Annotated in this window: 54 protein-coding genes and 2 pseudogenes (2 of these 56 running past the window's edge); 14 read left to right on the top strand and 42 right to left on the bottom strand. The window is 37.6% G+C overall.

The genetic code is table 11. From position 1 onward, the window contains the following. From IGL36_RS05395 to IGL36_RS05345, 11 genes and pseudogenes are all read right to left on the bottom strand, one after another. Positions 1-654 carry the 5' portion of a distal tail protein Dit gene (locus tag IGL36_RS05395; RefSeq protein ID WP_002365553.1) on the bottom strand. The gene continues 273 nt to the left of window position 1, outside the view, so the window shows 654 of its 927 coding nt (coding positions 1-654); it begins with the start codon at positions 652-654; its stop codon lies off the left edge, out of view. A 1-nt stretch (position 655) separates the two neighbouring features. After that, positions 656-3,589 (bottom strand): phage tail protein, encoded by a 2,934-nt coding sequence (locus IGL36_RS05390; RefSeq protein ID WP_002405212.1) that lies wholly within the window; start codon positions 3,587-3,589, stop codon positions 656-658. Then, positions 3,579-3,947 (bottom strand): hypothetical protein, encoded by a 369-nt coding sequence (locus tag IGL36_RS05385; RefSeq protein ID WP_002365551.1) that lies wholly within the window; start codon positions 3,945-3,947, stop codon positions 3,579-3,581. Before IGL36_RS05385 ends, IGL36_RS05390 begins: the two co-directional genes overlap by 11 nt. Positions 3,948-3,964: 17 nt before the next feature. After that, complete coding sequence (locus tag IGL36_RS05380) at positions 3,965-4,324, bottom strand: tail assembly chaperone (RefSeq protein ID WP_002357848.1); 360 nt, start codon at positions 4,322-4,324, stop codon at positions 3,965-3,967. 32 nt (positions 4,325-4,356) lie between these two features. Next, positions 4,357-4,869, bottom strand: a complete 513-nt coding sequence (locus tag IGL36_RS05375; RefSeq protein WP_002365550.1) for a phage major tail protein, TP901-1 family — start codon at positions 4,867-4,869, stop codon at positions 4,357-4,359. A gap of 12 nt (positions 4,870-4,881) precedes the next feature. Beyond that, positions 4,882-5,298 carry a hypothetical protein gene (locus IGL36_RS05370; RefSeq protein ID WP_002398212.1) on the bottom strand — a complete coding sequence of 139 codons (417 nt, stop codon included), beginning with the start codon at positions 5,296-5,298 and terminating at the stop codon, positions 4,882-4,884. A 220-nt stretch (positions 5,299-5,518) separates the two neighbouring features. Then, the gene (locus IGL36_RS05365) at positions 5,519-5,926 is read right to left on the bottom strand and encodes a RinA family phage transcriptional activator (protein ID WP_002360491.1); all 408 of its coding nucleotides are present in this window, start codon (positions 5,924-5,926) and stop codon (positions 5,519-5,521) included. 19 nt (positions 5,927-5,945) lie between these two features. After that, positions 5,946-6,338 carry a hypothetical protein gene (locus tag IGL36_RS05360; protein ID WP_002363798.1) on the bottom strand — a complete coding sequence of 131 codons (393 nt, stop codon included), beginning with the start codon at positions 6,336-6,338 and terminating at the stop codon, positions 5,946-5,948. Between the two features lie 66 nt (positions 6,339-6,404). Continuing rightward, the gene (locus IGL36_RS05355) at positions 6,405-7,247 is read right to left on the bottom strand and encodes an ATP-binding protein (RefSeq protein WP_002365547.1); all 843 of its coding nucleotides are present in this window, start codon (positions 7,245-7,247) and stop codon (positions 6,405-6,407) included. A gap of 18 nt (positions 7,248-7,265) precedes the next feature. Further along, positions 7,266-8,020, bottom strand: a pseudogene (locus IGL36_RS05350) (DnaD domain protein). Positions 8,021-8,065: 45 nt separating this feature from the next. After that, the gene (locus IGL36_RS05345; protein WP_002371822.1) at positions 8,066-8,248 is read right to left on the bottom strand and encodes a hypothetical protein; all 183 of its coding nucleotides are present in this window, start codon (positions 8,246-8,248) and stop codon (positions 8,066-8,068) included. Between the two features lie 168 nt (positions 8,249-8,416). Here IGL36_RS05345 and IGL36_RS05340 point away from each other — a divergent pair, with 168 nt between their 5' ends. Together IGL36_RS05340 and IGL36_RS05335 are read left to right on the top strand one after the other, a co-directional pair. Next, the gene (locus IGL36_RS05340) at positions 8,417-8,899 is read left to right on the top strand and encodes a helix-turn-helix domain-containing protein (protein WP_002360496.1); all 483 of its coding nucleotides are present in this window, start codon (positions 8,417-8,419) and stop codon (positions 8,897-8,899) included. A 34-nt stretch (positions 8,900-8,933) separates the two neighbouring features. Beyond that, positions 8,934-9,419 carry a toxin gene (locus tag IGL36_RS05335; protein WP_002382232.1) on the top strand — a complete coding sequence of 162 codons (486 nt, stop codon included), beginning with the start codon at positions 8,934-8,936 and terminating at the stop codon, positions 9,417-9,419. A 59-nt stretch (positions 9,420-9,478) separates the two neighbouring features. Here the strand turns inward: IGL36_RS05335 and IGL36_RS05330 are convergent, their stop codons facing one another. The 10 genes and pseudogenes from IGL36_RS05330 to IGL36_RS05285 form a co-directional block, all read right to left on the bottom strand. After that, positions 9,479-9,709: a hypothetical protein gene (locus tag IGL36_RS05330; RefSeq protein WP_010716961.1), complete on the bottom strand. Its 231-nt coding sequence runs from the start codon at positions 9,707-9,709 to the stop codon at positions 9,479-9,481. Between the two features lie 114 nt (positions 9,710-9,823). Continuing rightward, positions 9,824-11,226, bottom strand: a pseudogene (locus IGL36_RS05325) (IS3 family transposase). Between the two features lie 82 nt (positions 11,227-11,308). Beyond that, positions 11,309-11,659 carry a 30S ribosome-binding factor RbfA gene (rbfA, locus tag IGL36_RS05320; RefSeq protein ID WP_002397849.1) on the bottom strand — a complete coding sequence of 117 codons (351 nt, stop codon included), beginning with the start codon at positions 11,657-11,659 and terminating at the stop codon, positions 11,309-11,311. Positions 11,660-11,683: 24 nt separating this feature from the next. Then, positions 11,684-14,080 carry a translation initiation factor IF-2 gene (gene infB, locus IGL36_RS05315; RefSeq protein WP_002397848.1) on the bottom strand — a complete coding sequence of 799 codons (2,397 nt, stop codon included), beginning with the start codon at positions 14,078-14,080 and terminating at the stop codon, positions 11,684-11,686. A 12-nt stretch (positions 14,081-14,092) separates the two neighbouring features. Continuing rightward, positions 14,093-14,398 (bottom strand): YlxQ-related RNA-binding protein, encoded by a 306-nt coding sequence (locus IGL36_RS05310; RefSeq protein WP_002357860.1) that lies wholly within the window; start codon positions 14,396-14,398, stop codon positions 14,093-14,095. After that, positions 14,388-14,687, bottom strand: coding sequence for an RNase P modulator RnpM (rnpM, locus tag IGL36_RS05305; protein WP_002363794.1), 300 nt, complete (start codon positions 14,685-14,687; stop codon positions 14,388-14,390). The genes IGL36_RS05310 and rnpM overlap by 11 nt, the downstream gene beginning before the upstream one ends. A 20-nt stretch (positions 14,688-14,707) precedes the next feature. After that, positions 14,708-15,907 carry a transcription termination factor NusA gene (gene nusA, locus IGL36_RS05300; protein ID WP_002357862.1) on the bottom strand — a complete coding sequence of 400 codons (1,200 nt, stop codon included), beginning with the start codon at positions 15,905-15,907 and terminating at the stop codon, positions 14,708-14,710. Positions 15,908-16,050: 143 nt separating this feature from the next. After that, positions 16,051-16,524 carry a ribosome maturation factor RimP gene (rimP, locus tag IGL36_RS05295; protein WP_002357863.1) on the bottom strand — a complete coding sequence of 158 codons (474 nt, stop codon included), beginning with the start codon at positions 16,522-16,524 and terminating at the stop codon, positions 16,051-16,053. A gap of 205 nt (positions 16,525-16,729) precedes the next feature. Then, positions 16,730-18,616 carry an Ig-like domain-containing protein gene (locus IGL36_RS05290; protein WP_010817924.1) on the bottom strand — a complete coding sequence of 629 codons (1,887 nt, stop codon included), beginning with the start codon at positions 18,614-18,616 and terminating at the stop codon, positions 16,730-16,732. A gap of 141 nt (positions 18,617-18,757) precedes the next feature. After that, positions 18,758-21,178 (bottom strand): cation-translocating P-type ATPase, encoded by a 2,421-nt coding sequence (locus IGL36_RS05285; RefSeq protein WP_002397844.1) that lies wholly within the window; start codon positions 21,176-21,178, stop codon positions 18,758-18,760. A gap of 218 nt (positions 21,179-21,396) precedes the next feature. On the opposite strand from IGL36_RS05285, the gene rnhC reads away from it, so the two are divergent. Continuing rightward, positions 21,397-22,314 (top strand): ribonuclease HIII, encoded by a 918-nt coding sequence (rnhC, locus tag IGL36_RS05280; RefSeq protein WP_002393198.1) that lies wholly within the window; start codon positions 21,397-21,399, stop codon positions 22,312-22,314. Positions 22,315-22,380: 66 nt separating this feature from the next. Here rnhC and IGL36_RS05275 read toward each other — a convergent pair whose 3' ends face one another. Next, positions 22,381-23,553, bottom strand: a complete 1,173-nt coding sequence (locus IGL36_RS05275) for a class I SAM-dependent rRNA methyltransferase (RefSeq protein ID WP_002397843.1) — start codon at positions 23,551-23,553, stop codon at positions 22,381-22,383. A 257-nt stretch (positions 23,554-23,810) separates the two neighbouring features. On the opposite strand from IGL36_RS05275, the gene IGL36_RS05270 reads away from it, so the two are divergent. The 3 genes from IGL36_RS05270 to IGL36_RS05260 all read left to right on the top strand — a co-directional run bounded on the left by IGL36_RS05270 (position 23,811) and on the right by IGL36_RS05260 (position 27,292). Beyond that, entirely contained in the window at positions 23,811-25,919 is a 2,109-nt protein-coding gene (locus IGL36_RS05270; protein WP_002357869.1) for an LTA synthase family protein, read from the top strand. A gap of 105 nt (positions 25,920-26,024) precedes the next feature. Then, a complete protein-coding gene (locus IGL36_RS05265; RefSeq protein WP_002397842.1) occupies positions 26,025-26,726 on the top strand; it encodes a hypothetical protein in 702 nt (233 codons plus the stop codon). A 14-nt stretch (positions 26,727-26,740) separates the two neighbouring features. Next, positions 26,741-27,292, top strand: coding sequence for a hypothetical protein (locus tag IGL36_RS05260; RefSeq protein ID WP_002397841.1), 552 nt, complete (start codon positions 26,741-26,743; stop codon positions 27,290-27,292). A 37-nt stretch (positions 27,293-27,329) separates the two neighbouring features. Here the strand turns inward: IGL36_RS05260 and IGL36_RS05255 are convergent, their stop codons facing one another. Continuing rightward, a complete protein-coding gene (locus tag IGL36_RS05255; RefSeq protein ID WP_002357872.1) occupies positions 27,330-28,799 on the bottom strand; it encodes a sensor histidine kinase in 1,470 nt (489 codons plus the stop codon). Beyond that, entirely contained in the window at positions 28,799-29,518 is a 720-nt protein-coding gene (locus IGL36_RS05250) for a response regulator transcription factor (RefSeq protein WP_002381953.1), read from the bottom strand. Before IGL36_RS05250 ends, IGL36_RS05255 begins: the two co-directional genes overlap by 1 nt. 213 nt (positions 29,519-29,731) lie before the next feature. On the opposite strand from IGL36_RS05250, the gene IGL36_RS05245 reads away from it, so the two are divergent. Continuing rightward, on the top strand, positions 29,732-30,511 hold the full coding sequence (locus IGL36_RS05245) for a Cof-type HAD-IIB family hydrolase (RefSeq protein ID WP_002363786.1): 780 nt from the start codon (positions 29,732-29,734) through the stop codon (positions 30,509-30,511). A 17-nt stretch (positions 30,512-30,528) separates the two neighbouring features. Here IGL36_RS05245 and IGL36_RS05240 read toward each other — a convergent pair whose 3' ends face one another. Beyond that, positions 30,529-30,735, bottom strand: coding sequence for a hypothetical protein (locus tag IGL36_RS05240; RefSeq protein WP_002357875.1), 207 nt, complete (start codon positions 30,733-30,735; stop codon positions 30,529-30,531). A gap of 231 nt (positions 30,736-30,966) precedes the next feature. On the opposite strand from IGL36_RS05240, the gene IGL36_RS05235 reads away from it, so the two are divergent. After that, positions 30,967-31,743 carry a threonine/serine exporter family protein gene (locus IGL36_RS05235; protein ID WP_002378231.1) on the top strand — a complete coding sequence of 259 codons (777 nt, stop codon included), beginning with the start codon at positions 30,967-30,969 and terminating at the stop codon, positions 31,741-31,743. 11 nt (positions 31,744-31,754) lie between these two features. Beyond that, the gene (locus tag IGL36_RS05230) at positions 31,755-32,216 is read left to right on the top strand and encodes a threonine/serine exporter family protein (RefSeq protein ID WP_002357877.1); all 462 of its coding nucleotides are present in this window, start codon (positions 31,755-31,757) and stop codon (positions 32,214-32,216) included. 31 nt (positions 32,217-32,247) lie between these two features. On the opposite strand, the gene IGL36_RS05225 is transcribed toward IGL36_RS05230, so the two are convergent. From IGL36_RS05225 to IGL36_RS05210, 4 genes are all read right to left on the bottom strand, one after another. After that, positions 32,248-33,015 carry an ABC transporter ATP-binding protein gene (locus IGL36_RS05225; RefSeq protein ID WP_002357878.1) on the bottom strand — a complete coding sequence of 256 codons (768 nt, stop codon included), beginning with the start codon at positions 33,013-33,015 and terminating at the stop codon, positions 32,248-32,250. Then, entirely contained in the window at positions 33,012-33,899 is an 888-nt protein-coding gene (locus IGL36_RS05220; RefSeq protein ID WP_002357879.1) for an ABC transporter permease, read from the bottom strand. The genes IGL36_RS05225 and IGL36_RS05220 overlap by 4 nt, the downstream gene beginning before the upstream one ends. A gap of 24 nt (positions 33,900-33,923) precedes the next feature. Beyond that, positions 33,924-34,913: a tryptophan ABC transporter substrate-binding protein gene (trpX, locus tag IGL36_RS05215; protein ID WP_002357880.1), complete on the bottom strand. Its 990-nt coding sequence runs from the start codon at positions 34,911-34,913 to the stop codon at positions 33,924-33,926. A gap of 1,260 nt (positions 34,914-36,173) precedes the next feature. Further along, positions 36,174-36,833, bottom strand: a complete 660-nt coding sequence (locus tag IGL36_RS05210; protein WP_002386659.1) for a hypothetical protein — start codon at positions 36,831-36,833, stop codon at positions 36,174-36,176. 219 nt (positions 36,834-37,052) lie between these two features. On the opposite strand from IGL36_RS05210, the gene efbA reads away from it, so the two are divergent. The 3 genes from efbA to IGL36_RS05195 all read left to right on the top strand — a co-directional run bounded on the left by efbA (position 37,053) and on the right by IGL36_RS05195 (position 39,599). After that, entirely contained in the window at positions 37,053-38,765 is a 1,713-nt protein-coding gene (efbA, locus tag IGL36_RS05205; RefSeq protein WP_002357882.1) for a fibronectin-binding protein EfbA, read from the top strand. A gap of 155 nt (positions 38,766-38,920) precedes the next feature. After that, on the top strand, positions 38,921-39,184 hold the full coding sequence (locus IGL36_RS05200) for a hypothetical protein (RefSeq protein WP_002381957.1): 264 nt from the start codon (positions 38,921-38,923) through the stop codon (positions 39,182-39,184). A 73-nt stretch (positions 39,185-39,257) separates the two neighbouring features. Further along, positions 39,258-39,599: an iron-sulfur cluster biosynthesis family protein gene (locus IGL36_RS05195; RefSeq protein WP_002391631.1), complete on the top strand. Its 342-nt coding sequence runs from the start codon at positions 39,258-39,260 to the stop codon at positions 39,597-39,599. 38 nt (positions 39,600-39,637) lie between these two features. Here the strand turns inward: IGL36_RS05195 and IGL36_RS05190 are convergent, their stop codons facing one another. From IGL36_RS05190 to IGL36_RS05180, 3 genes are all read right to left on the bottom strand, one after another. Then, positions 39,638-40,096, bottom strand: coding sequence for a DUF441 domain-containing protein (locus IGL36_RS05190; protein WP_002357887.1), 459 nt, complete (start codon positions 40,094-40,096; stop codon positions 39,638-39,640). A gap of 473 nt (positions 40,097-40,569) precedes the next feature. Then, on the bottom strand, positions 40,570-41,619 hold the full coding sequence (locus IGL36_RS05185; RefSeq protein WP_002391621.1) for an oxidoreductase: 1,050 nt from the start codon (positions 41,617-41,619) through the stop codon (positions 40,570-40,572). Between the two features lie 24 nt (positions 41,620-41,643). Then, a complete protein-coding gene (locus IGL36_RS05180; protein ID WP_002397839.1) occupies positions 41,644-43,077 on the bottom strand; it encodes a glycoside hydrolase family 1 protein in 1,434 nt (477 codons plus the stop codon). A 242-nt stretch (positions 43,078-43,319) separates the two neighbouring features. Here IGL36_RS05180 and IGL36_RS05175 point away from each other — a divergent pair, with 242 nt between their 5' ends. Together IGL36_RS05175 and IGL36_RS05170 are read left to right on the top strand one after the other, a co-directional pair. Beyond that, a complete protein-coding gene (locus IGL36_RS05175; RefSeq protein WP_002366529.1) occupies positions 43,320-44,033 on the top strand; it encodes a GntR family transcriptional regulator in 714 nt (237 codons plus the stop codon). 270 nt (positions 44,034-44,303) lie between these two features. Further along, positions 44,304-44,834 (top strand): DUF5067 domain-containing protein, encoded by a 531-nt coding sequence (locus IGL36_RS05170; RefSeq protein ID WP_002397838.1) that lies wholly within the window; start codon positions 44,304-44,306, stop codon positions 44,832-44,834. A 32-nt stretch (positions 44,835-44,866) separates the two neighbouring features. Here IGL36_RS05170 and IGL36_RS05165 read toward each other — a convergent pair whose 3' ends face one another. The 10 genes from IGL36_RS05165 to IGL36_RS05120 all read right to left on the bottom strand — a co-directional run. Beyond that, complete coding sequence (locus IGL36_RS05165) at positions 44,867-45,832, bottom strand: LacI family DNA-binding transcriptional regulator (RefSeq protein ID WP_002363772.1); 966 nt, start codon at positions 45,830-45,832, stop codon at positions 44,867-44,869. Between the two features lie 15 nt (positions 45,833-45,847). Beyond that, a complete protein-coding gene (locus IGL36_RS05160; protein WP_002405237.1) occupies positions 45,848-49,123 on the bottom strand; it encodes a GH36-type glycosyl hydrolase domain-containing protein in 3,276 nt (1,091 codons plus the stop codon). A 17-nt stretch (positions 49,124-49,140) separates the two neighbouring features. Then, positions 49,141-51,291 carry a glycoside hydrolase family 3 N-terminal domain-containing protein gene (locus IGL36_RS05155; RefSeq protein ID WP_010716955.1) on the bottom strand — a complete coding sequence of 717 codons (2,151 nt, stop codon included), beginning with the start codon at positions 51,289-51,291 and terminating at the stop codon, positions 49,141-49,143. Positions 51,292-51,295: 4 nt separating this feature from the next. Continuing rightward, positions 51,296-52,060 carry an endonuclease/exonuclease/phosphatase family protein gene (locus IGL36_RS05150; RefSeq protein WP_002377753.1) on the bottom strand — a complete coding sequence of 255 codons (765 nt, stop codon included), beginning with the start codon at positions 52,058-52,060 and terminating at the stop codon, positions 51,296-51,298. Continuing rightward, positions 52,041-52,958: an acetylxylan esterase gene (locus IGL36_RS05145; protein WP_002397834.1), complete on the bottom strand. Its 918-nt coding sequence runs from the start codon at positions 52,956-52,958 to the stop codon at positions 52,041-52,043. The genes IGL36_RS05150 and IGL36_RS05145 overlap by 20 nt, the downstream gene beginning before the upstream one ends. Next, positions 52,951-53,544: a DUF624 domain-containing protein gene (locus IGL36_RS05140; protein ID WP_002357898.1), complete on the bottom strand. Its 594-nt coding sequence runs from the start codon at positions 53,542-53,544 to the stop codon at positions 52,951-52,953. The genes IGL36_RS05145 and IGL36_RS05140 overlap by 8 nt, the downstream gene beginning before the upstream one ends. A gap of 56 nt (positions 53,545-53,600) precedes the next feature. Continuing rightward, a complete protein-coding gene (locus IGL36_RS05135; protein WP_002397833.1) occupies positions 53,601-55,199 on the bottom strand; it encodes a sugar ABC transporter substrate-binding protein in 1,599 nt (532 codons plus the stop codon). A 17-nt stretch (positions 55,200-55,216) separates the two neighbouring features. Further along, a complete protein-coding gene (locus tag IGL36_RS05130; RefSeq protein ID WP_002357901.1) occupies positions 55,217-56,098 on the bottom strand; it encodes a carbohydrate ABC transporter permease in 882 nt (293 codons plus the stop codon). Between the two features lie 14 nt (positions 56,099-56,112). Further along, positions 56,113-57,024 (bottom strand): ABC transporter permease, encoded by a 912-nt coding sequence (locus IGL36_RS05125; protein ID WP_002382199.1) that lies wholly within the window; start codon positions 57,022-57,024, stop codon positions 56,113-56,115. 291 nt (positions 57,025-57,315) lie between these two features. Continuing rightward, positions 57,316-57,671: the end of a metallophosphoesterase gene (locus IGL36_RS05120; protein ID WP_002397832.1), read on the bottom strand. 535 nt of this gene lie beyond the right edge of the window; only the last 356 of its 891 coding nucleotides appear in the window; the start codon falls outside the window, past its right edge; the stop codon is at positions 57,316-57,318.

Below are 57,671 nucleotides of genomic sequence, written 5' to 3'. Positions count from 1 at the left end.
AGGATAAATTTCAATTGGCCGAACTTCTTTGCCTAAATCCCCCATCGTGTAGGCCCGATTTTGAAAGGTAATCATGGTTGATCCCCAATAAGCCCCGCCTTCAATTAAAATTGGAAAATCAACTGCACCTGAGCCTGTATTCCCCATTAAGTAATTCGCTTGAAATGTAATGGTTGGCGAACCCCACATCACACTAGTCGCATCACTCCGTGTGTATTTATACGGATCAGAAAGCAATAAAGTAAAGGTGCCTGTTACTTGGTTAACACCTTCGGGTACATCACTCACTGAAGACTTACTGCCAAACCACAGCATTTCCGGTTCATCGTTAAACCAAATAGAAACGTCTTTTTCCGTAAACAAAGCAACGTTTAAATGATTAAATGCATCTCGAAATGCTTCATTATTCACAGCTGAAAGGCGATATTTGACTGTTAATTCTCGTTCTGGAATTCGCGCATAAACGTGACGTTTACCATCACGAATCCCTAATTGATAGCTTTCAATTTCGCTTGGAACTAATTCTCGTCCTGAAACTGATAATGTTTGATAGCCAGGGATGACTTTTTCTAAAAATTGGCCGTTAAAATTCAACGCTTCTGAAGGAAGAGGCGTTGAATGAGTTGCTTGATTGGTATCAACAAATTTATACATGTTATCCTCTCCTTCCTAAGCGGTTATTTTGTTTCACTTGTTGTCGTTGTAACTCCGTTGCTAAATAAGGCGCCGTAGTTGCTGCGACAACTTTTCCATCTAACGTTGACTCTACTGTCACAAATAATGGTCGATTGTATGCATCATTTTCTAAACGATGGTCAATCGTTGCCGTGAAGTTTCCTCGACCAGCTAAGTCCAAGGCAAAATCATTTAACAGCGGTAAATCTAAAATAGAAGCCATTGCTCTACTAACGGCTGTTTCGCCTGCATAAATCCCCGTGGCAATCGTGCCGCCGAAATTCAATTTATGCAAATCAGATAAGGGACCTTCTTTTGCTGGTGAAAATGGTAAAAAGTTACGAATTTTACTGACGACCCCATCGATTGCTTCTTTGGCTTTTCCAATTGCGCCTGTAATTCCATCAGCAATCATGCCGACAATATTCGCACCGGCATCGGTGAATTTTGAAAACCAACCTTGGATTGCTTGCCAAGCACCTTCAATTACAGAACCAATGGCATTTTTTACCTGATCGGCTGCATTGGTAACCCCATTTTTGATATTTTCAACTAACTGTCCGCCAGAAGCTAATAGTTGACCAAAATAAGAACCAATCTTCGTGATCATTTGTGAGATTAATGTTCCTGCTGCGGACAACAAGGCACCCAATAGACTGAGTGCACCATTAATTAAGGCTTGAATCAGTTGAATCCCAGCACTTAATAACTGTGGCAACGCATTGATTAACGCACCCATTAAAGCGGTAATTAGCGTAATTGCTGCAGTAACCAATTGCGGTAAAATTGAAATAATCCCTTGGATCAAAGCCATTAGCAATTTGACACCTGCGCTGATGATTTGTGGTAAGGCACCAATTAAGGCATTTACCAATGTCAAAATTAAGGTAATAGCTGCTGCAACTAAGGTTGGTAAAATCGAAATAATCCCTTGAATTAACGCCATTAACAATTTGACACCTGCGCTGATAATCTGTGGTAAGGCACCTATCAACGCAGTCACTAACGCTAGAATAATCGTCAGTGCTGATTGAATTAACTGAGGTAAAATCGTCATAATCCCAGTGATTAATGCCATCAAAATTTGTAAACCAGCAGTCAAAATCAACGGTAACATAGTAACAAATGCATTAACTAAGGCCGTGATAATTGAAACACCTGCTGTAACTAGCATTGGTAACGCTGTGACAAAAGCTGTCACTAATGTAGTGATGATATTAATCGCTGCAGTTGTAATTGTTGGCAAGGCGGTGACAATCGCATTAACTAAAGTCATTAATAAGCTCAAACCAACTTCTATCAACATTGGTAAGACTGTTGTAATCCCCTGAATCAACGTAGTAATAATTTGTGTTGCCGCTTCAATTAAGACGGGCAAATTGGCAACGATCGCACCAACAATTAACGTAATTAAACTAGATAACGCGGTTACGATGCTTGGAATAGCTTCTGTTATTTTCCCGAGAATACTGGTTAAGACGGTTGTAAAAAGTTGTATAACTTTCGGTAGATTAGCCGCAAGCATTGTTGTAACCGATGTAATCGTGTTACCTAAATTATCAAAGACTTGGGTAATACCACCCGCACTCAAATCACCGGTTTTCATCCAGGCCGTCACGAATGAAACAATCAAGGAAATAATTAGACCAAACGGCCCAGAAATTCCTAATGCAGCCAGTGCAACCTTTGTCAGAACTTTTACCAAAAGACCAACCGCTAAACCAGCTTTGTCAAAGGTGCCACCGAATTGCCCTAATAAGTTACTACCTAATTGCAAGCCGCTGGCAAAAACGCCTGCTAGCACACGACCAATTGTTGAAAAAATAGTCGCCATTTTCTCTAAGCCTACTGCAAAAAATTGTTTAAAAACTGCCATTACTTGCTGAAAGGCCGGCTGGATCTGTTGTAGCAATCCTACCAATTTGCCAAACGCCGCTGAAACAGCTCCTTGAATGGCACTAGCTAAGCTATTGATACTATTTCTAAATGTTTCATTGGTTTTATAGAAATAAATAAACGCTGCTACCGCTGCTAAAACGGCTGCTACAATTAAAATTAATGGTCCTCCACCTAAGGCACTAAAACTAGCACTTAGTTTTGATAAGCCACCACCTAACTTCCCAATGTTTCCTTGTACAAGAGCCAAACCAGCACTAAACTGTTGAAATTTTTGCTGAGCCATCGTTACCATAATCAACATGGGCCCAATGGCGGCTAAAATGCCCATAATGGCAACAATAAAAACTTGGACGGGTTTTGGTAATTTGATAAATAAATTCACCAAAGCTGTAATGCCTTTGACGACTGTGATAACCACTTGAACCAAAATTTCCATTCCTGGAGCCATCACGCTTTGAATCACTTGTGCCGCCGCTTCAAATGATTGATTCATCTGAGTCAATGCCCCTTGCAACTCGCCTTGCAATGAATCAGAAATCCCTCCTGCACTGGCCATAATCAGTCCTTGCATTCCTTGAAATTCGCCACTGACCCCAGCACCGACGCCCATAACTGTTTTTAAAACATTCAGCATAGGTAAGGAAACGGCACTAGTCATGGCCGTCCCAAAGCTCAGCATATTATTTTGTGCATTAGTAAAGCCATCAGAGGTTTCTTTCCCCGCTTTTTTAGCTGCTTCACCGGCTTGTTCAGCAGAATCTGTTAACGCTGTGTTCATTTGATCTGCTGCCTTTGCTGTTTCGTCTCCTGTTTTTTTCACTGTTTCTCCAGATTGTTGCATGACGGTTTTAAATGTGTTCATGACCGTGGCTGACTGATTGACACCCGCACTAATTTTCCCTAAATATCCACTTAATAAGGCATACTCACCGCTCATACTTTTTAATGCTTGTTGGACGCCTGCAAGGCTTTTCTTTGCCTCCGATAACGGCGTTTTTTCTTTGTCATTCTCCATCTACTCTCCTCCCTTCTCGATAGCGGCGTAGACGCTCTGCCACAGTGGCAAGTTGCGTTTTTTTCCGCTCATTTAATTTTGTTCGTTGTGGCTGGTTAGCTGCCAGAACTTCAGCAACTCGTTTTTCATAATCATAAAAACTTTTAAAGCTTTCAAAAACGGGTTTTCCTTTTTTGTTTGTCGCTTGCGCTTTAACATTTAAGTAGGCAAGCTCGTGCCTTTTCCGCTCTTCATCTACTTCTGCTAAATTAAAAGCAATCATTCGTAATTCAAATTCAGACATGGTCATCCGATCCACTTCTTCAAATGAATGACAGCCTAAGTAGCGAAAAGCAGAAAGAGCGATGTCGTGATACACGTCATCGCTCGTTTTAATTAGTTGGTCGCTTGCGCTTCTGCTTTCTTCGCTTCTTTGCTGAACTGATCGATCATTGGTTTTGTAAGAGGTTGCTTTCCCATTTCTTTAAGCAAATCATCTGAAAGTTTTTTGACATCTTGGGTCATTAACCATGCTTCAATTTCCGACTTACCTATTTTTAATTGCCCACTTTGTAAAGCTTCCATGATGTCAACTAAGATTACTGGATTGTATTGGCGTAAATAAATCATTGCTGAACTGATGCCCATGCCGAATTTGGCAGCGCCATTTTCAATTTGGTAACGTTTATCTAATTCGCGAATCGCGCCAATCGTAAATTTCACTTCAATTGTTTTTCCGTTAATCTCTAAATTCATTTTTTATCCTCCTAAAATTCAACACTTTTTGATTATTCGCCAGGTTGTGGTGCTTTATCTGGAACGGTATCTTGGAACGCATATTGTGCTTCTGCAATAATATCTGCTTCTACTGTTGCAAAACCATCTTGTGGTTTGCCATTAATAGAGGCTTCTGTTTCAATTTCTACTAATTCTTCTACATTGGCTGGTAAACTCCATGAATTTACATAACCTTGGGCATAAATTGCTGGATATTTACCTTCCGCATTTTTTTCACCTTTTAAATCAACATCCCAAAATTCCATTAAGATGCCATCTTCGACTGCGTCTTTCATGTATAAATTTTCATCATCTCGAGAGGCTAAACCGCTTAACGATAACGTAACTTCTAAACCAGATACAGCATTCGCAACGCCATCTTTTGTTTGCGTACCGCTCGATTCACGTGAGAATTCCCATTCATGTTCAATTTGAAATAAGGGTTTCATTGCTTTCTTTGTCGCTGCTTCATCCAAGCGACGAACTAATAAAATACGGTCTTTTCCTTGCATAACTTCTCCCATTGATAATTCCTCCTAGTAAAATTGCATGTGTAATGGTAGTACAGCATGCCAAATTGTTTTTTTCATTTGTTTGGTATCTTTTACCATTTGTGCTTTGACTTCTTGATGTTTGATACCCCAATTAAAATGAGCCGTTCGTTTTAAGTTACTGGTTGCCTGCCGTAAAATCGTTCCTTTAATTGTAGAAATTTGTTGTCGTTCAGATAACGCACCATAAACATGCATTATTAATTCAATTTCACCCAAAATAGCTGATTTAGTTGGCTTAGGTAATTCTTTACTATCACCTAAGTAAACAAATGGCTGACCTGGTAAATCTGTCGGCAGTTCCTCTAGCAACAAAAATCCTGACGTCTGGCATATTGCAACAAGGGCTTCATATAACTCTTGTTCCGCTTCATTCATTTTTAGCGCCACCTTTCCATTCAAAAAATTCAGGATTGGTTAACAAATTGGCTCTCTTCTAGTCAAAATGAAGGATTTTGAAAGTAGCCGGCATTTTCTGCTCCTTCATAGCTGACACAAGAAAGCAGTCAAAATTATAGAATTCCGTGTCTTCATTTTTTGGTTGCCTCACGTTTATCTATCTCTTTCGACACTATTAATTTACCATGTTGACACCTGAAAAAATTCCACGCTTTTTCCATGTTTACATCCCTAGTTCATCCGCCACCGCTTCAAAGAAATGATTTCTTAATTTATAGGCTTGGCTTTTACTAATAAATAATTGCTGGGCAAGTCCAATTAATGTTAAAGAGGGCCGTTTTTTCATATATAGTTCTTCAATAATCACGCGCGTTTGTTCATCCGCTTCAGCTAAACAATTTTTGATAATGTCTCGATTTCTCTCTAAGTTCCACAGACGACGATCCATAGCTATCGTAATCGCCATTCGTTCGGTCACTACAGAGTGAAGTCCTTGTCCTCTAATACCAGCATTTAAATCTGCTTCTTGATAAGGGTGCCGTAATTCTTCTTCCCGTTGCCGGATATACTCATCTGTTTTATAAAAGTCTGCTAAAATATCTTTGATATAATTAAATGTTGACGTACGCATTGGTTAATCTCCTTTACTTTTATTCATTTAAAAGTGTTAATCGATAAATAAAATAACACTCTTTCGACATGTCTAAGCCGTGACGAATCGCTTCATCTGAATAACCGAGCCAAATTAAATAGAGATACTCGCTTTTTGTAAACGATGCGGCCTTGATGGATTGGATGGGTCTTGATTGATCCATCGACCAATTACCGATTGCTTGTCCTAATTCTTGAATTTCCTGCATAATAAGTTTATTTTTTTGACTTGCCCAATCGGGATATTGATTCATTAGTTGTAAGAGTCGTTTTCTTTTTTGTGCTTTTTCGCTTTGTTGCTTTGAAATATCTTTAAATACAACGCTTTTCATTTCAAATAAATCTTTTTTACATTTTGTTAAATTACTCATGTTTACGGCCTTCTCTTTCACCAATTAGATAACCTAACATCAGTGTCATTGTCCAAAAGATAAACCCAATAATAATTGTTAACATATTTATTTCACACTCCTCATTCGCTTGTCTGTTGTGTCTTTATATTGGAAAACATAGCCACTGGCGTGCTTCATTAGACGAGAAATAATGCGTGTTCCATAGGCCTCCACCAGTTGTTTTCCAGAAAAATTAGTAGTAAAAATAGTTGCTTTATTCTGTCTAGCTTCTAAAATTCGGTTTAAGATGTCATTGTTAAAATCCGTACTAACTTTATTTTTAATTCCTAATTCAGCACCTAAATCATCTAAGACCAAAACGTCTGCTTTTTTCATTCTAGTAATATACGCTTGAGCCTTTGCTTGGCTTTTGGCCGATTCATTCATGGACATTTTTAGTTTTTCTAATAACTCAGAGTAGCTGACAAATAAACAATACTTTTGATATGCAGAGCGTTCTAAGACTTCAACTAAAATACTGATAGCCAAATGACTTTTACCGACACCAGGTTTCCCTGAAAAAATAACGTGAATTGGCTTTTCTTCAACAATCGCTGAAACTGCTGCTAAGGCCCGTTCTTTTGCTTGTCTTGTTTCTAATTCAGTGGTTTGGTAATTGGTTAAACGACATTGCCGTAGCGCATCATCAGCAATTAAGGACCCTTGATGAAAAAATTTTTGTGTACGTGCCATAAAACTCTCTTGAGAACGTTGTTGAGTGGCTTCTTGTTCATGTTTTTTTAGCATTTTATACCCACACGACCAACAAGTTGGGGCACAACGTTCTGTGCCATCTTTATTTTTTTGTTGCCAAACATATTGTTCACTGCCACATTCAGGACAACGGTCTTCAACTTTTTCTAACAATTGACTCAATAGTATTTGAAAAGTTTGATCTGTCGCATGCATACTGATTTCCTCCTTTCTTTAAAAACCTAACTCTTGATATTCTTCTGTCATTTGCGGCGCATGCTCCGACACTTGTTTTTTATCATTTACCAGAACTTCATGTACGGATAAATAATTTTGTTGCTCCCAACTTTTCAAAATAGCATTTACATAGCCGTAATTCCGTTTATTTCGATCGACGGCAATTCCTAAAGCATGCAAGATTAATTGGCATGCTTCCTCTTGGCTAGCCCCTTTTTGTATAAAATCTTGCAACCAATACTTAAAATCTTGGCTTGTTTTTGAGGCCAGTGTACCAAAGCCGTTTTCCTCATAAAAATGATAAATCATCTTTAAACAATCGTTTTCTGAACTACTACCTTGACTCTGACCTAACTTAGACTGGACTATGCTTTCCTGTGGTAACCGTTGGTAGTCAGCTGGTTGACCACTGACAGACGATTCTACTTTAAACGTATAAGCTTTGCTATTTTTTCAACAATCTGATTTTTCTCTTCTTGATACAAGGTTGGTTTGTAACGATCACTGCGAATATAATTATGAATTTTCCAATGTTTGATAACGATCACACCACTTTCAAATACTAGAATAAATTTTTTAACCATCAACAATTTTAGATCGTCTTCCCCACAACCGACCATTCGCTGCAATTTTTTGGGATTATTGATAAATCCATCATCATCGGCACGCATCGCTAAATGAAAATACAGGGCCTGACTTGATAAGGGCATATCTAAAAACGCATCACTATCAATAATCGTTTTTGCAAACATGCGTCGTTCTGCCAATCCGCTTCTCTCCTTTTGACTAAATTATTGTTATTCTGTTAGTAATTCCATGAGGCCAATCATACCAATCACGATGGCTCCAATTTTTATTGAGACACTGCTTATTAATAAAATAATTGCTAAAAGTAACATATCCGACAACGTTTTTTTATAATTCCGACTCATTTCTTCACCCTTTCTACAAAAATACGGTTTTCCGAACAAAGTGTTCAAAAAAATAGTTCAGTTAACCGAACATTCGAATGGCTCTATCTTAGCATCAAATATTTTCACTGTCAACTCATAAGTTCGGTTTTATGAACCGGTGATTTTAATTGCGATTGTTACTTGCCTTCTCTAAACAGGTATAGTATACTTTGAGGCAATAGGAGGTTCGGAAATATGAACATTTTTGCTGTCCGTTTAAAAGAGGCTTTAACAGCCAAGAACATCAAACCTAGTGATTTAGCGAAAAAAACTGGCATCGGTAAATCTTCAATCAGCGATTGGCTAGCTGGTCGTTACGAAGCAAAACAAGACAAAGTTTATCGCATTGCAGATGCATTAGACATTAATGAGGCCTGGTTGATGGGACAAGAAGTTCCCATGGAAAAAAATGCCTCAACTATCGACCGCATTTATAAAAAATTAGAACCCCAACGACAAGCCATCGTTTATCAATTTGCCGAACAACAATTACACGAACAACAAACGCAAGCAGAAATTCTCTCATTCCCTCGCCGTGACGAAATGACACTGGCTGCCCACGCTGGGGATCCAGAAAAGATATTTTCAAAAGAAGAAATCGAGAAAATTCACGATTACTTGGATGAAATTGATGCCAAATATCAACAATCGATTTCTTCTGACAAAAAAGAGGATTAACTTCCCATCTACTCTTTTTATTAAGTAATGGCAGGTGAATGGTAAAGTGAATGATTATGAAAAACTCGTCAGTTCCATTCAAAAGGATGTGACGGTTTTAGAAATTGATTTATACAATCAAACAGGTTGTTATGGGTTGTATCGAAATGGCAAAATTTATATTGAAAAAACATTGAGTACCCGTCAAAAGAAGAATATTTTAGCCGAGGAATACGGGCATTATCAAACATCCGTTGGCACTATTTTAAATCAAAATTGTACAGAAAATCGGAAGCAAGAGTTGAAAGCCCGCAATGTGGCCTTAGAGCAATTAGTTACATTAGACGATTTAATTCGTTGCTCTGAAGCTGGCTTAAGCAACCATTATTCTTGTGCTGAATTTTTGGAAATCGATGTTGAAACATTAAAAAATGTGATTACGTACTATCGACAAAAGTATGGCGCCACTTATCTTTATAAAGGACGGATTTTTGAATTTAGGGATTATTCTGTGATGGTATTAAATACTGGGTTAACTTAAAAAGCATGGAACAAAATCAATAAGGATTTTGTTCCATGCTTAAAAGTATTCTGGAAAATTCAAGAGCGGTTTTTGTACCAATGGTTAATATGTCCGACGCCAAGCATAAGATTTGGGACAAGTATGAGGACGAATATAAATGACGGCCAAAATCCGATGAACTGAATAATACGTTCCCGCATACTATGTAGTATAAAGAAGAAAAGAAAAAAGTACAGGGAACTTTTACCTGAACCCATTTCTTTTAAATAGCGATCTCCATTTTTATAGAAAGCAACAATTCTTTTCATCTTTGCACCTCCATGACTATTTTATCAAGAAATCATGAAAAGAAAAAGCACACCATTCGTGTAGTGACCCCAAAAAGTTAGACTTTTTATAGAGTGGATTTTTCCACTCTATTTTTATGCAGTTTTTTGATTGAATTGTCGAAATTCTACTGGGCTTTTCCAGTTAAGTTTTTCCTTGATTCGGTGATGATTGTAATAATAAATGTAGTTCTCAATTGCTTCTCTCAATTCATTTTGACTTTGATAGATTTTTCCATAGTACACTTCTTGTTTTAGGATACTGAAGAAATTCTCCATAGGAGAATTATCTAAACAGGTTCCTTTTCGAGACATACTTTGAAAGATATTGTTGTCCTTTAATGCTTGTATATAGACATTCATTTGATAAGCCCAGCCTTGATCAGAGTGAAAGGTGCGCCGATAGGGACAATCATTTGTTTGAGAAATTGCTTCTTTCAGACCTTCCATAACTGTTTTACCATTTGGTTGAGTAGAAAGGCTATAGCTTAGAATTTCACTATTATACATATCCATAAATGGATCTAAGTATAGTTTTTTCTGACGAAAGATGCCTACGTTATCTGCTTCAAAGTACTTAAATTCAGTTGTATCAGTTGTAATTTTTTGATGAGGAACAGAGGTTTTAAATCGGCGACGAATCAAATTTTTAGCGATTTTACCAACGGTTCCTTTATAGGAATTATATTTTCTGGATTTCTTAGTAAAAGCTTTGACTTGTAACTTTAACTTTTGTATTAATCGCTGGACTTTCTTTTTATTCACTTGAAATCCACGTCGTTTCAATTCTTGGGTCATCCTTCTATAGCCATAATGTTGATGTTTTTTACGAATCGCTTGAATTTCTTCTTCAATGATTTGTGTTGAAGCTGTTCTGTCGAGGCGTTTTTGCCAGTACATGTAAGTAGATTTTGGAAACCTTAGGGTTTCCAAAATATCTTTTAATCGAAAGTGTCTTCGGAGACTGTGAATGATTCGTGCGATTCGTTCATTTTTTGTTCGTCCTCTAAACGCAGTCTCCTCAATTCTTTTAAATAGGCATTCTCAATTTTTAACATTCTATTTTCTTTTTCTAGTTTCTCTACTTGAGATCGTTCACTTGGTAATGGTTGGCTTTCCTTTTGTTTCTTCTTAGGCATGGTAGGTGGACGTCCTTTCTGTTTAGAGAGTCCCTCTATACCAAACTTCTGATACGTTCTAAGCCAATTCGCAATCAATGATGGATTGTTCATTTTTAGAAGATTAGCTACTTCTTGATAGGACAACTCTGTTGTTAAATATAACTCTATCGCATCTAGCTTAAATTGAACAGAGTAATTCTTATTTTTTTGACTGCGAAGTAGGCCTTCTTCACCAAGTTCCTTATAGGCATTTATCCATTTGCTTATTTGAGAACTATCTTTAAACCCATACTTCTTTGCGAGAAACCTTAGACCTCCTTGACCAGATAAGTAGTCATGAACAAGTTTAAGTTTAAATTCAAAACTGTATTTTGCCATACAAAAAAACCTCCAAAAGTTAGATTTCTAGGTCTAACTTTTGGGGGTCGGCTCATTCGTCTGGTGTGCTTTTTCTTTTTAATTATTCACCTTGATTCAACTTACGAATCAACTCATCAATGTGATTTCCGTATTGGACAGATTCGTCTCTTTCAAAAATCAACTCTGGTGTTTTATACAAGGTTAACCGTTGTCCTAATTCTTTACGAATCAGTCCTTTGGCTTTGTCTAAGCCTTGTTGAGCTTTTTGTTGTTCGGAAGCTAAATCAGATAACAAGCTGTAATAAATCGTTGCTTGTTGTAAATCACCGGTCACACGAACATCTGTAATAGTGATGCCTTGGACGCGCGGATCTCTGATGCGTTTGTTCAAGATATCATTCACTTCACGCATGATTTCTTGACCTAAACGACGGTCACGATAATTTGCCATAGTGTCTTCCTCCAATTACTAAAATTATTGTTTGATTTCTTCCATAATGAAGCCTTCAATCGCATCATCTACACGTAAATCATTGAAGTTTTCAATCATAGCCCCACATTCAAAACCAAGTTTGACTTCTTTCACGTCATCTTTAAAGCGTTTCAAGCTTGCTAATTTACCTTCATAAATAACAATACCATCACGAATGACACGCACGCCACTATCGCGGCGAATAAAGCCTTCTGTAACATAACAGCCAGCGATTGTGCCAACTTTAGATACTTTGTACAATTCACGAACCGTCATTTGACCCGTAATTTTTTCTTCAAATTCTGGATCTAATAACCCTTTCATCGCTGTTTCGATTTCTTCTAGGGCTTTATAGATAATACGGTGTAAACGAATATCAACTTCTTCTTGTTCTGCTTGTTGTTTTGCTTGTGGTGTTGGGCGAACGTTAAAGCCGATAATAATCGCATTACTTGCTGCGGCTAAAGTTACGTCGCTTTCATTGATGGCCCCAACTGCCGCGTGAACAATTTTCACACGAACGCCTTCTACATCAATTTTTTGTAAACTTGCTGAAACGGCTTCGGCAGATCCTTGTACGTCTGCTTTGACAATGATATTAACTTCTTTTAATTCGCCTTCTTTTAGACTTTCAAATAAGTTATCCAATGTCACACGGCTACTTGCTGAACGTTGTTCAAGCAACGCACGTTTAGCCCGTTCTTCCCCTGCTTGACGTGCTGTTTTTTCATCTTCAAAGACCACAAAACGATCACCCGCTTGAGGAACATCATTTAATCCGGTAATTTCTACAGGAGTTGCGGGTCCTGCTTCTTTATCACGGCGGCCCATGTCATTGGTCATCACACGAACACGTCCGTAAGTATTACCAACAACGATTGGATCACCAACATGTAAAGTTCCTTGTTGAACGAGTAATGTCGCAACCGGACCTTTACCTTTATCTAAGCGCGCTTCAATCACTGTTCCAATTGCTTTTTGCGTTGGATCAGCTTTTAAGTCTTCTACTTCAGCAATCAATAAAATATTTTCCAATAGCTCATCAATGTTTTGATTGAATTTCGCTGAAATATTGACGAAAATCGTATCTCCACCCCATTCTTCAGGAATTAATTCATGTTCACTTAATTCTTGTTTCACATGATCAGGGTTCGCACCAGGCTTATCAATTTTGTTAACTGCTACAATAATCGGCACTTTTGCCGCTTTGGCATGGTTAATCGCCTCGATTGTTTGTGGCATTACTCCATCGTCCGCTGCAACAACTAAGATGGTAATATCAGTGATGCTGGCACCACGCGCGCGCATACTTGTAAAGGCCGCATGTCCTGGTGTATCTAAGAACGTAATTGGTTTGCCATCAATATCTAACTGATAGGCACCAATATGCTGCGTGATACCGCCTGCTTCACCTGAAGTCACACGAGAATGGCGCAATGTATCTAATAATGTTGTTTTCCCGTGGTCTACGTGTCCCATGATTGTGACAACAGGGGGACGTGTAGTTAAGTTTTCTTCAACAACTGCTTCTGGTTCGAAGAATTTATCAATGTCCGCAATATCAACTTGAACTTTTTCTTGCGGTTCCATGCCATAGTCCACAGCTAATAATTCAATTGTATCTTTATCTAAGGCTTGGTTTTGGTTAACCATGACACCCATCATAAATAATTTTTTGATGATTTCCGCTGGTTCGCGGTGGATTTTTTTCGCAATATCCGCCACGTTCATACCTTCTGTATATTCTAAAACATCTGGTAATTCACGGAATTTACGTGCTGGTACTGCTGGCTTCGCTGATTCTTGTTGATGTTTGCCTTTTTTCCCTTTTTTATTGAAACGATTGCGGTTTTGGTTATTAAAGTTATTCCGGTTATTACGATTTTGACCGCCACCAAAATTGTTGTTACGGTTTTGGCCGCCACGGTTTTGGTTGTTCCCGCCATTGTTATTTTGGCTGGTCCGATTTTGATTCGTTGTAGAACCGTTATTGTTTTGGGTATTGCGGTTTTGATTGTTTGTATTTGTTTGATTGCTACGGTTTTGTGTGTTGCTTTGGCCGTGACGATTTTGGTTGTTGTTGTTTCTTTGTTGTCCATTCGTTGATTGATTGTTTGGACGATTTTGGTTATTTCTTTGTTCACCAGGTTTATTGTTCATTGGTTTCTTATTGGCTGGTTTATTTTGTGTTGTTTGTTGCTTTTGGTTGTTTGTTGCTTTTGATTGAGTATTTACGGTACTTCCTCCTCCGAATGCTTGACGAAGCTTTGTTTCTTGCTCGGAACTAATTGCGCCCATATGGTTTTTAACATCCATACCTAATTGATGCGCTTTATTGACAACGTCTTTGCTTGCTTTATTCATTTCTTTTGCTAGTTCATAAATTCTTTTTTTTCCCATGCAATCACCTTCCTAACCTTTTAGTAATTCCTTGATTTTGGTGGCAAATCCTGCATCAGTTACTCCGATAACCATTCGTGGTCGCCCAATCGCTTGGCTGAGCTCGAATTGACTGAACAGTTCGCTAACAGGAACATTATAATAAGAACTTTTGTCCTTGATTTTCTTTCTAGTATTCTCACTGGCATCTTGCGCAACAAACACAAATTTCGCTTTGTTTGCACGAATATCTTTAAGGGTTAATTCCTCGCCTGTGACTAATTTACCGGCGCGCATTGCTAAACCTAAAAGGTTCAAAATTTTGGTTTTATTTTCCATCGCCAAACAACTCTTTGCGGGCTTTTTGATGTGTTACATAATCCAATAGTTCTTGATAAAATTCATCACTTAATTTTGTTTCTAAGACACGATCAAGAATTTTTTTATCCCAAGCTTTTTGGACTTCCGCAGGATCCAAATCAACGTAAGCGCCACGTCCAGGTAATTTACCAGTTGGATCTAAGGCCACTTCGCCTTCTTTGGAGCGAGTAATTCTGACTAATTCTTTTTTCGGTTTCATTTCGCCTGAAACAACCGATTTACGCATTGGAATTTTTCTCTTTTTCATTTTTTCACCCTCCAAAAACGTTATTCTTGTTCAGGTAATTCTTCTGTAATTTCTGCTTCAACAACTGCTTCTTCAGCAGCCAAGTTTTCGTAATCATCTGCCGTCATATCTGAATGGATAATTGCTTCATCCATTTCTTCTGCAACTTCGGCAACTTCTTGATTGGCTTGTTGTTCATAAAATTCAGCCATATCAGATTCTGATTTGATATCAATTTTATGGCCCGTTAATTTAGCAGCTAAGCGCGCATTTTGACCACGTTTACCAATTGCTAATGACAATTGATAATCAGGTACAACGACTGTACATGCTTTGCTATTTTCTGGATCAAAAATAACATCTAATACTTGAGCTGGATTCAAGGCATTACTAATATAAATAGCTGGATCTTCGTTCCATTCCACAATATCCATATTTTCGCCTTTTAATTCATTCACAATCGCTTGGACACGTTGGCCTTTTGGACCGACACAGGTACCCACTGGATCAATATTAGGATCTGTTGAACGAACGGCTACTTTTGAACGATCGCCAGCTTCACGAGCGACGCTTACGATTTCAACAATTCCATCATAAACTTCTGGAATTTCTTGTTCAAAAAGACGTTTTAGTAAATCTGGATGACTACGGCTTACAAAAACTTGTGGGCCTTTTGATGTGTTTTCAACACGTGATACGTAAACTTTAATCCGATCATGCGGTTGGTAAAATTCATTTGGCATTTGATCTTGTTTTGATAAGACTGCTTCGATTTTACCTAAGTTTACATAGATATAACGACGATCTTGACGTTCAACAATTCCTTGCATGATGTCATTTTCGTATTCGCTAAATTCATTATAAATAATTGTTCTTTCTGCTTCACGGACACGTTGTAAAATTACTTGCTTTGCTGTTTGGGCAGCAATGCGGCCAAAGTCTTTTGGTGTAACTTCAAAACGAATTTTGTCGCCGATTTCATATGCACCATTTAATGCAACGGCATCTTTTAATGAAACTTCCAGTTGTGAATCAAATACTTCTTCTGTTACTTCTTTGACAGCATACACATGAATATTGCCTTTTTTTGGTTCAAATTCAACTTCGACGTTGCTTGCTTGTCCATAATGTCTTTTATATGCAGAAACTAAAGCTGCTTGTAACGCTTCAATCACCGTATCTTTAGGAATCCCTTTTTCAGCTTCTAATACGTCTAATGCATTTAACATTTCTTTGCTCATTGTTTTTCTTTTCCTCCTATGGATTCGTTAAAGCTGAACGAGTGGTTCTTCTTCCAAGGGAAAAACTTCTCGTTAAAACTTGTCACAGGCCTAGCTAAAAGTAAAACTTTTAGTGGACCCTTTTTTACATTCGAGTCTGTTGATTAAAATTGAATGGCTAAACGAGCTTTTGCGATATTTTTACGTTCAAAAGTCATTTCCTTCACTCTGGTTTTAATTTTTACACTTAATGTTAATTGTTCTGAATCAAGATGGACTAAGGTACCCTCAATCTGTTTTTCTCCATCAACTGCTTGATAAAGAGAAATATGAATGTACTTACCTACCGCTTGTTCATAATCGCTTTCTTTCTTTAACGGACGTTCTGCTCCCGGAGAAGAAACTTCCAGAAAGTACGCTTGCGGAATTGGATCTGGATCCATTGCATCTAGTTTTTCACTTAATTTTTCGCTGACAAAGGCACATTCCTCAATATCAATGCCACCTTCTTTATCGATAAATACTCGTAAAAACCAATTTTTTCCTTCCTTAACAAACTCTACTTCCACAAGTTCAAAATTTTGTTCTTCTAAGATTGGTGTGACTAACTTTGTTACTGTTTCCACAGCACTACTCAAAATTTTCGCCTCCTTCGAGATTGATGTAACGAACCGTGTCCTGATGACTTTTCCATCAAAAAGAGTGAGCAGAAATCCGCTCACTCCCAACTAGTATCATTACGCTAAAAATAGTATAGCACAGAACCACTCCAAACTCAAATGAACAAGCTAAATCTCTCGAAATTTGCACATTTTGTCTCGATTACTGAAACTATCTAAGCGATTATTTTTTCGTTTTAAAATAGATAAATACTCCTTGAATCAAAAGAAGGCTACCTAAGAAAAGAAACGCGTTTTCTTTTGTTTCTCCTGTTTTTGGCAATTCCTTATTACGAATCGCCTGTTTTTCAATGGTTATTGAAGTAGTTTCTGTGGTTGAATTCGTGGTAGTATCTGTTGTCCCACTCGTTGGTGGTGTGGTACTTTCTATAGGTTCTTCTGGCGTATAGTGATTAGTAAATACTTGACCTCCATCATACTGAGTAGTCGCCACAAGATTTCCTAAAAGCGCCTCGACGGTTACTTGAACTTGAAGGTTGTGCGTATCGTAGGAAACACCTGCCTGTTGCGTGTTTACTTCCCGAATGGTGTATTGATAGTTTCCGGGAGTTTCAAAGGTTAATGGTGAAAATTGAATTTTCCCTAAAGTATCGTTACTAACCGTTTCTAGTACTGTACCGTTCTCATCTAACAATTCAAATTGAAATTCAGCATCCTTCAGTGGTTTTCCTAAAAGAACTTTTCCAGCTAAAAATGAAGCAGCGACTGGTTGATATGAAATCTTATGATTCACAACAGTTTTCAGTGCAACTAAGTTTTTACCAAAGTCTTCAGGTGTTATTGAAATCTTGTTTTGCGAAAGCTGGTAACCGGTAGGTGCTTTGGTTTCTTCTAAAGTATAGTTATCTTTTAACAAGCCTTTAACAATCGCTGTTCCGTTTTGATCTGTTGTGATTTTGGCCACTGTTTGATTGGTTGAGTTACGAATGAGTTTAAACTCTGCACCTGCTAAACGCTGGCCTGCTTCATCTTCTTTATGAATTTCAACAACATATTGTTCACCATTAGCTTCTCCACCACCCGTTTGTGAGACACGACTCACTTCGACTTCTTCCACCACCGTTTGATTTTCTGTTAATTTTGCATAATTTGTGAAGGTTTCACCTTTTTCGGGAAGATGATCGATTTTGGTTTTATAGGTGATACGATATTCGTTAGTCCCAATATTACCAAAATGCACCGAAAAATTGCGGTCACCAGGACCATACTGGACAGCCAACTGATCAGTTATATCTTCCTCTGGCGTGAACTGCCAAATAGCATTTCCATCCAGTGTCCATTGTCCTCGTTCAATTTTCATAGTGTCTTTCATATAACTTAAACTTTCTGTTTTTAGCACATCTTCTACTTCTAAATCAGTATACGTTTGCCCTGTTGGATTAATCCGTAGCACATTGTAAATTTCGGTTGGATCGTCTTCGATAAACCATGAATACTTGCTAAATTTTTCGTTAACATCATCGCCTTCACCTTGGTAATCAAGATCGCCAGCAAATATTTTTTCCCCTTCAACCGTGACGTAAATAGGAATCTTGGATTCATTTTCGACATTTTCGAAATCAATCAAACTTGTAAAATATAAAGACCCACTAATATTGGCATGGTTTTCTACGTAATCTGTATACGTTAACGTGACCGTTTTATTTGCTACATCGGTCTGTGTGATTGCAACCACAGCACCTGTATCATCTACTACATTAAAGGTCATATTTTTCTCGAGACGTAGCTCTTCGGGTAAAGTAATCACACTCGTATCCCCACTATTAACGGTATTATCCGGTAAGTTGAACTCAATTCGGAGGTAGATGTCTGTATATTGATTAATGGTCCCAAGTGGGTTTCCCTCTTTATCCGTTAGCTGAATCGCTGTCACAATGTTGCCCACTTGCTTACGCGGCACTACGTTTGGCGTAGCAGAAATTTGATTGGTTTCACTGGTACTAGTTGGTTCCGTTTGCGCATATCCTGTTTCAAGTTTCAGAAAAGGCGTTATCAGCATCGACAAAAGAATGAAAAACATTCCCCAATAGACAAAACTTCTTTTTTTCATTTTTATTCAATCCTTCCTATCTAAAATAATTGGTTAGGTTTATACTATCAAGGATTAACTAGGTACAAGTGTTTTTATTTTTCCCAACAATAAAAAACAAAAAACACCGAACCAAAATAATTTTGGCTCGGTGTTTTGCTCCTAATGTCTTTTCTTATAAAACCATAATTGAACTTTTTCAGAAATGGTTGATAAATGTTGGAAAGTTGAGTCTGCTGCAAAGAAAAGAATGGCTAAAAGTAACAAGGCTGTTGGCGATACCGAAGTTAACGAGAACAAGTTTTTCATGGAAATACTTGTAATAACCATTCCGATTAAACAACCAATCATTACGCGCTTGCGGTAACGATTCATTGGTGAACTAATTTTATAAAGAACCATAAAACCGACTGAAACTAGCAACAATGTTGCAGTCGTTGAAATGTCCGTTTTTTGAAGTGCAAGAATATCACCACAAATTAGTAAAGCACCGACTACTAACATATCCGTTAACCCACCAGGAATTGCTTTTGATAACACATTGAAAAGAAATTTCCCTTCAATGCGACGATGATTTGGTTCCAAAGCTAGAAATGTCGAAGGAATCCCAATTGTAAATAAACTAATCAATGTGACTTGTGTCGGTTGTAAAGGATATGTCACGGCAAAAATCATAGCAAAGACAGACATCAGCAAGGAGAAAATATTTTTTACAAGGAATAAACTTGAAGAGCGTTCAATGTTATTAACTACTTGGCGGCCTTCAAAGACAACCTCCGGCATCGTTGAAAAATCAGAATCTAACAACACAACTTGCGAGGCTTGTGCTGTAGCTTGATTTCCTGAAGCCATGGCAATACTACAATCTGCTTCTTTCATGGCTAAAATATCATTGACTCCATCCCCTGTCATCGCCACTGTATGATCTAATTTTTTCAACAATAGTACAAATTGTTTCTTTTGTTCTGGCGTGACACGACCAAAAACGGTGTATTTTTCTAACGCTTCTGTCTGGGCTTCCATTGTAGTTAATGTTCGCGCGTCCACATAATTTTCAGCACCAATAATGCCTGCCACTTGTGCTACATTGGATACTGTTAAAGGATTATCACCAGAAATGACCTTAATAGCCACATTTTGTTCAGCGAAATATTCAAAAGTTGCTTTGGCTTCTTTACGAATCGGATTCCAAAGAAGAATGTAGCCTAGAGGTTGAACCTCTGCTGCCAACGTTTCCTGAAATTCTCCTAAATACTTTCCGAACACCAATAAGCGATAGCCTTGACTTGTATAATGTTCCACTTCAGATTGATACATTTCATAATTGTCTCTCAAAATCATCTCTGGCGCCCCAAGAATATACGTCGCTTCCGGGAAAGTCACGCTACTAAATTTTTCGACAGACGAAAACGAGGTGTAGCTAACGGCTTCCCTTTGATTATTAGTAACAAAAAATTCTTTCATCGCTTTCATCGTATCATTGTCAGCTGACATTGTTCGGCAAAAATCGCCAATTAATTTTTCGACATTGGTTAAGTCTGTACCATCATTTTCGATACTCACCACAGGAACCAACTCTTGGACTTCCATCGTGTTTTCAGTAATTGTTCCTGTTTTATCTACACATAACACATCAACACGTGCTAAGGATTCGATACTTTTCATGTTGTGCAATAAAACGCCGCGCTTCGCTAAGCGCATTGTGCTGGCAGCTAATGCAACGGTTGTTAAAAGGTACAACCCTTCCGGAATCATCCCAATCAAGGCAGCTTCCATGGAGACAATGCTGTCATGAAGCCCTTGATGGTTGATGAAATAACTTTGGAAAAATAGAACACAGCCGATCGGGATAATAATAATCCCTACCCATTTCACCAAACGGTTAATGGAACCGACCATCTCTGATTGTTCCCCTTTTTTAATTGATTTGGCTTCAAGCGTTAATTGATGAACATAGGCCTCAGCGCCAATTTTATCAATTCTTGCATAACAAGAACCTGACACAATAAAGCTACCTGACAAAAGTTGACTATCTGCTACTTTGGTAATCTCATCAGATTCCCCAGTTAACAAGGATTCATTCACACGGACTTCACCAGATAAGACAATTGCATCCCCAGAAATCTGTTCACCCGATTTAAAGAGCACCACATCATCCAAAACCAGTTCATCTGGCGAAATTTCTTGTTCTTGGCCATCCCTCACAACGGTTACTTTTGTAGCGTTTAGAATATTTAAGCTATCTAATACTTTCTTCGACTTAATTTCTTGGTAAATTCCAATGACCGTATTAATGATTACTACTGGCAAAAAGGTCATATTTTTATAAGATTGTACCAGCATTAATAACACACCTAGTACCACAAAAATTAAGTTGAAATACGTAAATACGTTATTAATAACAATCTGTTTCGTTGTGATAAACTCTGTGTCGACGGCGGCATTGACTAAGCCTTTTCGCTGTCTTTCTTCAACTTGTGCGGCCGTCAAGCCTTGTTTATCTTCTGGATAATAGCGTTCCGCGTTAGCAGTCACTGCTATTGGTTCATTTTCTTGCATTTCTTTTTTTCTTCTCAAACACATCACCCCTTGTTCTAGTCGACTCTTTCATCGTCTCCTTCTCTCCCACAGTATAGCACTGAATAAAAATTTAGATAACAACTAGCGTCCAACTATAGAAAAAAATTATACATTTCCTAAACATTGTCATTTTCAGGAACAAGCTAACGCAAAACCTTTTCATTTACTTGTTTTTCCTTTACTATAGTAAAGAAGAAATATCAAGAAATGAGGAACAATTGATGGCACAGAATCACGTAATTAAAGTTAGTAAAAAAACATTAGCAGAGATGACCACTGTTTATCAACCCAATCGTTTAAATAAAACGGTCCCTTATACTGTCTTTGTGGCCAAGGTTGGTACCACTACCATCACTGCTTATCAATCAGGTAAAGTCATGTTTCAGGGACCTCAAGCTGAAAAAGAGGCCGCTCGTTGGGAAGGAACGAGTACCACACCAAAGAAAAAAATTTCTCCCCAGACTACTACACTGCCTGCTGATTTTGGCAACTGGTCTGTGATAGGTTCCGATGAAGTCGGTAATGGCAGCTATTTTGGTCCAGTAACTGTCTGTGCTGCCTATGTTGACAAAAGCATGATTAGCAAACTAAAAGCATTAGGTGTTCGTGATTCCAAAGAATTAACCGACCCACAAATTATTCAATTGTCACATGTCATTAAAGAACTGATTCCTTACAAGTTATTAATCGTTGAACCCAAAAAATACAATGAGATCCAACCAAACTACAATGCTGTACACATGAAAGTCGCTTTGCATAACCAAGCGATTTATCTGTTGCTGCAAGAATTGGCTCCCACAAAGCCAGAAGGGATTTTGATTGACCAGTTCACGCCTGAAAATAACTATCGGAAATATGTTCGTAATGAAAAAAATCAAGTCACTGAAAAATTGTTCTTCGTCACTAAAGGAGAGCAGTATCATGTTGCTGTTGCTGCCGCCTCTATTATTAGCCGCGCTGCTTTTTTAGAAGAGTTAGACAAAGAATCTGCAGAATTGGGTTTCTCTGTGCCCTCTGGTGCTGGCAGCAAATCAGACCAAGTAGCCGCCCGTATTTTGAAAAAAGGCGGCCTAGACTTATTAGCGAATTACGCGAAGCTGCATTTTGCAAACACCCAAAAAGCCCAAAAGTTACTATAAAATAAAAACCAAGCAAAAGTCCCAATGCCAATTAGCGGCGCTGGGACTTTTGCTTGGTGTAAAAAATTATTTTTCAATTTCGATAAACAGGACTTTTAAGTAATTACCTTCTGGAAAATTAGGATTCACTTGAAAGTCTGCCGGTAATTGATACGTGTCCGTAATCTTGTAACGGACATTTTTCTCTTGCAAGGCAGTGATTACCATTTTTTGATATTTGGCTAAGGATAAATTTGCCGCATTGGTTGAGGCAATAAGCGTTCCCTTATCCGTTAAAATATCAATAGAATCTTTCACTAGCTCCCCATAATTTTTAGCAACGGAAAAAACTTTCTTTTTGTTACGAGCAAAACTTGGCGGATCCAAAATGATCATGTCATAACTCAAGCCTTTACGTGAAGCATATTTAAAGTAGTCAAAAACATCCATGACAATAATCTTTTGCGGGGCAAGATTTAAATGATTGACTTCAAATTGCTCAGTCGTTTTCGGTAAGCTTCGTTTAGCTAAATCCACACTAGTGGTGGCCACGGCACCTCCCATAGCGGCAGCTACTGAAAAAGCACCTGTATAACTAAACATATTTAAGACTGTTTTACCTCCTGCAAAACCATCTACTAATCGACCACGAACTTCTTTTTGATCTAAAAAGATGCCTGTCATTAATCCTTCGTTTAAATAGGTAGCAAATTGAACGCCATTTTCAGTCACAAGTAATGGCTCGGGTGCTTGTTCACCATATAAAAACTGTGATTCTGGTAAATCTTTTGTGGAAAAGCGAATTTTTTCGTAGGCACCAATAATGTCAGGATAAACTGTGCGAAACGTCGTCAAAAGTTCGGCTTTTTTCTGATAAAGGGTTTCATTATACCATGAAAAAACGGCGTAATCTGCATAGCGATCGATGATTAGACCCCCAATGCCATCCCCTTCTCCATTAAATAATCGATACGCGGTTGTTAGCGAATCCTTTTCAAAAGACGTCCGCTTCTCACGACTTATTTCAAAGAGTTGTTGAAAAAAAGATTGATTAATTGGTCCATGCCATGACAGCAACCAACCAATTCCTTTATTTTGTTTGCCTAAATATCCTTCAGCTAAACGCTGGCCTTTACTATCAATCAAAGTAAGCCAATCTGTTGGTAACGGCGCTGGCACTTGTTGCAAATCTTCTTTCTGAATTAAAGGATATCCTTTTTTAAATTTATGTTCTGCTTTTTTAGTTACTTGAAGTTTCATTCTGTACACCTACTTTTCAAAGTCCTATCTAGTATAGCAAAAAAAGGCCCATCTGTCTTTAAAGGATTCAAGCTTCACGTCATTTAACGAACTAAAAAGTTTAAGGAAATAGTAAGTTTTCTTTAACATCACCATTCCTCACTTCGGTAAGAATTGACATAAAATTTGTGAAAGAGTAAAATTAAAGCGATATTGTAAAATACGAAATTTACCTAATTTTACTTTTATAGAATCATCGTTTAGAAAGGACGTTTATTTTGAAAAAATTATTTAAAACAAATATTTTGAACACGCGACTGGGGTTATTCTCGCTAATCGCCATCTTACTGTGGCTAAAAAACCTCTTTGCGTACGCCGTTGATTTCCATTTACGTTTGGAAAATATTAACGAGTATTTCATACTCTTAATTAATCCAATTGCCACAACGGTCTTTTTATTAGCCATCGCTTTGTATGTTCGCCGTAAAAAAGCTTCTTATATTACAATGATGATTATTTACTTCTTGATGAGTTTACTGCTCTTCTCAAATGTCGTGTATTATCGAGAATTTACTGACTTCATCACAGTTAATACGATGCTTGGTGCTGGCAAAGTAGCTAGCGGTCTTGGCGAAAGTGCCTTACGTCTCTTTAGACCTTATGACGTCATTTATTTCTTAGACTTCATTATTATTGGCGTATTATTATTAACAAAAAAAATTAAAACAGATGCGCGTCCAGTCCGCGCACGTGTAGCAGTCTCTGTCACACTCCTTTCTGTTGTCTTTTTCTTATTCAATCTATTTATGGCTGAAACAGAACGTCCCCAATTATTAGGACGTCAATTCTCTCGTGACTATATCGTGAAATTCTTAGGCTTAAATGCCTTTACCGTGTACGATGGCATTACAACTTACCAAACAAACCAAGTCCGTGCCGAAGCTAGTGCTAACGATATGAAACAAGTTGAAGATTACGTGAAACAACAATATGCGGCACCCGATGATAGTAAGTTTGGTATTGCAAAAGGCAAAAATGTAATTTATATCCATTTAGAAAGTTTCCAACAATTTTTAGTTAATTACAAATTAAAAGATGAAAATGGCGTAGAACACGAAGTCACACCATTTATCAATAGTCTTTACAATAGTAAAAGTACCTTTAGCTTTGATAACTTCTTCCACCAAGTTGGTCAAGGAAAAACAAGTGATGCCGAAACGTTACTTGAAAATTCACTATTTGGTTTAGATCAAGGTTCACTCTTTACACAAGTTGGTGGGAAAAATACGTTTGAAGCAGCACCCGATATTTTAAAACAAACGCAAGGTTACACTAGCGCTGCTTTCCACGGAAATGCCGGTAACTTCTGGAATCGGAATGAAACCTATAAACGTTTAGGCTATGACTATTTCTTTGATGCTAGTTATTATGATGTTAATTCAGATAACTCATTCCAATATGGGTTACACGATAAACCATTCTTTAATCAATCCGTTCAATATTTAGAACATTTACAACAACCGTTCTATTCTAAATTTATTGCTGTATCCAATCATTATCCTTATTCTCAATTTACAAACGATGAAGCAGGATTCCCAATTGCAAAAACCTCTGACGAAACAATTAATGGTTATTTCGCAACAGCGAATTATTTAGACAAAGCGGTAGAAGAATTCTTTAACTACTTGAAATCTTCAGGTCTCTATGAAAACTCAGTCATTGTTCTTTATGGCGATCACTATGGGGTTTCTAATTCAAGAAACCAAAACTTAGCAGAATTAGTAGGTAAAACCAAAGCAGATTGGAACGATTTTGACAACGCCAATATGCAACGTGTTCCTTATATGATTCACGTTCCTGGTCAAGAAAATGGCGGTGTGAACCATACGTATGGCGGCCAAGTTGATGCCTTACCAACCCTTCTACACTTGCTTGGTGTCGATACGAAAAACTACATTCAGCTAGGCCAAGATTTATTCTCTAAACAACACAATCAAATCGTTGCTTTCCGCAACGGCAATGTTGTAACACCTAAATATACTATTTTAGGTTCTAGCATTTACGATACTAAAACAGGCACTTTAATTACAGAACCAACCGAAGAAGTTAAGAAAGAAGTCGCTGATTTAAAAGCCAAAGCGACGAAACAATTAGAAACGTCTGACCAAATTACTAACGGTGACTTGCTTCGTTTCTATACCAATAGCGGCTTAAAACCAGTTAACCCAGAAGACTATGATTACAAGAACCAATTGCAACAACTGGAAGCAATTGAAAAAGAAAAAGGTGAAAAATCAACGAGTGTTTACAGTAAAAACAATAATAAATCAACCGTTGATGAATATCACACTGACAGTTATCAAGGCTATCAAAAAACGGGTAAATAAATCTTCAAAAAGCTTGAGCAATTTGCTCAAGCTTTTTTGCTACTTTTTCATAATTAATTCATATTATTTCACTATACTAAAGATAGTTTAGAGAGGTGAAAGTTGATGAGAAGTGTCCGTTACGCTACAGCTAGTAGTTTTTATCATAAAAAAATCACGTTAATCACCGCACTCTTCTTCTTCCTGTTCTCTTTCTTATTGACTGGGCTGTTTAACTTAATTGATTTTGAAAAAGAGTTTTTACGAACGATGCCAGACTTTGTCGATATTGAAAAACAAACTAGTTACCATTACCAACTGATTCAATACTATTGGCACCTCTATCTAGGTAGTGTCATTTTCTTTGGTGTTACTTTTCTTCTGTTGATGTATGTGACATTACGCATAAAAAAGGAAGAAATACATACATGGTATCACATGCACTTTTCAAATATGTATGTCACCAAACAGCTCTTACTAGAGTTATGTTTACCGGCTCTATTAGGAATTTTCATTTTTTTACTTTTCACTTTAATGTTTCAAGAAACGTATAATACTGTTCTTTGGGCTGCTCGTGATGCTATTTTACAGTGGTCTCATTTGGAAACTCCAGCATTTTTAGCTAAAAGTACCGACCAGGATGTCACGATTACAAATATCCAGCATTTAGGGATTCAAACGATCCAAGCGTTTTCTTTTGATTTTAAAAGTATGCAGTCACTTTATACAATCCGTAATTGCTTTGTTAACTGCTTAATCTTGCTTGGTATTCCTCTTGTTTGCGGGACTCCTTTTACATTGATTTATTTACGCACACATCAGAAATAAGGGAGGGATTTTCTATGAATGTCACACCATCATTCAAAAAAACAACCGAAAAAAAATCCTCATTCGACGCGTTAGCTTTGCGAGAAGTTTATGGAATCATTTATTCTGCTCCAGAACAAGAACTCGCATTGGCCGATGTTTTCCAAACAAACCAACTAACCATTACTAGGCTTTCTTCTAGTGAAACCTTTCTGCCCTACTTGCCATTAGAAGAAAATTTATTTATCGCTAGTACGATCAAAGAACGGGATCGAAAAGTAGTTCTAGCCGAAGCTTTCCAGGTGTTCCAATTAGAACCTGCCTTACTTGGTCGTTCCTTTACTTCTTTTACGACTTTTGAAAAAATTAAAATGCGCATAATACAACTTTTGCTTTCAAAAACAAGTACGTTAGTGATTGATGACATCTTTTCTTCATTAACGATTGGACAACGTCAAGAAATTTTACCTCAATTAAAAATAGCAGTTCAAAAAAGAAACAAGCGCTTGCTATTTCTGACAAAAGAGCCACAAATTATTGATAGTCCCTATGTGCACCCTCTGTCTCTACATGCGTTATTAAACTAAAAAAACGTCTGGCACTGATTGTGACCAGACGTTTTCTTTAGTTTTCAGTAATTTCAACATCAGGAAATGAAATAATAAATGTGGTGCCTTTACCAAGTTCACTTTCAACATTGATTTTTCCTTTATGCAAACGGACCAATTGTTGAACGATTGGTAAGCCTAATCCTGATTCTCCATATTTCGTATTTTTACGGGATGGATCTACTTTGTAATAACGATCCCAGATATTCAGAATTTGCTCTTCCGTCATGCCGATTCCTGTATCAGAAATACGGACAATAGTTTCTAAATAGCCTTTTTCTAAAGCAATATGAATTTCGCCATTTTCAGTAAATTGGATGGCATTTTGAACAATATTGACAACTACTTGAACGAAACGATCATAATCGGCATACACATCAATTGGTTCGGTGGTGTCTAAATACAATTGATTACCAGCGGCTTCAGCTTTGGCCGTTAGTTGAGTCACAATATTTTCTAAAGCTTCTGTTCCGTTGAACTTCTTCACAACAATTTGAATCTGGTTGGTCCGAATTTTTTCATAATCAAGATTTTCATTGACTAAGCGAATCAAGCGAGCGGTCTCATTTTGCATCAGTTTAATCGCATTCTCTTTTTGATTTTCAGGAATAGCATTATACTGCAATCCCTCTAACAAGCCATTAATAGTTGTTAAAGGCGTCCGCATTTCATGAGAAGCATCCGCCATAAATTGACGACGGCGCTCTTCTTGCCGATTGATTTCTTCTTGTGATTCTTTTAAAGACGCAGCCATTTTATTAAAATCTTCTGCTAGGTCATCAAATTCATCTTTGTCATGGACTGGTAATTGAATATCAAAATTTCCACTAGTGATTTCTTTGGTGGCTTTACGCATCCGATTAATTCGTTTCACTTGGAAAGTCGCAAATAGATAACTTAGTAACAAGGCAATCACACCAGAAAAAATAAAGCCTTTAATCAAGTTTTGTGTCACGGACTGAACACTTCGGTCAACGTTTTTGGCAGGTTGTGTAATAACGAGTGAACCAATAATCACTTTTTTATCAGAAGACTGATTTGATGCATACACCGGTAACATTACATAGGACGAAGTATTTCGGGCCCCGTAAATATCAATGTTTTCTGTTGCATAAACACGATTGCCTTTCATGATTTGATCCCAATTTTTATCGATTAAGGAAAAGTCTAATTTTTTTGTGCTATCAACTGGTGGGTACTGCACTTCGCGGTCCTTGTTAATAAACACAAATTGCACATCTTGCTTCTGGAGTACGCGCTCAGTCAACTGAAATGAATAGGATAAAACATCTCGATCTGAAACACCTGCAACATTAATAAAAAAGTCACGTGTTTCTAAAGCCGATTCTGCATAACCATACAGCTGTTCATAGTTATTTTCTTGCATTGTGCGCTTGGTCAATTGTGTGAAAGACGTTCCGACAATGAGAATTATCAGAGCAATCACACCTATAAAAGCAAGTAATTGTTGATACAAATACTTCATTAAGCAACACCTGAATCGTCGAATTTATACCCTACGCCCCAAACCGTTTGGATGACTTGAGGACCCACTTTTTCAATTTTTTGTCGTAATTTTTTGATATGGGCATCAACTGTCCGTTCATCGCCAAAGTATTGATAGTCCCAAACCAATTCTAGTAGTTGTTCGCGTGAAAAGACTTGGCGTGGTTTTTTTGCTAAAGTGTATAGCAAATCAAATTCTTTAGGTGTTAAGCCTTCAATTAATTGATTATCTAAATATGTTTCTCGTGTTTTCGTATTCATTTTAAAATGATCCGTAATCACGTCAAATGTTTCATCTGTATTCTCAGACGTATCATGCGCAGCCTCTGCCACCTCGGCACGACGATGTAGAGCTTTCATCCGTGCAATCAAAGTTAATGGACTAAATGGTTTTGTCACATAATCATCCGCACCCATTTCAAGGCCAATTACTTGGTCACTTTCAGAATCACGAGCAGTCAACATAATAATGGGAACATTGGCTGAAACTTTGCGAATTTCACGACAAACAGCCATCCCATCCATACTAGGTAAGTTTAAGTCTAACGTAATCATGTCCCATTTTTCTGGCGAAGCAAGAAAAGTTGCCAATCCTTCTTTGCCATCATCTTTAAAGGTAGCTTCCCACCCTTCATTTAAGAAAAACATTTGCATCATTTCTGAGACGGATTCATTGTCTTCAATCATTAATATATTCATTTCATTCACTCCTTATTCACTTTTCATAAAACTGCTCTATTGTAGTATACTCTAAAATTGAATTTGTACCAACCGATTCTATATTTCTTCAAAAATCCTTTACAGAACCATCAAAAATCATTTTTTTCCTGCTCTTTTAAAGAAAACGAAAGGAACCCATTGTCTTTTCAGAAAAGTTTGTTAAAATAACAAACGTAGAGAGGATGTTAGGGTATGGATAAAATGAAAGCTATTACTTTTTTTGATTTAGATGGAACTTTGTTAGATGGAACATCGCAAATAACTCCTGAGATTACCGCAGCAGTGGCGGCCTTGAAAGACAATCAAATTTTACCTTTAATTGCGACAGGACGGACCTTGTGTGAGATTCAGCCAATTATGAAAGCCAGTGGCATTGATTCTGCGATTGTAATGAACGGGCAATTTATTCATTATGAAGGAAAAACGATTTATTCAGATGAATTTACAACAGAGGAATGTGTTTCACTGCATGAACATGTCAAACAGCGTGGTCATGAATTGGCTTTTTACAATGAGCGCCGTATTTTTTGTACAGGGCATACTGGCACAGTGAAACAAGCCTATGATTATATTCATTCAGCTGTTCCAGAAATTGATCCCACAGGTTATGAGAATGATGCCGTCAACATGATGTTGGTCTTAAGTCAACATGGCGATGATGATGAATATTACTATGAGCGGTTTCCTGAATTGACCTTTTATCGCAATGGTCCTTTTTCAATAGATATTGTTCGTAAAGGGGTTTCTAAAGGCTCTGGTGTCAAAAATCTTTTTAACACCTTGGGATTAAACGGCATTCCGACTTATGCCTTTGGTGATGGCATCAATGATTTGGCGCTGTTTGAGGCCTGTGATTATGGAATTGCCATGGGTAATGCGCGAGAAGAACTAAAAGAAAAAGCCACCTTTATTTCAACTAAAAATACTGAGAATGGCATTGTTAATGGCTTGAAAAAATTTGATTTACTATAAGAGAAAACTACCTTCTTCTATTGATGTACTTTAGAAGAAGGTAGTTCTTTTGTATGTTCATTTTTCTTTTTCTGCTGTGCACAGAGAGCTACTCCCACTACTTGAATCAGCAAAATCGCTCCCAACAAACAACTTAATACGATGTTTCCTGATAGGATTGTTCTTCTGATTAAAATAATTAATACGACACTGCTAATTCCGTAGAGTAACCATTGGTTGTCCATTTTTATTGACCCCTTTGCTTTTCTATGTTTAGGATAGGATGTTTCCTACTAAAATGCAAGGAAAGATCCTAGATTCTTACAACTAAGCCATAATTTTTACTAATTCCTTATTTGTTTTCATTTATTCTTAAGATTCGTTTCATTTTTGTAAAAAATCACACTTTTTTTCTATCTCTGTTTTAAATTGCGTACAGTTCTTAAAAAAAATGATACACTAAAAGTGAACTCGAAATGAAAGGAGCCATTCCTTTGGTTAATAGCGAAAAAAGAAAACAATTAATTATTGATACTTGCATTTTAGCTGGAAAAATTATGCTGGAAAGCGGATCTGAAGTATATAGAACCGAAGATACAATTACTCGGATTGCAGCAAATGCTGGCGAGCCAGAGAGCGTTTGTTACACGACGGCTACAGGGATTTTCGTGGGTTTTCGTTCCAGTAATTATACGCAATTAGAAAACATCCCCCAGCGCTCGATTAATTTGGAAAAAGTTAGCCTTGTCAATCAATTATCAAGAGAATTTGCGCAAAAAGAGATTACTCTACCAGAGCTTTATCAGCGCTTAACTCTATTAGAAACAGATACCCCCACTTTTTCAATTTCGTTACGCTTGTTAGCAGCCGGGATTGTTAGTTGTACGTTAATGTACATTTTTGGTGGCACTTGGCAAGATTTTATTGCAACTTTTTTTGTTGGCGTGATTGGGTATGCCAGTTATCTTTTTACCCAAAAGTTATTCCAAGTTCCTTACCTCGATTCATTCGCAGCCGCTTTTGTCATTGGTTTGTTGGCCTATTTGGCTGTGCATTTTCACTTAGCGGTCAACATCGATAATATTATTATTGGTGCGGTAATGCCGTTAGTTCCAGGTGTGGCGATTACGAACTCTTTTCGCGACATTTTAGCGGGCCACCTCATCAGCGGGACGGCGCGAGGGACAGAAGCTATTTTTATTGCTGGGTCTGTTGGCCTGGGAATTGCCTTGATTTTTAAATTATTTATGTAAGGAGTGTTCAAATGGAACTAATTTTTCATCTTCTCTTTAGTTTTTTAGCGACTGTGACGTTTGGTATTATTACGAACATTCCTCGTAAAGCACTGGTGGCTTGTGGCATTACTGGCATGACAGGCTGGATGATTTATTATGTCTTAACGCAAACTTTTGATGCTAGTCAAACCTTTGCAAACTTTTTAGGAACGGTCGGGTTAGGAATCGCTAGTATCTTTTTTTCCCGTTACAAAAAAATGCCGATGATTATTTTTTATATTCCGAGTTTGGTTCCTTTAGTGCCAGGAGGCCCTGCCTATCAAGCAGTTCGGAGCATTTTGTTAGGAAATATTGATGACGGTTTGCAGTTGATTTTAAAAGTTGTCTTTACTGCTGCAGCCATCGCAGCGGGCTTTATGGTGACATCGCTACTGGAACGAATTGTCAAACGTTTTTTCCCCAAGCGACTCTTCCGATTGGTCAAAAAATAAAAAAACAAGCTCATTTTCTGAGCTTGTTTTTTTATTCTACTTCTTCAAAGAACAGCAACAAATCTTGTAGCGTTAATTGTGCTTTTTCAGCAGCGTTTAAATCTTGAACAATTTTACCTTTTTGTAAAACAATTAAACGATTGCCATATCGTAAAGCATCTTCCATTCGATGGGTAATCATTAAACAAGTTAAGTTCCCTTCTTCAATCCGTTGTTCCGTTAAGTGCATCAACTGCTTGGATGTTTTGGGATCTAAGGCAGCAGTATGCTCATCTAAAAGTAATAATTCTGGTTTTGTGATAGTGGCCATTAATAAACTTAAGGCTTGGCGTTGACCGCCAGAAAGGTTACCTGTCGGTGTATCCAGATGATTTTCCAAGCCATTGCCAACTTCTTGGCAGATTTTTGTAAACAAGGCGCGTTGCTCATTTATCTTCCGTAATGTTAAGGGACGTTTTTGTCCGCGTTTCATGGCAAGCAATAAATTTTCTGCCACAGTCATTCTTGGTGCTGTCCCCATTTTAGGATCTTGAAAAACACGCGCTAGAGATTTGGCCCGTTTGACTTCAGAAAGATTGGTGCGATTGACTCCTTCAATTAAAAATTGTCCTTCTGTTAGTGTCAAAGTTCCTGCTAAACTATTGAATAGCGTACTCTTGCCTGCGCCATTTCCACCTAAAACAGTAATGAAGTCCCCAGGATAAATGGCTAAGTTCACATGATCCAAAATCACTTTTTTTTCATTCATCCCATTATCAATGATTTTTGTCGCATTTTTTAATTCAACAACTGGTTTCATTTCGTTTCCCCCTTATCAGAAAAGCCGTGTAGTCGTAATGCTTTTTTCAATTGTGGGATCATTAAACAGATTGCTAAAATCACTGCTGAGAAGATTTTCAAATACGTCGTATCAAAGCCTAATTTAATCACTAATAAAATCAATAGTTGATAAATAATACTCCCTACAACAATCGCCATCAGCCGTTCACCAAACGTTAATTCTCCAAACAGTACTTCACCAATAATGAGTGAAGCCAAGCCAATCACAATGACACCGGTTCCTTTACTTACATCCGCATATCCATCATTTTGGGCAATCAAAGCGCCAGATAAGCCAATCAAGCCATTCGATAAAACCAATCCTAAAATTTTCATGCGATCCGTTTGAATGCCAATCGAGCGAGCCATTTCTTCATTGTCACCTGTCGCAATATAGGCTTGTCCTAAACTAGTGTTAAAGAAAAATAACAGTAAAATCATTACCACAGCCAAAACACTAATCCCTAAAAAAATAGTATCATAATAATCTGGTAAGGCCATTTTTTGAAAAACATCTTGAATCTTCGGTTGGTTTAATAAAGACTTATTTGGCGATTTCATCACAAATAAAATCACGGAATTTAAACCAGACATCACTAAAATTCCTGCTAAAATAATTGGAATTTTTCCTTTTGTAAATAGTAAACCAGTCACTAAACCGGCAAGCATTCCTGCTCCGACCCCTAAAAGAGTCGCTACAAATGGTGAAACCCCTGTTGTAATGGCAGTTACACAAACCGCCCCTCCTAACGGAAATGAACCTTCTGTGGTCATATCTGGAAAATTTAAAATACGATAAGTCATAAAAATACCTAGTCCTAACAAGGCCCATAACATTCCTTGTCCAATTGCTGAAACAATCATCGCTTCTCCTACTTTCTTTGATAATTAGTTAATCAATTTCGATTTTTTTGCTAACTCTGCGGGAATCGTAATTCCTAACTTTTGAGCTTGTTTTTCATTGATAATTGTGTCACCTGTATTAAAGGTATAAATGGGTGTAGTTGCTGGTTGACTTTTTCCAGACAGAACCTCTGCTGCCATTTTGCCGGCTTGTACCCCCAATGCATATTGATTAATCCCTACAGTTGCTAAACCGCCTTGTTCTACCATTGTATCCACCGAAGGAATAATCGGCGTCTTGGTTCGATTTGCTTCTCCGACTACCGTTTGCATGGCATTAGCAATCGTATTATCAGTTGGTATATAAATCACATCTGTTTCCTTAGTCATCACTTGAACCGTTTGTGCAATTTCATTACTTGATGGCACAGCATATGTTTTCACTGTCAATCCTTTGGCTTCAGCTGCTTTCTGCACTTCAGCTACTTGGTATCGAGAGTTTTCTTCTGAGGAAGCATAGAGAATACCTATTTTTTTGGCAGCTGGTATCAATTCTTTTAGTAAATCCATCTGGGCTGACAAAGGTGATTGATCACTAACACCCGTGATGTTACCGCCTGGCTTTTGATTGTCTTTCACCAATCCAGCACTAACAGGGTCCGTAATGGCGCCTAAAATGATCGGGATTTCTTGGGTAGTGTTGGCTAACGCTTGCGCAGCTGGCGTGGCGATACCAATTAAAACGTCTGCCTTTTTTTGTACTAATTGTTGACTCATGATTGCTAACTTACTCTGGTCGGCTTGACCATTTTGAAAAATAATTTCTAAGTTTTTGCCTTTGTCATAGCCATTTTCCTTTAACCCTTCCTCAACACCTTTATAAATTTCATCCAATGCGGGGTGACTGACAAACTGCAGAACCCCTACAGTAACTGTTTCTTTCTTTGAATTCGTCACTTTTTGATTCACAAAAAAAGCACCAATTAAATAAATAGCTAATAAAGACACGACAAACGTTAAACGTTTATTTTTCATTTTGCATTCTCCTAACTGCCCTTTTGTTTGGCAACTTTTTCTTTTTAATAATAAAACCATTATCTATAGGGCGTTTCTTCCGTTGAAAGTGAAACTGAGATTCGTAATCCTCTGCTTAGTCAAAATCCTAGGAACACTTTTTTACAAATGTCAGGATTTAGCTGCGACGAGGATCGCAACTTTGGTGAGAATCGCAGGAGCACTTTTTCTACGATTGGGACAACGTTCTCTTCGTTCACCTTGTACTACTCATCACTCTTGAAGGCCAAACTGCGGCGAGTATACGCAGCCTGCATCTACTCTGTCACTTTGTGCCAATCGTAGTGCTTGTCAGGATTTAACTGCGACGAGGATCGCAACTTTGGTGAGAATCGCAGGAGTACTTTTTCTACGAATGGGACAACGTTCTCTTCGTTCACCTTGTGCTACTCATCACTCTTGAAGGCCAAACTGCGGCGAGTATACGCAGCCTGCATCTACTCTGTCACTTTGTGCCAATCGTAGTGCTTGTCAGGATTTAACTGCGACGAGGATCGCAACTTTGGTGAGAATCGCAGGAGTACTTTTTCTACGAATGGGACAACGTTCTCTTCGTTCACCTTGTGCTACTCATCACTCTTGAAGGCCAAACTGCGGCGAGTATACGCAGCCTGCATCTACTCTGTCACTTCGTGCCAATCGTAGTGATTCGTAGCAAAAAAACAACGACTTATCCTAAGTGTTTAGGAGTGGTCGTTGTTTTTATGCAAAACAAAAACCACATAGATGGGTCCTCTATGTGGTCGTTTTTTCTTCTTGAATATAACCAGCATAGATACACTTTTTAGAATAAGTCTTCTAAAGTTGTATCTATGAAAGAATCATACATACAACTATCTACGCCAGTTTTGCCATGATTGGTGCATTTCTTTTACGTTAGATAATTGTGTCATGTATTTTCCCTCCTAGTTATGTTGTTAAAGGTAGTCTACACTATATTGATTTTGTTCGTCAAGAAAAAGTTTTTATTTTCTTGCATTTCTTTTACTTCTAAAAAACGAGCCACTCTTATGAGAGGCTCGTTTTTCTTTATTTCAGCATATTTACCACTTAATTGTTTCGGTTTCTTTCAATTTTCACGGGAACTTTAACTGCTTGTTTTTGCGATTGAATCAGCCATAAACTTACTAAAATCGTCATTGAAATTACTAATGCCATCGAAAATCCCCTCTTTCTAATTCCTTAAAACTTTCTACAGTCTAAGTTTAACATAGCTAGCTATTATTCACCAGTTTCTGGTACTGTATCAGTGCTTTCTGTCGTCGTTTCAGTAGATTGAGCAACGCCAGTCGTGCTGGTCGTCGTCTGTGTTTCAGCGGTCTTTGCTGCTTCTTTTTCAGCTTCTTGCGCCGCTTTTTGCTGGTCTTTCAAAACGCCAGCCATTGGTAATCGATTTAATTCTGGTATTAATTGTGTTTTTAAATCCATAGATTTTTCGACAACCGTCCGTGTCTTTTCTTTGCCGTTTTCAAAGAAAACAAGCGTAATCTCATCGCCGCTAACATTGTATTGCTCTTGTGCTTTGCCAGCATTATAAATTAACGGATAGATATACAGCGATCGATGAAATTCATTCATTTTATCTGAATTAAACAGCTTCACCATTTGATCGTATTGCTTGCCAGATGGTTTAGCAAACATGACTGACATGGCTCCTGTTTCTTGGATTTTCTTGTCTGCTGTTTTGTAATCTAAGACACTGACTTTCTCTGATTTGATGGGTCCTGCGACTAACGATTCAACTTGAGCAGCTCGAATATTTTTTTGCATCGTTGGAATAAAAATGATTGAGCCAATTATTAATACTAATGCTACAATAGCGGTAATCATTAACAGTTTTCTTTGTCTTAATTCATAAAGTGCCTCTTTTAGTTCTTCCATAAAATTATTCAACTTCTAATCGCTCCTCGCTTTTAGTTCTTATCTATTATACTAATCATTTTCTTTCTTGCCTACCCTTGCGCTTTAATTACTAAAAAAACCAGCAAACTTCCCCAGCTTTCTAAGGAAAACCCAACTCCTTTTTAACAAGCTTCTTTCTTAAATTCAAAAACTCCGCTATAATAAAGCTATTAGTCGGAAAGAAACGAGGGATTTATTATGTCATTTGATGGCGTATTTACTCATAGCATGGTTCATGAGTTGACAGAAACACTCGTAAGTGGCCGGATTTCAAAAATCCATCAGCCTTATGAAAACGAAGTCGTTTTAGTCATTCGTGCGAAAGGTAAAAACCATAAATTATTATTATCAGCACATCCTAGTTATGCGCGCATACAACTATCTACAATTACCTATAGCAATCCGGAAACACCTCCTAATTTTGTGATGATGTTACGAAAATTTCTGGACGGTGCCATTTTAGAAACGATTCAACAAATAGAAAATGATCGCGTGATTCACTTCACCTTTTCAAAAAGAGATGAACTAGGTGACTTACAAAATATTGTTTTGATTGTTGAATTAATGGGACGTCACAGTACAATCGTTTTAGTTAACCAATCTTCTGGAAAAATCTTAGATGCGATAAAACACATTGGAATGAGCCAAAATAGTTATCGTTCGTTGCTTCCTGGAGCAACTTATATTGAACCGCCAAAACCAATGGGGCTTAATCCGCTCACGGCCGCAAAAGAAGAAGTCTTTGCGCTTCTTTCTACAGCTCCTGAATTAAACGGACGCTATTTACAACAACATTTCCAAGGTCTAGGCAAAGATACAGCAGACGAATTAAGTGCCCGTTTACTTGCACAACCAAATGAAAAAATGGCCATCTGGACGGAATTTTGGTCCTCAGTCACTGAAGCTGTTGTACCGACATTAACAGTTACTGAAAAAAAAGAATATTTTACGCCCATTCCTTATCAATCATTAGTTGGTGAACAAACAACGTATGCGACACTCAGTGAATTACTAGATGCCTTTTATTCTGGTAAAGCAGAGAAAGACCGTGTCAAACAACAAGGCGGCGAACTAATTCGCAAAATTGAAAATGAACTAAAAAGAAATCAAAAGAAACTTAAAAAATTACAACAAACCTTAGCCGATACAGAAAACGCTGAAAATTACCGTCGCGACGGAGAACTATTAACAACCTTCATGGCACAAGTCCCAAAAGGAGCCACCGAGGTGGAATTACCAAATTATTATGAAGAAAATGCACCGTTGCGTATCTCGCTAAATCCTGCACTTTCACCTAATCAAAATGCACAAAAATATTTTCAAAAATATCAAAAATTGAAAAATGCTGTCCGAGTTGTTAAGACACAAATTCAGCAAACGCAACAAGAAATTTCTTATTTAGAGTCAGTTGTGGCACAACTTGAAATTGCGACACCAATGGACATTGAAGTGATTCGTGAAGAACTGATTGAGCAAGGCTATTTAAAACGTAAAAAAAATAAAAAACAAAAACAGCCGAAAAAAAGCCAACCCGATCTTTTTTATGCCACAGATAGCACACCTATTCTCGTTGGAAAAAACAATTTGCAAAATGATCAATTGACTTTACGAACCGCTAAAAAAACTGATTATTGGCTCCATGCCAAAGATATTCCTGGATCTCATGTAATTATTCGTGACGCACATCCTAGCGAAGAAACCCTTACTGAAGCCGCACTTCTAGCAGCTTATTTTTCAAAATATCGACTTTCTTCACAAGTGCCTGTCGACTATGTCCAAGTAAAACATGTGCACAAACCCAATGGAGCAAAACCAGGTTATGTGATTTATGAAAACCAACGAACGTTATATGTGACGCCAACAGAAGAATCGATCAAAAAAATCCAGCAAAATAAGGCTTCTGCTTCCTAATTATATTAAACTAAAAAACAACGTACTGCCGATTGATCGTACGTTGTTTTTTTGCATTGGCAAAGACATTTATCAAGTGATAAATAACACAAGTAAGCTCAATTAGTTTACAAACTAGCTATTTCTCTCTATACTGACTGTTGGAGGTGAAATTCATGGTCTTTTTACACATTATTTTTGGGATGTTTGCCTTTATTGGCGCTTTAGGTTTAGGTGTCGCCTTCCGCGATAGCTTTACAGAACTTTCAACACCAAAGAAAGCAGCGATTATTTTATCTTACGTAGGTGCGATTGGTTCAACAGTCCTAGGGTTCACATCAGCAACAAAAAATCCATTTGTTTTAGCTGCAACAGTTGTCTTAGTTGTCGCCTTTTCTATTGCTCTTTTCAAAAAAAGCAGTAAAGAAACAAGCAAATAACAAAACCTTTGAAGAGCGGCATAGCGACAAGCTACCCTCTTCCTTTTACATACTATTTAAAGGAGTGAGGCAAATGTCTCTGACTATTTCTGAAGAAGTAAAACAACGTTTAGCCCCTTTCTTAACTGAAACGAACACCTTCTTGTTGGTAGCAAATGACGGCTCTAATCCTTATTCTTCCGCAGAAGGTTGTTGTATGATTGGCGATCGTTTCATTATCGTTCCTGTTGATCAAGCAGAAGCGCCTTATACCGAAACAATTGCTAATGATTCTTTTCACGTCTATACTTCGACGTATGACCAAATGTTTTTAACAGGGCATTTACAGCTAGTGATTCATCCGAATGCGGGAACCATTACTTTAAAAAATGAAAGTGGCATATTAGATAGTAATGTGGACATTTATCAACACTAAAAAAGCAAACAAAACGTTTACGCGTTTTGTTTGCTTTTTTAGTGTTGAAAGGCTTGAAAGGTAGTAATGATTACGTACATCATCCCCGATGCAATAATCGGACCAGCTGCAATTCCTTTTAAAAAAACGACGCCAAGAATCGTTCCAAAAACTAAGGCCACCGTAATCTCAGGCGATTGATTAATTAAACCTACTCCTTTTGAGGATAAAACAGCCACCAGAATTCCACAAAGTATCCCCAGCCATCCCATCGGTGTTTTGAATGATTGGATTAAATCTTTTAAGCCAATTTGTCCTGTAGCAATCGGGACTAAAATGGTAATTGAAATAATTGTGACGCCTAAATTAATGCCTTTATCTGACAACCACGACATGATTTTCGCACTATTTGGTAAAGCTTTTAAAGCAAGCACAACAACTGACGCAATTAATAAACTTTGATTTTTTGCAACAAACGCAATCAAGGCAATCAGTAGTAAAAAAAGCCAACTCTCCACTGGTTGTCCTCCTTTCTGATTTGGTTCTTTCGTTAACCAAACTTTCTTGTCTTTCCTATTTTAGCAAAGAACCTCTTTAATTACCATTCAGCTTCAGTAATTATTGTCTTTTTCACCTGAATCTTGCTTAGAAAAAACGAGTTAAAAATTAATTTTTTCTCATAACAAGCCTTTTTCTCTTTGAAAAATTATTTTATGAAGTATACTAATATTAACTATAAAGTAGTTTACTTGCATTTATACTGGATATTCGATATCCTATTTAAGGCTCTTCAATTGAGCGAGCATCACAAAAGACATTTTAGTAGCAATTCTTGGGGAAGTAGTGCTACTAAGATGTCTTTCCTTTTTTTATTTTTACTAACAATATACGTTTCTTATATTAAAATTCACAACTCTTTATAAATAAAAGTGCCTGCCCCACAGTTGTCTGGACTGTGGGGCAGGCGCTTTTCAAGTCATTTAAACACGCTTTAGTTTTCTTTCAAATGATAAACACTTGGACTTGGGTTAAGAAAACCTGCTTCTAAAATTTCGATGTTAGTTAATGCTTGCTCTTTAGTTACTAGTTGCGGTGCACCATTTTTCAACGTTTCATAGACGGCATCATAATAACGACCGTAATCACCTACAGGCGTTTTAATTTGTTTTTTAATCCAGTCGCCATTGCCATTACGGTAGGTCACTTCTCCATAATACATTGGTGAATCTTCTCCAAAGCCTGGTGCATCCGGCATGATTCCGGCTTTTAAATCATTTTCTTGTTGATCTTCGCCATATTTGATGAACGAGCCATTGCTGCCATGAACAATAAAACGTGGATACGGACTAGCGACAGAATGATTCGTTTTAACTTTTACTTTTAATTTTGAACCATAATGTAAATCAACGTCAAAATAATTATCGACTGCCTCGCTCACTTCATTATTACGAATATCATAAGTGACTTGATCTGGACGCCCGAAAAGAGCAATCATGCGATCCATTAAATGAATGCCTAGTCCGTAAAACGAACCATTTTCTTTAGGTCCTTGTTCCGTGATACTTCCTGGTCGATAATAATCAATATGCGTTTCCACTTCATTGATTTCTCCTAAAAAGCCTTGCTCTACTACTTGCTTCATCGCTAGGTAATCGCCGTCGAAACGTCGATTTTGATAAGGCATCACTACTACCCCTTTTTCTTGCCCTAAAGCAAATAATTCCTCTGCATGTTCTAACGTATCACAGAATGGTTTTTCCACAATCACTGATTTACCAGCTAAAATGGCTTGTTTGGCTAAATCATAATGTGTATGCGCAGGCGTACAGATTGTGACCAATTCAATTTCTGGATCCGTCAATAATTCATTAAGGTCAGTGGTAAAATTTACGCCTTTTTCTTTAAAGGGCGCTGCTGCTTTTTCATTAACATGTAAATCGAAAATCGTTTTCACTTCTAGTGTTTCTCGAATCATTACGTAAGGTAAATGGTAGCGGTTGGCACTTTTACCAAATCCAATAAACCCCATTTTTACTGTCATATTTTCCACACTCTTTTCTTATAATTAGATAAGTCCATTTGTTTCAATGACTTTTTGATACCAATAATAACTGTCTTTCGGGATTCTTTCTAAGGAACCTTTTTGTGTTTCATCTTGATCCACATAGACAAAACCATAACGCTTTTGATAGCCGTTGAGCCACGACAGTAAATCGGTGTAACTCCATGTACAATAACCAATAACTGAAACGCCATCCGTAATCGCCTCTTGAATCGCTTGGATATGGCTTCGCAAATAATCAATGCGATACGTATCATGAATTTGTTTATCTTCTGTTAAGGTATCATATTCGCCTAACCCATTTTCAGTAATTAAAATAGGGACTTGATAGCGACTAGCTAATCGTCGTAAGGCAATTCTCAAACCTTGCGGGTCAATGGCCCAATCCCAGTTCGTTCGTTCAACATATGGATTATTTACTTTTTTAAATAAACCCGGTACCCCAGATTCCGTTTCAGAACCCTTTTCACCCGTTGTATTCATCTTCCCTATTCCAACACCATCTAATGGATTAGCAGCAACCGTATCCGTCCGATAATAATTAATACCTAGAAAATCAGGTTTGGCTGAACGTAGTAACGCTAAATCGCCCTCTTTTATCGTTGGGGCCACACCTTGCTCCTGTAAGTAATTTAATGCGGCAACTGGGTATTCTCCCCAAAGATAGACATCTAACCAAAAATGCGACAGCAAATCTTCTGCATTTTCAGCCGCTAAAACATTGGCAGGATGCGCATCAACGGCATAAACAGGCGTATAAGCAAAGCTAGGGCCAATTTTGCCAGGCATTTCTAATTCATGAAACGCATTAATCACTGCTGCATTGGCTAAATTAGCAATATGATTGGCCTCATACATCCGTTTATTGTCTGTTACGCCGGGAGGATGCACGGCTAATTGATAACCTAACGAAGTAAACACATTTTGTTCATTTAAACTAATCCAATAGCGAACTTTGCCACGGAAAGCGTCAAATAAAATTTTCGCATAGGCCACAAAATCAGCAATAATTTTTCTTGATTCCCAGCCACCATATTCTTTTTGCAAAACAGCTGGCAAATCCCAATGATATAAAGTTACCATTGGTTCAATTCCTGCCGCTAATAACTCATCAATTAAATCTGAATAAAATTTCAGTCCCGCTTGATTTACTTGACCACGCCCTTCAGGTAAAATTCGTGTCCATGCAATCGAGAAACGATATGCTTTTAAACCTTGTTGTTTCATTAAAGCCACATCTTCTTTAAAACGATGATAATGATCGACGGCTAAATCGCCAGTTGTCTCTTTGAACGTTTTTCCTGGTAGCCGAACAAATTCATCCCAAACAGATGCGCCTTTGCCGTCTTCATTCCAAGCACCTTCTACTTGATAAGCTGCCGAAGCAGAGCCCCATAAAAAATCTTGCGGAAATGCTTTTAGTTGGTGATGTTCCATTGTCATACCTCCCTCTTTTCTGTGCTGCCCTTTTATTGTAAAAGGTTTTCACAAAAAGTACCAATCAGATCAATAAGTTCTTCTGTTTACTTTTAAAACTATATAGTTTTAAAAAGGATAAGTCAACTACTTTTATTTAAGTACTTGATTATTAAGTGGTTACGTTAAAAATAAATATATAGTTTTAACACGTTAAATTCATGGTATAATGAGAGAAATACTGGTGATAAAGGAGGACTCTGATGCGGACAAATACACGTTATAAAGAAATTTATGCTGCTATAAAACAGGATATCGAAGCAGGTGTTTATCCCATTAATCAAAAGTTACCCCAAGGTCGTCTTCTTGCAGAAAAATATCAAGTCAGCGAACTAACCATTACAAAAGCCTTACATTTGCTTGTGCAAGAAGGTTATGTTGTCAGACGACGTGGCTCGGGCAGCTTTGTTCAAGACTTTCAAAATCGAACCATTACTAAATTTTCTCCGTTAACCGGCACTTACTCAACCTACGATGGAAAAGTTGAATCCGTGGTTTTAGGCTTTGCAACAGAAGTACCTGAGCCTTGGGTGACTGAAAAATTAAGTATTACAGAAGAAGAGTTAGTCTACAAAATTATTCGTTTACGGATTATCGAAGATGTGCCCTCAATTATTGAATACACTTGGATGCCCGTTGCTTTAATTCCGAACTTGACAATGAAAGAATTGAAAGTCTCCATTTATCAATATATTTCGGAACAATTGCATCAAAAAATTCAAAGTGCGCGGGTCAGCATTTCTGGGATCCGTCCTTCTGCGTTGGAAAAAAAATATTTAAACTTAACCGATAATGATTTCCTGATGCGTGCAGAACAAATTGCTTACCTAGGCAATGGACATATTTTTGAATACTCAATTGCGAATCATATTCCTAGTGAATTCACTTTTGAAACTGTCTTAATTGCAGAAAAATAGAAAACTTTTATGTTGCCATTTCTCATTTCTAACAAAACGATCTCTTTACTTTGAGCCAATACTTTTTGTTAGAAATGTTTTTCTGCTAGTTAAAAATATTTTTCAAATTATATTTCCAAACATGAATTTTGATAAAAGTATTGCTATTTACTAGAACTACGATTAAAATATTGCTTGTAGCACTCTTTTTAATATAGATACAAGCAACTTGTTTTTTACATAGTCAATCAACCAAAGTGAGGACTTTATATGAGGAAACCCTACATTTTAATGAGCTTACTCGTTCTAAGTACCTTATTAAGTGCTTGTTCAACTGTAAGCGGCAGCCCAGCAAGTCAAAGTGTGCCCGCACCTGATGAAGTGTTGGCGACAAGTATTGGGACGTATGAAAATCGAACATTGTTGGTTCCAGATGGTCGTTTAGCCTTAACTGCCTTGCATAAAGGAAAAGATTATCAAGGCAAACCAATGTTTTATGTCCTGTTTGAATTAACCAATACAACCGAAAAAACACAAAATATTCAGCTAATGATTCAAAGTTTTATGGAAGTTAGTCAAACTGTCCACGGAAAAGCCCAAAATTTACAATATGCAGTCTTAACAGATTCACCTTTCCAAGACAAACTAGATCGTTTAGCAGATGAAATCAATCCTGGTGAAACAATCCAAGGCGCTTACCCGTATGAATTTATTAATGAGAACAAACCGGTCCATTTTAAATTTAGAGATCGCCTTCTCAGTCTGGATGAACCCATTGCATCAGAAGAAATTACCATTACAGAAAAAAGTTTGGTCCGCTAGCTTAGCTAGCATTGGACCAAACTTTTTATTTATTATTCAGATGGAAAAGATTCTCCTTCTATAAAACGTGTGTAAATGTGTTCGCTCTCAGCAGCTTCTCCCCGCATTAAATGAATAATTTTTTCTGCAGCCACCATGCCCCATCGATGTTTAGAATAGGCAATTGTTGCTAATCGCGGTTGCACAAACGCACCTAGTTCAGAATTATCAAAACCAATAATCCGAATGTCTTTCCCCATTTGGTAATTTGTTTCTGCAACATATTTATAGACACCGATCGCCATTTCATCATTAAAAGCAAAAACATCGACTGGTTCTGTCTGTGGTTGACTCAAAATTTTTTTAGCAGCCGCATAGCCAGAAGGTTCGGTAAAATCACCTTGGATAATTTCATAAGGTATCCCAAAACGAGTTAATTCTCGTGTACTAACAGCCAATCGTTCTTGGCTATCATAACCTTTTTCTGGTCCAGAAAGCAGAAGAACTTTTTTTGAACCCACATTGACAAATTGCTCAATTGCCTGCGTGGCACCGCCACGATTATCCAAGAGAACTTGCCGGATATTCCTATGCTCAGTGGTTCGATCAAGGACAACGATCGAATGGCCTCGTTCAGCAAACTTTTCAATTTCTTTTGTTGGAAATGTCCAATCTAAAATAATTGCCCCATCCACCATTTTTTCAGGAATGAAAAGATGTGACTTTTTACCGCTGCAGACAATCATCTCATAATCAAACAGTGCTAAGCCTTTCTTAATTCCCTCCAACAATTCACCATAAAAACTACCGCCATAATCGGCCAAATAGACACCAATAATATTGGTTTGACGACGTTTTAATGTGCGAGCGGCCATGTTAGGAACATAGTTTAGCTCTTCAGCAATTGCTTGGATGCGCGTTCGTGTTTCTTCAGTTACCTTTGAACTACCATTCAATGCGTAAGAAACGGTCGAGATTGATACGCCTGCTTTTTTTGCAATATCTTTAATTCCTACCATGGACTACTCTCCTTTCTAATGGTAAATTTCAATAACACTTGCTTCATTTAATAATGAAAGCACCTCGTCTTTTTGAACTTCCATTCCCCCTTCTCGATAAGGGTTTTCTTCAAACTTAAACGGAACTTCTTGACCATCGATAACTATTTTCGCTGACTGATTTGGATAAAATTTATATGTGACAGGTTTATCAAACAATTGGTAAGTTAGTGTTAAACCAGACAATTTTTCTGGTAACATAGGATCAAAAACCACACTTTGGGCCTTTTGCCGAATCCCTAAAACAGCTGTAATTAATTGATTTAAATAAATTCCCGGCCCGCTTGAATAAATTCGCCAGCCACCTTTTACCCCAATACTTCCATCTTTTAGTTTACCAAAATTTTCTTGTGATTCATACCTTGTTTTAAAATCGCCATCGGAACTACTAAAATAGGCATTGGCTTGACGTAACTCTGCATTGTGAACCACTTCTTTTAATTGAACTGGATTGATTTGCATTAATGCTTGCCAGGTTTTGTCTCGCTGACCAATTTTCGCCATCGCTTCTGTATAGCGAATGTGCGCATGAACATACTGTAAACCAATTTCGCGACCAAAATTAGCCGCCTGTTCTGCTCGTTTAAAATTAGTGCTCACACCGCCTCGATAGTTCGCTGGTTTGTTCATTAAGCGCACGCCATCAGGAAACGTTAATTCTTTTTCAATAATTTCTAAATGATGACTTACTTGTTCCGGTGTTAATAATTCGGCTAACATACTACGAGTCATTGGCAATAATCGATATTGAATCCCTGTTTTTTGGTCATTTGGGTGAATCATTTGTTCAAAAGTTTCTGGCGTTTCCATATAAATAAACCCTGGAATCGTTTCATCCGCCAACATATATTTTTGAAAATCGTTCTTTATTCCTGCGACTAAAATTGCTAAGTGCTGACTATAAGTAGCATCGATTTCCGTAATTAAAGCCGCAAATTTTTTCAACACTTGATACGTTAAGGCAACGGTCCAACTACTAGCCATTTGCTCTTTAAGACGATTATCATAAGGTTGTAACGTGTCATCCCAATCGCCGTCACCATAACAGGATAGAAAAGTTTCTGGTAAAAAATGTTGTTCAATATAATTTATTTCTTTTTTCAAATGTTCAAATAAAGATGCTGTTTCTTTTGTTTTGTGATTATCTTTGCGACTTGTATAAGGGATTTCCGTAGCTAAGATTGAATAATCTGCGGTTTGTTCCAAATAATCAGTCACTACTTTCAATGGCCAGACGATAATATCGCCATGGCTTTCACTGGCTTTTTGTTCTTCGTATCGGTCAAACATAAACCATTGCGGCCAGTTGCCATCGTCCTCAAATTGATTTTCAAATAGATGCTGAATAATGGAGGCCACGATCTTAGGCTGTTGCGTCGCAAAGAAAAATTCTGTCGGTCCTTGCGACACATCTCGTGTGCCCCAAGCTGCTCCACCATACTGTTCTAAGCCATGTGGCGACAAATAATGAACGAGCATATTATGAGTATACCAACGAGTTAATTGATTCATTTGCTGCACACTTGAGTCTGTGTGTGTTAACTCAAAATGATGTAACAAGCCATTAATGAATGCTAAATATTGACTTTCTGCTTTTTCAAAATCTAATGGTGTATTGACTGATGCTTGGTCCTCTATACTGCCCGTAATAAGTAGTGAAAATTTTTGGGTCTTTTCGATTGCCAAGACTAATAAGTCTGCTTCAGCTCCACCAAATAATGTGCTATCGGTTACTTGAAATGATTTATCAACTGTCAATGCATAGGTTAGTTCTGGGTAATAATTTTCTGTAGCAGAATGATTTCCCGTCACTCGAAGCGTTTTGCCAGTTTGTTCTAATTGATAGGTTGGTACTTCTTCCGGTCCTAATAACAAATGGTTAGAAACAGCCCACATATATGCATCCTTTTGACTGGTCACTTCCAATTGAATCACTCTTGAATCAGGCGAAGTGAAGGTGCGTACCCGAATTGTATCCTTTGGCAACTTATAATACCACGTAGCAGAGTTCAACCCCATTTCAAAAGCAGAAGGCATTGTTAGTAAGCGCCATAAGCCATTCTCTAAAATGTAGATTCGTTGACCAGAGCGTTTCATAACGTTTAAAGCGTTTCGGCTATTACTCATTAATTTGTTCATGGTCGTATTTCCTAAAACTACTTGTGAATTGAAAATGCCATACATATACACTGTCGTACTAAGCAAAGGTTCGTCAACCGTTAAGTCTTTACCACTTAATAAAATGTGGCCATGCGCTCTTTCCATGGCAATTTCTTTTTCTTGAAGAACAACATGATGGTAATTTTCCGTGAAAAAGGAATACGTCTGACCTGCTACTTTTTCAATTTGTGTCTGAAGGGGATAAAGTGCGGCCAACTCTTCTTCTGTTAATGGATTTCCTGTGATAGGTTCTCCTAAAAGTTTCGGAGGAGAGTCCTGTGTTTCTTCTAATGAATCGAATGTCACAGTTTCATAAATAGCTTGTAAGTCTTCTTTCGATAAAAAAGGTTCAGCTAATGCTTGCGGATGTGTTTCTGTTACCGCACCATAAAAAACAAATTCCTTACTTTCATTCGTTAATTGGACGGCTTCCGTTTGTAAAGCGGTGTAAGCAAATTCATATTGATAGACTTCATTTGCTAAATATCTTTTCCTCAATGCTTCTGGTGTGTTCGTTTGTTTAAATGAACGTCCGAAAAATTGATAGCCGTCCGTTGAGTAGCCTACTAATTTTTGAAAACTCCCTTGAATAAGGGCTGGAAACTTCTCATTTTGCGGTTGATTTTGTCTCGATAAAACAACAAGCTCTTCGCCCTCTTGCCAAATGTGATGATCAAGATACTGCGACACATACGCTTCATTTGACTGAACGGTTCCTTTTGTCGCTAAGCCAATATCTTGACCATAAACAATATCTACTAAGCCAGTTCCAGTGACATTAACCCGCCAGAACCATTGATTGCTTGGCCCCAAACGAAAGTCAACTTGGTAACGAACCGCTTCAAATTCGCCCCGCCATGTCAATTGGTTATCTGAAAGATAAAAATCACTTTGACTGTTGGAACCAATCATTGGTCGATAATTAATTGTGTCCCCTGTAATTATCCGCAAATAGAGTTGGTTCATACTGCCGTCTAAAGGATTACCTTCTAATTGATTAATCATCATGCCATAGCTATTCAATTCTTTTAAATCACCTGTCTCTAGAAATGTAGCAACTGTGTCTGCTTGCTTAAGCTTCTTTATCTGCATAACTTATCCTTCCCATCTTATTCATTTAACGTGACTGTTGCGGTTTGTACATCGCGACTATTTCCACCAATCATTACGATAAATTCACCTGCATCACTGGTTACCTGATTGTCTGAATGAACATAGCGCACCATATCCTCTGAAAGAAGAAACTGAACTTCTTTTTCTTCCTTTGGTTCCAGCCAAACTTTTTGAAAATCTTTTAACTCTTTAATTGGGCGAACCACTTGTCCCACCAAATCACGTACATAAAATTGCACGGTTTCCTCTCCAGCGATTGGACTGTCATTTCTTACTAAAACAGAGACCGTGACTGGTTGTTCTTTGGTAAATGTTAATGCACTTAGTTGAATTGGTTGATAAGAGAAATGACTATAACTTAAGCCAAATCCAAAGGGATATTTAGCGTAATTAGAGACATCTAAATATTTAGAAACATATTTTTCTTCTGGTGCTGACTCATAAGGACGCCCAGTATTGTCGACATTGTAAAAAATTGGCACTTGACCAACCGTTTCTGGAAACGACATACTTAAGCGACCACTTGGATTGTACTCTCCCCACAAAATTTCTGCTAGCGCATTGCCCCCTTCTGTTCCAGGTTGCCAAGCTTGCACAATTCCTTTTGCAACATCTATCCCTTGTAAATCTAAGGGCCGACCACTGTAGACCGTGACAACAACATTGGGATTTTTCTCAATAATTTGTGCCACTACTGCTAATTGTTTTTCGGGTAGACGAATATCACTGCGACTGGCAGCTTCCCCACTCATCCAATCTGTTTCGCCTAGTGCCACTACTACTTTATCTGCTTGACTAGCTAACGTTAAAGCCTCTTCAATGGCCGCCGCGGTCGGTTCAAAGTAATCAAAGGGTTCTTGGGCAACTAGAAGATTTGTAGTTAATTTTTGGGCACCAGCCACGAGGGAAATGGCTTCTTCTTTCTTTCCTTGCCATGACCAGGCCCCTAAAATATCTTGTGATTGGGCCCCTGGGCCGACAAGCGCGATTTTTTCTTGCGGTGTAAAAGGCAAAATATTTTCATTTTTTAAAAGAACCATTGATTTTTGAGCAATCTTTTTAGCTATTTCTCGATGTTCTTTGCTTAAAATCACTTCTGCTTCCGCTTGTTCATCCGCACCACGATAGGGATTTTCAAATAAGCCTAGCTCATTTTTTAGTTTTAAAATTCGCATAACTGCTTCATCAATAAGTGTTTCAGCAATCCGGCCTTCTTCAAGTAATTCTTTTAAATAATCTGGATAACACGTGGTCATCATTTCAATATCTACACCAGCTTTGATAGCCAATTCTGCTGCCTGTTTTTCATCTTTGGCAACGCCATGAGGAATTAATTCTTTAATCGCTCCCCAGTCTGAAATCACAACTCCTTCAAAGCCAAATTCATTTCGTAATACGTCTCTAAACAGCCATTGGTTGCCTGTAGCAGGAATCCCATCCACTGTATTGAAGGACGTCATGACAAGTTTTGCACCCGCATCTATTCCAGCTTTATAGCCAGGTAAATACATTTCTCTTAGCTGCCGTTCAGACATATCTACCGTATTATAATCCCGACCAGCTAAGGCACCACCATATGCCGCAAAGTGCTTCACGCACGCGGCTACTCGCCAATTGTCCTCTTTTAAATTTTCTCCTTGGTAACCTCTAACCATTGCAGCAGCTAAGCGACTGTTGAGTAATGGATCTTCACCTGTTGACTCCATGACACGTCCCCAACGTGGATCGCGCACTAAATCAACCATTGGTGAAAAGGTTACATGTAATCCTGAAACTGCAGCTTCTTTTGCTGAAATCTCCGCCATTTTTTCAACCGCTGCTTCATCCCAAGTGCTTCCTAAAGCCAAAGGAATCGGAAAGATAGTTCTGAAACCATGAATAATATCCGCCATTAAAAGTGTTGGAATATTTAATCGATGATTTTGCATATATTCTTTTTGAACACGTTTTGCTTCGTTTGCACCGGAAACACCCAGTGTTGTCCCCGCCGTATCAATCGTTTCTTGACTTAGTCCTAGCTCTGACATAGGGCCGGTCTTTTCTTCTGCTTTATCTGAATAAAACGCTGCTGCTAATTGTAATAATTGATTAATTTTCTCATCAATTGTCATTTCTTCGACTAATTGAATCAGTTGATTTTCTTTCATACTCTCACCTTTCTTCAATACATACTTCTGCTTCTAAAGGAAAATGGTCGGAGGGAAAACGTCCATCAATACTATCTGTTAAACTTGCGGTTTGCTGTACTTGCCAACCTTTTACATAAATATAATCAATTTCTTCTAATTCCGCCCAAGGTTTTGTGTAAGTAAAATTTTGAAATGTTCCTCTTGGTCCATAATGAGTAGCTAAATTTTTGCTATCTTGAAATTTTTTTTGAACAAGTTGATGCACCGCTTCACCCGACTCTGCATTAAAATCGCCCATTAATAAAGTTGGATACTGTGCAATTTTGTCATGTAACTCCTCTAAGATAACGGTCATTCCTGCTAAACGAGCATGAGCTGAAATATGATCCAAATGAACATTGATGACTAAAAAAGGCGTATTTTGAGTCGTTTCCTTAAATAGTCCCCACAAAGCAATTCTTGGACAGCCAGCTTCAGGATGGATACTTGGCTGCTGAGGTGTTTCAGATAACCAAAAATACCCTGTATCAATAGCCTGAACTTTTTGTTCGTTATAGAGAATCGCTAGTCCTTCTCCTTGACCATCCCCTTCTCTTTCCGCAGAAAGACAGGTGAATGTTGTATACGCCTTTAAATCCCTGACTTGATTCGGTCGTACTTCTTGAATACAACAAAGGCTCCAATCATGAAAATTGATTAACTGACAAACAGCCTCTTTACGAAAAGACCATTGCCAATCTTGGTCATACTCTGTATCTACCCGGACATTATACGTAGCTATTTTCATTTTTAACCTCCTGCAATAGTTGTTGAATTTGACGCATCTCACGACGGATCTGGGTTGTTTCACCGCCACCATGGCCTTTTTTCCAATACACTCTGACTGCTTTTCTTGCCTTTATCTGATGATAAGAAGGGAAAAAATCTTTCATTGGACATATCGGATCGTGACTCCCAACAGAAGCAAAGACTGGATTTTTAATTTGCGAAACAAAGTGACGACTATCAAAATAAGGAAGAACCGCGGCAATTTTTTCATGCGCTTGGGGATGCTCTTGTAAGTACTGATGAATAATTTGATACGACCCCGTTCCTTCTGCTACTCGATTTTCTAAACAAGAATGACTTGGAACATCTGCAAAAGTAGCTAAAATCGGGAAGTCGACTAAACTGTTCACCATTAACACTACGCCACCCCCTTGGGAACCACCACGAAGAATGATTTGGTCCTGATTAATTTCAGTAAAGGTCCGCACCACTTCTACGCTACGTAAATGGTCGGCAAACAAGCGGCGTTGGTACCAATCTTCTTTGTCTAGAAATCCTCGTCCCATTGGTGCTTCATGCCAAATTGTTTGATATGGCACGCGATCTTTGGTTAATCCCCCTTGACCTCGATTATCAATGACAAAACAAGCACAACCAATTTGTGTCCAATGAGCAAATTGCCAAGGTTCTTGAATATGATTCATATAGCCTAAACAGTCAATCACTATTGGCTGTTTCCCCGCCGTTTTAGGAAGTAACAAATAGCCAAAGATGCGCTCACCTAGGAAACTTAAAAAGTCGACCTGTTCCACTTGAACATTTTCCAATGGATAGTCAATGATCCGCCGATGGATATCTAGCGGTATTTTTTGAAGTTCTTCCTTAGTCTTTTCCCAAAACTCAAAATACTCATTCATGTTCCACACCTAACACTTTCTGAAAAAACGCAACTTGAAGAAAAGCCGTTGTCCCGAATCCTAACGCAATATATAAAAACAAATTAAGCTTATAGAAAAAAACAAACGTTAAAAGAGGTAAAATAAACAAAATAATCGCATTTGCACTATTACTTAAGACCACATAAACCGTCTCACCTAGTGTCTTTTTAACGGACCAATTAAAAACGGAAAAGAGAAAAAGAAAACTCGTCAAAAATAATGCAACAAAACTTAATAGAAAAATAGCTAAGAAACCTAAACTAGTGGCTATTTTAAATAAACTTGTTACGACAATACCGCCCAGTAAAAAAGCAACGAACAAGACACCTGTTAAAATAAAACCTCGCATGATGTTATTTTTTAATGCTGTCCAAAACGTTCGCAAAACAGGAATATCTTTTTCACGATACAAACGATAGATCGTTCGATACAACGCAATTAAGCCGACACCGCTAAAGATGCCTGTTATACAGGTAATTAAAAAGAGAAAATTAATAATGATCAAGTTGGCAATAAAAGAAAAAATCCGATAATACCAACCTTCATATGCAAATAGCTTATTCATATTAAAAGAGAAAAGCGGATTTCTCGTTGCTTTATCCGCTTTTCTCTCCTCCTCTCTTACTTAAGTTTGTCTCTGTTTTCCGCCATTTTCTCAGATTTTATTTTTTCAATTGCATCCCATTTATTTGATTTTAAGAATGCTTTGTAGTCTTCTAAAGATTTGTCAAAGGCTTTATCATCTTTCGCACGAATCATTGAAATAACAGTTGTATTTAGTTTGGTTTCAATCGCTTCATTCGCCCGAGCTTCCGGCGTTCCTGCATCTGGATTAATATTTTCAATTACGAAATGTGGGACCAATTTTCCTTTGCCCCATTCTTGCATTTGCGTTAAAGCACTTTCCATTGGCACTTTTAGTTTATTAACACGGTCATTGTTAAAGTATAGGAAACGACTAATGCCATATTTTTTGTTGTAGGCATCATTGTCTGTTTGTTCTAATTTTTTCACTTCTGGTAAATAATCAATTTTCCCTTGATTATTGTACGCATAAGTAACTCCTTCAACGCCATATTTTGTTAAAATTTGTCCTGGTTCATCAATTAAATATGTGAATAGTTGAGTGACTTTCGCTGGATCTTTCGCATCTTTCGTAATGTAATTACTTAACCAACCTGAAATGCCGGTTTGATTTAATGTTGGTTTTCGGCCAGAAGTGCTACTTGGTCCATCAATGGCTATATAACGTGTGCCAGATTTTTTCATAAATTCTGTGAAGTTCCCACCTTGACCACTGGTTCCAGCAACGAGCATGGTTGCATAATTTCCTTGTTTCACTTTTTCATCAAACGTCGCCCCATCATCTGTGAAGCTATCATCACTAATATTGCCTGCTCGGTAAACATCATTAAATGTTTTTAACCATTCTAAGTATTCTTTATCTAAATTTCGATCATAGTATTTACCATTTTTATCCTCTAAAGGAACACCTAAGAAGTCTTGTAATTTGTCTAAAAATGGTCCTGCACCATCGCCCACTGTGGTAAAGCCCATTGGGGTCATCTCAGGATATTTTTCTTTAATCTGTTGCATGACTTTTTCAAAATTTTCTGGTGTTGAAACGTCTGGCTTGCCTAATGCATTATAGACATCTTCACGAATAACAAAATTATCATTTACTGGGATATTTCCACTTTCATAATCCGCTTTTGTATTAGAGTAATTAGGGTAACCATATGTTTTTCCATCCTCTAAGGCATACCATTTAAACGTATCTTGGTTAACAACTTTCATTAAATAGGGGTCATATTTTTTAGCTAAATCGTTTAAAGAATAGGCCCAAGAATCTGCTTTCAATGCTGCTTGTCCAGTTTTTTCAGTTAATGTCACGATATCAGGCATATCTCCACTTGAAATCATGGCATTTAATTTTGAATCATCGCCGGAAATAAATTCAATATCCACATTTAAGTCTTTTTTAATCTGCGCAGTGGTCACGTCTTTTCCAAAAGGCAGCGCCGTCCAATCTGAGTTAATATACCATTTAATCTTGGTCGGTTCTTTCTTCTTATCTAACTTCCAAGCAGGCGTCTTTTCATCTAATTCATACCGATCCTTAATTGAGACATCTGAGCCAGCTTTCTTTTCCCCACCGCTACAGGCCGCTAAACTAACGACCGCCGTTGCCACCAATAAACCGCCTAAAACTTTTTTCATATTGTTCCCTACTTTCTTTATTCTTTTACTGCACCGGCCATCATACCGCCGATAAAGTGTTTTTGTAGTAATGGATAAATGATTAAAATTGGTATCGTTGTAATGACAATTGTTGCCAGCTGAACACCACGTGTCGTTGCCTGCACCACCATATCTGTACTGCCGCTCTCTGTCATGGTACTCAAGTTTGATTGAACAATAATTTCATAAATTTTCATCTGCAATGGATACAGATATTCTTTGGTAATATATAATTTCGTGGTCATAAAGTCATTCCATTGACCAACCCCATTAAATAAAATAATGGTGGCTAATGCCGGTTTTGTTAAAGGTAAAAAGATTTTATAAAAAATTTGAAACTCACTGGCGCCGTCTATTTTGGCGGATTCTTCTAAAGATGGTGGAATTTCTCGGAAAAAGTTCATTAAGATAACTACATCATAATAGCTAAATAAAGCTGGAATGATATATACCCAGAAGGTATCTAAGAGTCCTAATGACTTAATCAAAAGATACGTGGGAATCATGCCCCCACCAAAGTACATTGTAATGACACCCATCGTTGTATAAATATTACGCCCGACTAGTCTAGATTTACTAAGTCCATAAGCGACAATTGCACAGAACAGCGTATGCGTCGACGCACCGATGACTGTTTTTAAAACAGAAATCAAAAACGCTCGCGGAATGCTACTATCCGAAAAAACTTTCCGATAATTTTCTAACGTAAATCCTTTCGGCCATAAAACCAAGCCTTTACCAGCTAAACCCGAACTTGACGAAACTGAGGAAACTAAAATATTCCAAATTGGCACGATAATTAATAAAGAAAACAACACAAGAATTAACGTATTGAAAAAGTAAAACCATTTGTTTTCTTTTGATTTTCTTTTAATCACAGCTGTTGCCTCCTTTATAAAATAACCGACCGACCATTGTTCATTTTTCTAGTAATGCGATCTGTAATGACTAATAAAACAATTGAAATAACAGAAATCCCTAAACCAACTGCCGTCGCATAAGAAAAGTCCCCTTGCGTTAGCCCCATACGATAAACAAATGAATTAATTACTTCTGATTTGTTTTGGTTTTGAGCATTCATTAAAACCAACGTTTGATCTAAGTTCGATCCCAATAAACCGCTAACATTTAGAATTAAGTTCAACGAAATAATCGGCGCTAATAAGGGCAAAGTAATCGTTCGGATTTGTGTTAATTTTGAAGCACCATCAATTCTCGCCGCTTCATAAAACGTTGGATCAATACGAGACATGCCAGCAAGATAGAGAATCGTGCCCCAACCTACTTCTTTCCACAAATCAGAAAGAACAGCAATCCACCAATACTTATCAGGATCTAACAAATGATTGACGCCCTGATTCATTAAGCCTAACGACATCATGACTTGGTTGATAAAGCCATTTGTTGAAAGCCACGAAATCAACATCCCGCCTAAAACGATCCAAGAAAAAAAGTGCGGAATATAAGAAATTGTCTGAATCACTTTTTTTAAATGGCCATCTCTCATTTCAAAAATCATTACCGCTAAGATAATCGGAATAGCGAATCCTAAAAAAAGTTTCATTAAACTAATCGCTAAGGTATTACGAACTGCTTCCCAAAAAAAACTATCTTCCATAATGATTCGAAAATTTTCAAGTCCAACCCATGGTGCAGAAGAAACCGTATCAACAATCGTATAATTTTTAAAAGCAATGATAATTCCATAAATTGGAATGTAGTTAAAGACAATCATGAATGCTACACCCGGAAGTACCATCCAATGCAATTGCCGCTGATCATAAAACTTTTTTAGTTTTTTCATAAGCAGGGTTCCTTTCTTTTTAGTGAAACGTTTCTACAAACAGATTATACATTCACTTCAAACGGTTGTAAACCCTTACATTATGGTTTTATTTAAAAATAACAGCATTAAAAAGCGCTATAGACCATTTATAAAGAAATTATTTTCCCTGCTTCTTTTTCCATAAAAATACTCTTTTCTAGATATTTTAAAGCATTTTATAGAAACGTTTCACCAAAATATGAACATCTTTTTCTTAAAAATAATTCTGTTAAATAACAGAAAAAAGTCTGGTCGGATTGACCAGACTTTTTAAATATAGATAGTAAAATGTGTAATTTCAGGGATCACCCCAAAACGGGCATGAATGGCGGTCGTCCCTAAGCCTGTATTAACATATAGTTGCGTTTCTTGGTCCAACTGATACAATCCTCTGGTATACTTTTCAGCTAAAACATTTGTGATTGGATAAAAAGGAATCCAAATTTGTCCGCCATGGCTATGTCCTGCTAAAACTAACTGTGTACCCGTACCAACAAATGCATCCGCGACATCTGGTTCATGGGTCATTAATAACGCATAGTCATACGTTTCTCGATAGGATAATGTTTCTGAAACGGAAGGATTTCCTAATAACGAGTCATCTAAACCACCAATAAAAAGACGGC

Origin of the sequence: Enterococcus sp. AZ011, from assembly GCF_050548355.1 — a bacterium.
In the GTDB taxonomy this organism is placed as follows: domain Bacteria; phylum Bacillota; class Bacilli; order Lactobacillales; family Enterococcaceae; genus Enterococcus; species Enterococcus faecalis.
Note: the sequence above shows the minus strand (reverse complement) of the source record. Positions and strands in the feature narration are given on the sequence as shown.

Bases quoted from the DNA above. Each gene is read 5' to 3' on its own strand.
- IGL36_RS05390 (WP_002405212.1), bottom strand. From the start codon at position 3,589: ATGGAGAATGACAAAGAAAAAACGCCGTTATCGGAGGCAAAGAAAAGC.
- IGL36_RS05380 (WP_002357848.1), bottom strand. From the start codon at position 4,324: ATGAATTTAGAGATTAACGGAAAAACAATTGAAGTGAAATTTACGATT.
- IGL36_RS05375 (WP_002365550.1), bottom strand. From the start codon at position 4,869: ATGGGAGAAGTTATGCAAGGAAAAGACCGTATTTTATTAGTTCGTCGC.
- IGL36_RS05365 (WP_002360491.1), bottom strand. From the start codon at position 5,926: ATGCGTACGTCAACATTTAATTATATCAAAGATATTTTAGCAGACTTT.
- IGL36_RS05355 (WP_002365547.1), bottom strand. From the start codon at position 7,247: ATGCATGCGACAGATCAAACTTTTCAAATACTATTGAGTCAATTGTTA.
- IGL36_RS05340 (WP_002360496.1), top strand. From the start codon at position 8,417: ATGAACATTTTTGCTGTCCGTTTAAAAGAGGCTTTAACAGCCAAGAAC.
- IGL36_RS05330 (WP_010716961.1), bottom strand. From the start codon at position 9,709: ATGAAAAGAATTGTTGCTTTCTATAAAAATGGAGATCGCTATTTAAAA.
- rbfA (WP_002397849.1), bottom strand. From the start codon at position 11,659: ATGGCAAATTATCGTGACCGTCGTTTAGGTCAAGAAATCATGCGTGAA.
- infB (WP_002397848.1), bottom strand. From the start codon at position 14,080: ATGGGAAAAAAAAGAATTTATGAACTAGCAAAAGAAATGAATAAAGCA.
- IGL36_RS05310 (WP_002357860.1), bottom strand. From the start codon at position 14,398: ATGGAAAATAAAACCAAAATTTTGAACCTTTTAGGTTTAGCAATGCGC.
- rnpM (WP_002363794.1), bottom strand. From the start codon at position 14,687: ATGAAAAAGAGAAAAATTCCAATGCGTAAATCGGTTGTTTCAGGCGAA.
- nusA (WP_002357862.1), bottom strand. From the start codon at position 15,907: ATGAGCAAAGAAATGTTAAATGCATTAGACGTATTAGAAGCTGAAAAA.
- IGL36_RS05290 (WP_010817924.1), bottom strand. From the start codon at position 18,616: ATGAAAAAAAGAAGTTTTGTCTATTGGGGAATGTTTTTCATTCTTTTG.
- IGL36_RS05285 (WP_002397844.1), bottom strand. From the start codon at position 21,178: ATGTGTTTGAGAAGAAAAAAAGAAATGCAAGAAAATGAACCAATAGCA.
- rnhC (WP_002393198.1), top strand. From the start codon at position 21,397: ATGGCACAGAATCACGTAATTAAAGTTAGTAAAAAAACATTAGCAGAG.
- IGL36_RS05275 (WP_002397843.1), bottom strand. From the start codon at position 23,553: ATGAAACTTCAAGTAACTAAAAAAGCAGAACATAAATTTAAAAAAGGA.
- IGL36_RS05265 (WP_002397842.1), top strand. From the start codon at position 26,025: ATGAGAAGTGTCCGTTACGCTACAGCTAGTAGTTTTTATCATAAAAAA.
- IGL36_RS05260 (WP_002397841.1), top strand. From the start codon at position 26,741: ATGAATGTCACACCATCATTCAAAAAAACAACCGAAAAAAAATCCTCA.
- IGL36_RS05255 (WP_002357872.1), bottom strand. From the start codon at position 28,799: ATGAAGTATTTGTATCAACAATTACTTGCTTTTATAGGTGTGATTGCT.
- IGL36_RS05250 (WP_002381953.1), bottom strand. From the start codon at position 29,518: ATGAATATATTAATGATTGAAGACAATGAATCCGTCTCAGAAATGATG.
- IGL36_RS05245 (WP_002363786.1), top strand. From the start codon at position 29,732: ATGGATAAAATGAAAGCTATTACTTTTTTTGATTTAGATGGAACTTTG.
- IGL36_RS05240 (WP_002357875.1), bottom strand. From the start codon at position 30,735: ATGGACAACCAATGGTTACTCTACGGAATTAGCAGTGTCGTATTAATT.
- IGL36_RS05235 (WP_002378231.1), top strand. From the start codon at position 30,967: ATGAAAGGAGCCATTCCTTTGGTTAATAGCGAAAAAAGAAAACAATTA.
- IGL36_RS05230 (WP_002357877.1), top strand. From the start codon at position 31,755: ATGGAACTAATTTTTCATCTTCTCTTTAGTTTTTTAGCGACTGTGACG.
- IGL36_RS05225 (WP_002357878.1), bottom strand. From the start codon at position 33,015: ATGAAACCAGTTGTTGAATTAAAAAATGCGACAAAAATCATTGATAAT.
- IGL36_RS05220 (WP_002357879.1), bottom strand. From the start codon at position 33,899: ATGATTGTTTCAGCAATTGGACAAGGAATGTTATGGGCCTTGTTAGGA.
- trpX (WP_002357880.1), bottom strand. From the start codon at position 34,913: ATGAAAAATAAACGTTTAACGTTTGTCGTGTCTTTATTAGCTATTTAT.
- IGL36_RS05210 (WP_002386659.1), bottom strand. From the start codon at position 36,833: ATGGAAGAACTAAAAGAGGCACTTTATGAATTAAGACAAAGAAAACTG.
- efbA (WP_002357882.1), top strand. From the start codon at position 37,053: ATGTCATTTGATGGCGTATTTACTCATAGCATGGTTCATGAGTTGACA.
- IGL36_RS05200 (WP_002381957.1), top strand. From the start codon at position 38,921: ATGGTCTTTTTACACATTATTTTTGGGATGTTTGCCTTTATTGGCGCT.
- IGL36_RS05195 (WP_002391631.1), top strand. From the start codon at position 39,258: ATGTCTCTGACTATTTCTGAAGAAGTAAAACAACGTTTAGCCCCTTTC.
- IGL36_RS05185 (WP_002391621.1), bottom strand. From the start codon at position 41,619: ATGACAGTAAAAATGGGGTTTATTGGATTTGGTAAAAGTGCCAACCGC.
- IGL36_RS05180 (WP_002397839.1), bottom strand. From the start codon at position 43,077: ATGGAACATCACCAACTAAAAGCATTTCCGCAAGATTTTTTATGGGGC.
- IGL36_RS05175 (WP_002366529.1), top strand. From the start codon at position 43,320: ATGCGGACAAATACACGTTATAAAGAAATTTATGCTGCTATAAAACAG.
- IGL36_RS05170 (WP_002397838.1), top strand. From the start codon at position 44,304: ATGAGCTTACTCGTTCTAAGTACCTTATTAAGTGCTTGTTCAACTGTA.
- IGL36_RS05165 (WP_002363772.1), bottom strand. From the start codon at position 45,832: ATGGTAGGAATTAAAGATATTGCAAAAAAAGCAGGCGTATCAATCTCG.
- IGL36_RS05160 (WP_002405237.1), bottom strand. From the start codon at position 49,123: ATGCAGATAAAGAAGCTTAAGCAAGCAGACACAGTTGCTACATTTCTA.
- IGL36_RS05155 (WP_010716955.1), bottom strand. From the start codon at position 51,291: ATGAAAGAAAATCAACTGATTCAATTAGTCGAAGAAATGACAATTGAT.
- IGL36_RS05150 (WP_002377753.1), bottom strand. From the start codon at position 52,060: ATGAAAATAGCTACGTATAATGTCCGGGTAGATACAGAGTATGACCAA.
- IGL36_RS05145 (WP_002397834.1), bottom strand. From the start codon at position 52,958: ATGAATGAGTATTTTGAGTTTTGGGAAAAGACTAAGGAAGAACTTCAA.
- IGL36_RS05140 (WP_002357898.1), bottom strand. From the start codon at position 53,544: ATGAATAAGCTATTTGCATATGAAGGTTGGTATTATCGGATTTTTTCT.
- IGL36_RS05135 (WP_002397833.1), bottom strand. From the start codon at position 55,199: ATGAAAAAAGTTTTAGGCGGTTTATTGGTGGCAACGGCGGTCGTTAGT.
- IGL36_RS05125 (WP_002382199.1), bottom strand. From the start codon at position 57,024: ATGAAAAAACTAAAAAAGTTTTATGATCAGCGGCAATTGCATTGGATG.